This is a genomic window from Dermabacter sp. HMSC06F07 (genome assembly GCF_001807345.1).
In the GTDB taxonomy this organism is placed as follows: Bacteria; Actinomycetota; Actinomycetes; order Actinomycetales; family Dermabacteraceae; genus Dermabacter; species Dermabacter hominis.
On record NZ_KV788581.1, the window covers coordinates 1 to 42,188 of the forward strand.

The 42,188-nt window shown below is 60.9% G+C and carries 33 protein-coding genes and 4 pseudogenes; 14 read left to right on the plus strand and 23 right to left on the minus strand.

All coding sequences use genetic code 11. The annotated features are described in order from the left end of the window. Positions 1-186: 186 nt before the first annotated feature. The gene (locus HMPREF3157_RS04320) at positions 187-2,658 is read right to left on the minus strand and encodes a choice-of-anchor M domain-containing protein (protein WP_070435622.1); all 2,472 of its coding nucleotides are present in this window, start codon (positions 2,656-2,658) and stop codon (positions 187-189) included. Positions 2,659-2,873: 215 nt separating this feature from the next. On the opposite strand from HMPREF3157_RS04320, the gene HMPREF3157_RS04325 reads away from it, so the two are divergent. Both HMPREF3157_RS04325 and HMPREF3157_RS04330 read left to right on the plus strand, forming a co-directional pair. After that, positions 2,874-5,171 carry an ABC transporter permease gene (locus HMPREF3157_RS04325; RefSeq protein ID WP_070435623.1) on the plus strand — a complete coding sequence of 766 codons (2,298 nt, stop codon included), beginning with the start codon at positions 2,874-2,876 and terminating at the stop codon, positions 5,169-5,171. 9 nt (positions 5,172-5,180) lie between these two features. After that, complete coding sequence (locus tag HMPREF3157_RS04330; protein WP_070435624.1) at positions 5,181-5,915, plus strand: ABC transporter ATP-binding protein; 735 nt, start codon at positions 5,181-5,183, stop codon at positions 5,913-5,915. A 24-nt stretch (positions 5,916-5,939) separates the two neighbouring features. Here the strand turns inward: HMPREF3157_RS04330 and HMPREF3157_RS04335 are convergent, their stop codons facing one another. The 5 genes from HMPREF3157_RS04335 to HMPREF3157_RS04355 form a co-directional block, all read right to left on the minus strand. Next, complete coding sequence (locus tag HMPREF3157_RS04335; protein ID WP_070435625.1) at positions 5,940-6,320, minus strand: hypothetical protein; 381 nt, start codon at positions 6,318-6,320, stop codon at positions 5,940-5,942. Positions 6,321-6,363: 43 nt separating this feature from the next. Continuing rightward, the gene (locus HMPREF3157_RS04340; protein WP_070435626.1) at positions 6,364-7,146 is read right to left on the minus strand and encodes a hypothetical protein; all 783 of its coding nucleotides are present in this window, start codon (positions 7,144-7,146) and stop codon (positions 6,364-6,366) included. Further along, complete coding sequence (locus HMPREF3157_RS04345; RefSeq protein WP_070435627.1) at positions 7,143-7,658, minus strand: hypothetical protein; 516 nt, start codon at positions 7,656-7,658, stop codon at positions 7,143-7,145. The genes HMPREF3157_RS04340 and HMPREF3157_RS04345 overlap by 4 nt, the downstream gene beginning before the upstream one ends. Positions 7,659-7,730: 72 nt before the next feature. After that, a complete protein-coding gene (locus HMPREF3157_RS04350; RefSeq protein ID WP_070435628.1) occupies positions 7,731-8,978 on the minus strand; it encodes a hypothetical protein in 1,248 nt (415 codons plus the stop codon). A 26-nt stretch (positions 8,979-9,004) separates the two neighbouring features. Continuing rightward, positions 9,005-9,343 (minus strand): hypothetical protein, encoded by a 339-nt coding sequence (locus HMPREF3157_RS04355; protein ID WP_070435629.1) that lies wholly within the window; start codon positions 9,341-9,343, stop codon positions 9,005-9,007. A 484-nt stretch (positions 9,344-9,827) separates the two neighbouring features. Here HMPREF3157_RS04355 and HMPREF3157_RS10405 point away from each other — a divergent pair, with 484 nt between their 5' ends. The 3 genes from HMPREF3157_RS10405 to HMPREF3157_RS04370 all read left to right on the plus strand — a co-directional run bounded on the left by HMPREF3157_RS10405 (position 9,828) and on the right by HMPREF3157_RS04370 (position 12,506). Continuing rightward, positions 9,828-10,073 carry a hypothetical protein gene (locus HMPREF3157_RS10405; protein ID WP_141740616.1) on the plus strand — a complete coding sequence of 82 codons (246 nt, stop codon included), beginning with the start codon at positions 9,828-9,830 and terminating at the stop codon, positions 10,071-10,073. Between the two features lie 362 nt (positions 10,074-10,435). Continuing rightward, positions 10,436-11,677, plus strand: coding sequence for a Tm-1-like ATP-binding domain-containing protein (locus HMPREF3157_RS04365; RefSeq protein ID WP_070435631.1), 1,242 nt, complete (start codon positions 10,436-10,438; stop codon positions 11,675-11,677). A gap of 1 nt (position 11,678) precedes the next feature. Further along, on the plus strand, positions 11,679-12,506 hold the full coding sequence (locus HMPREF3157_RS04370) for a phosphoenolpyruvate hydrolase family protein (protein WP_061212273.1): 828 nt from the start codon (positions 11,679-11,681) through the stop codon (positions 12,504-12,506). Positions 12,507-12,556: 50 nt separating this feature from the next. On the opposite strand, the gene HMPREF3157_RS04375 is transcribed toward HMPREF3157_RS04370, so the two are convergent. After that, complete coding sequence (locus tag HMPREF3157_RS04375; protein WP_061212272.1) at positions 12,557-13,498, minus strand: restriction endonuclease; 942 nt, start codon at positions 13,496-13,498, stop codon at positions 12,557-12,559. 252 nt (positions 13,499-13,750) lie between these two features. Here HMPREF3157_RS04375 and HMPREF3157_RS04380 point away from each other — a divergent pair, with 252 nt between their 5' ends. Further along, positions 13,751-14,290 (plus strand): hypothetical protein, encoded by a 540-nt coding sequence (locus HMPREF3157_RS04380; RefSeq protein ID WP_141740617.1) that lies wholly within the window; start codon positions 13,751-13,753, stop codon positions 14,288-14,290. A 108-nt stretch (positions 14,291-14,398) separates the two neighbouring features. On the opposite strand, the gene HMPREF3157_RS04385 is transcribed toward HMPREF3157_RS04380, so the two are convergent. The 8 genes and pseudogenes from HMPREF3157_RS04385 to HMPREF3157_RS04420 form a co-directional block, all read right to left on the minus strand. Then, positions 14,399-15,346, minus strand: a complete 948-nt coding sequence (locus HMPREF3157_RS04385) for a cation diffusion facilitator family transporter (RefSeq protein WP_070435633.1) — start codon at positions 15,344-15,346, stop codon at positions 14,399-14,401. Beyond that, the gene (locus HMPREF3157_RS04390; RefSeq protein WP_246816508.1) at positions 15,339-15,695 is read right to left on the minus strand and encodes an ArsR/SmtB family transcription factor; all 357 of its coding nucleotides are present in this window, start codon (positions 15,693-15,695) and stop codon (positions 15,339-15,341) included. The genes HMPREF3157_RS04385 and HMPREF3157_RS04390 overlap by 8 nt, the downstream gene beginning before the upstream one ends. A gap of 99 nt (positions 15,696-15,794) precedes the next feature. After that, the gene (locus tag HMPREF3157_RS04395) at positions 15,795-17,477 is read right to left on the minus strand and encodes a DNA methyltransferase (protein ID WP_070435634.1); all 1,683 of its coding nucleotides are present in this window, start codon (positions 17,475-17,477) and stop codon (positions 15,795-15,797) included. Between the two features lie 376 nt (positions 17,478-17,853). Further along, positions 17,854-19,081 (minus strand): annotated as a pseudogene (locus HMPREF3157_RS04400) (IS256 family transposase). 273 nt (positions 19,082-19,354) lie between these two features. Then, positions 19,355-21,097 (minus strand): ABC transporter ATP-binding protein, encoded by a 1,743-nt coding sequence (locus HMPREF3157_RS04405; protein WP_070435636.1) that lies wholly within the window; start codon positions 21,095-21,097, stop codon positions 19,355-19,357. A 14-nt stretch (positions 21,098-21,111) separates the two neighbouring features. Further along, on the minus strand, positions 21,112-22,854 hold the full coding sequence (locus HMPREF3157_RS04410) for an ABC transporter ATP-binding protein (RefSeq protein WP_013170751.1): 1,743 nt from the start codon (positions 22,852-22,854) through the stop codon (positions 21,112-21,114). 35 nt (positions 22,855-22,889) lie between these two features. Continuing rightward, positions 22,890-25,217 (minus strand): ATP-binding cassette domain-containing protein, encoded by a 2,328-nt coding sequence (locus tag HMPREF3157_RS04415; protein WP_246816510.1) that lies wholly within the window; start codon positions 25,215-25,217, stop codon positions 22,890-22,892. Next, a complete protein-coding gene (locus HMPREF3157_RS04420) occupies positions 25,210-25,725 on the minus strand; it encodes an ECF transporter S component (protein ID WP_223845782.1) in 516 nt (171 codons plus the stop codon). Before HMPREF3157_RS04420 ends, HMPREF3157_RS04415 begins: the two co-directional genes overlap by 8 nt. A 185-nt stretch (positions 25,726-25,910) precedes the next feature. On the opposite strand from HMPREF3157_RS04420, the pseudogene HMPREF3157_RS04425 reads away from it, so the two are divergent. Beyond that, positions 25,911-27,137: pseudogene (locus HMPREF3157_RS04425) on the plus strand (recombinase family protein); the annotation flags it as partial. After that, the gene (locus tag HMPREF3157_RS04430) at positions 27,138-28,721 is read left to right on the plus strand and encodes a recombinase family protein (protein ID WP_070435638.1); all 1,584 of its coding nucleotides are present in this window, start codon (positions 27,138-27,140) and stop codon (positions 28,719-28,721) included. 8 nt (positions 28,722-28,729) lie between these two features. Here HMPREF3157_RS04430 and HMPREF3157_RS04435 read toward each other — a convergent pair whose 3' ends face one another. The 5 genes and pseudogenes from HMPREF3157_RS04435 to HMPREF3157_RS04450 form a co-directional block, all read right to left on the minus strand. Beyond that, the gene (locus HMPREF3157_RS04435; protein WP_141740618.1) at positions 28,730-29,299 is read right to left on the minus strand and encodes a hypothetical protein; all 570 of its coding nucleotides are present in this window, start codon (positions 29,297-29,299) and stop codon (positions 28,730-28,732) included. 176 nt (positions 29,300-29,475) lie between these two features. Beyond that, complete coding sequence (locus HMPREF3157_RS04440; protein WP_371440679.1) at positions 29,476-30,108, minus strand: type IIL restriction-modification enzyme MmeI; 633 nt, start codon at positions 30,106-30,108, stop codon at positions 29,476-29,478. After that, positions 30,091-30,228 (minus strand): annotated as a pseudogene (locus HMPREF3157_RS10920) (type IIL restriction-modification enzyme MmeI); the annotation flags it as partial. The gene HMPREF3157_RS04440 and the pseudogene HMPREF3157_RS10920, both read right to left, overlap by 18 nt. A 44-nt stretch (positions 30,229-30,272) precedes the next feature. Then, positions 30,273-30,479: pseudogene (locus tag HMPREF3157_RS10925) on the minus strand (type IIL restriction-modification enzyme MmeI); the annotation flags it as partial. A gap of 215 nt (positions 30,480-30,694) precedes the next feature. Beyond that, positions 30,695-31,624, minus strand: a complete 930-nt coding sequence (locus tag HMPREF3157_RS04450) for a sugar-binding transcriptional regulator (protein ID WP_070435642.1) — start codon at positions 31,622-31,624, stop codon at positions 30,695-30,697. A gap of 200 nt (positions 31,625-31,824) precedes the next feature. On the opposite strand from HMPREF3157_RS04450, the gene HMPREF3157_RS04455 reads away from it, so the two are divergent. The 6 genes from HMPREF3157_RS04455 to HMPREF3157_RS04480 are packed head-to-tail and all read left to right on the plus strand — an operon-like array spanning position 31,825 to position 39,916. Then, positions 31,825-33,486 carry a ribulokinase gene (locus tag HMPREF3157_RS04455; RefSeq protein WP_070435643.1) on the plus strand — a complete coding sequence of 554 codons (1,662 nt, stop codon included), beginning with the start codon at positions 31,825-31,827 and terminating at the stop codon, positions 33,484-33,486. A gap of 33 nt (positions 33,487-33,519) precedes the next feature. After that, positions 33,520-35,241, plus strand: a complete 1,722-nt coding sequence (locus HMPREF3157_RS04460) for a dihydroxyacetone kinase family protein (RefSeq protein WP_070435644.1) — start codon at positions 33,520-33,522, stop codon at positions 35,239-35,241. A gap of 41 nt (positions 35,242-35,282) precedes the next feature. Next, positions 35,283-36,323, plus strand: coding sequence for an autoinducer 2 ABC transporter substrate-binding protein (locus HMPREF3157_RS04465; RefSeq protein ID WP_016663554.1), 1,041 nt, complete (start codon positions 35,283-35,285; stop codon positions 36,321-36,323). After that, entirely contained in the window at positions 36,313-37,833 is a 1,521-nt protein-coding gene (locus HMPREF3157_RS04470; RefSeq protein WP_070435645.1) for a sugar ABC transporter ATP-binding protein, read from the plus strand. The genes HMPREF3157_RS04465 and HMPREF3157_RS04470 overlap by 11 nt, the downstream gene beginning before the upstream one ends. Continuing rightward, positions 37,830-38,879: an ABC transporter permease gene (locus HMPREF3157_RS04475; RefSeq protein ID WP_083288055.1), complete on the plus strand. Its 1,050-nt coding sequence runs from the start codon at positions 37,830-37,832 to the stop codon at positions 38,877-38,879. Before HMPREF3157_RS04470 ends, HMPREF3157_RS04475 begins: the two co-directional genes overlap by 4 nt. Continuing rightward, positions 38,876-39,916 (plus strand): ABC transporter permease, encoded by a 1,041-nt coding sequence (locus HMPREF3157_RS04480; RefSeq protein WP_070435646.1) that lies wholly within the window; start codon positions 38,876-38,878, stop codon positions 39,914-39,916. Before HMPREF3157_RS04475 ends, HMPREF3157_RS04480 begins: the two co-directional genes overlap by 4 nt. Positions 39,917-40,063: 147 nt before the next feature. On the opposite strand, the gene arsB is transcribed toward HMPREF3157_RS04480, so the two are convergent. The 3 genes from arsB to HMPREF3157_RS10530 all read right to left on the minus strand — a co-directional run. Further along, positions 40,064-41,143, minus strand: a complete 1,080-nt coding sequence (arsB, locus tag HMPREF3157_RS04485) for an ACR3 family arsenite efflux transporter (RefSeq protein ID WP_070435647.1) — start codon at positions 41,141-41,143, stop codon at positions 40,064-40,066. 15 nt (positions 41,144-41,158) lie between these two features. Beyond that, on the minus strand, positions 41,159-41,581 hold the full coding sequence (locus HMPREF3157_RS04490; RefSeq protein WP_070435648.1) for an arsenate-mycothiol transferase ArsC: 423 nt from the start codon (positions 41,579-41,581) through the stop codon (positions 41,159-41,161). A 186-nt stretch (positions 41,582-41,767) separates the two neighbouring features. Beyond that, positions 41,768-42,188 (minus strand): Cna B-type domain-containing protein (locus tag HMPREF3157_RS10530; RefSeq protein ID WP_168161688.1); only part of this gene is annotated, 421 nt, incomplete at its 5' end.

The window sequence follows — 42,188 nt, forward strand, 5'->3', positions numbered from 1 at the left end:
TTATGAAGATTCGACGGCGCTCCCGGCCCGACACAGCACCAAACCCCACTTTTCTTCATGATGTGAGACGGGGAGAGGATGTGGGACCGGGAGAAGCAGTACGCACGATGTGAGACAGGAAGAGGCAGTATGAAGGGCCCGCGCCTCCCTGGAGAAGCGCGGGCCCTTTTCTGTAGCTGTGAGTGTTTAGCTGTTCTTGCGACGCCTTGTGAGCGCCGCACCGCCGGCCGCGAGCGCGGTCGCGGCAGCAACGGTCAGGCCAACGCTCGCGCCTGTGCGCGGAAGGGAGCCCAGCAGATCGTCGCCGCCTGCATCGGATGCACCGCCAGCGTCGGAAGCGGCGGGTGCACTGCTACCGGCGTCAGAGGCGCCGGCGCCTGCGGGATCGCCTTCGGCTCCGGTCCCATCGCTATCACCGGCATCGCCAGCGGGGTTGCCCGGCTGGTCCGGGTTTTCGTCCGACGGATCCTGGCCCTCGGCACCACCCTGGTCGCCGCCCTGGTCGCCGCCCGGCTGCTCGCCCACGACAAAGGTGAGGCGCTGAGTCTTGGCCGTAGCCTCCCCGTCACCGACGCTGCGCTCGCCGTTACTCGCCTGCTTAGCGTGCGCCGTGACGTCGATCGTGTACGTACCCGGCTTCGTGAATGCCCACGCGGTGTGCATGTGGGTGCCGGGCGGAAGCGGGATGTCGGAAGCCTTCTCGCTCGTGGCGTACATCTTCTGGATCGTGCCGAGGTTCTCGGTGTACGCGAACCACTTACCGCCTTCGGGTGCGCTGACGGGGGTAAGCGTCATCGTTGCGCCCTCAGGGTATTTGTCGCGATCGAGTTCTTCGCTCGAGAAGCCCGGCCACACGCGGCCCTGCTGCTGGGCCTGCGGGAGAACATACAGCTCTCTGCCCTTCGGGCCGAGCACGTCGTAGCTCTTATCGGCAAGGACGTTACCTTCGCGCTTGGCCTTCGCGAGCTTCGTGACCTCGAGCGTCGTCGAGTCGATCGTGCGAAGCACGGACTTCTTCGCGTGCTGGCGCGAGTCGTCGCCGAGGGCGACGGAGAAGCTTCCGTCGACGTCCATAACACGCAGGTCAACGTGCCCGTTGTTGATGGTCACGGGGGTGTTGAGGAGGGAACCGTCGGCCCCTTCATCTCCGGCGCCCGGGTCCGACGCATCCCCGCCTTCCGGTGCATCCGGGGTGCCCGTCGCGCCGTTCTCGGAGAACTGGGTCGAGATTTCCTTACCTTTGGCGGTCACCGGACCGAAGTCCGCGACTTCGGTGTTGCCGATTGCGGCACGCGGAAGCGGCTCGAGGGTCAGGCGGAGGTCATACTTGTCGCCCATGCATGCTTCGCGGTCGATATCGAAGCTTCGGCGGCCGGGGCCACTGACGGCATCGACGTCACAGGTCGCGAACTGGGAGCCCTTTTCGTAGAACCCGCCCGAGACGTGATAGGTGAGGGAGTCGTCGGCAGGTTTCGTGGAGAGCTTCATCAGGGTGTCTTTGTCGCCGGCCTTCGCGCTCACCGACACGTCGCGTGAGCTGACCTTTACCTCTCCCTTGGGGAAGCCGGTTGCGACAGAGTCGGGGGTTTCCGTGGGGAAGTCGCCCGCGTCCTTCGTCGACGTGGCCGCTTGGCCAGTGCTCGAGGTGAGCGGCGCGCTGATCCAGCGAGCAGCGCCCTTCGTGGGCACGAAAACGGCCTGGAAGGTCGACTTCTGCGAGCCGATCATTTCGCTCCACGTGGCCTTGCCGCCCTTCACGGGCACTTCGGCAAGGTGGTAGCCGTCGATGTAGAACACGACGGTGCCTTCTGCTTCGGCGTTGCCGGCATCGAAGGTGAGGTCGGTGAGGCGATCGTCGCCGTCCTTCTTCTTGCCCGTGTGCGGAGCGATTGTGAAGGTCGGGGTGGATTCGCCGGTCACTCCAGCGGCTTTGGCGTAGGCCGTCTTGACGTCGCCGAGCTTTTCGTCAGCGGGGTTAGTGCCACCCACGCGCCACACGAGCGTTGTGGGCTTCGAGGCGGTGAAGGTGCCGTCGGACTTGCGTGCGCTCGCCTGGTAGGTGAGCTCGTACCGGCCGGGCTTGGTGAACGTCGTGAAGTTGTGGGTGTGCGTGCCCGGGTCGAGCCACACTGCACGTGAGACCTTGTCGTGCGAGGAGAACAGGTGCGTGACCGGCAGGTTGCCGTAGCTCGAGTAGTTGAACATGTTCATCTCGCCGGGGCCGTTGAAGCCCGTCAGCTCGATGGTGAAGTTCTCGTCCTGGAACTGTTCGATGGGCACTGCCGTGTCGGCGCCGAAACCGGACCAGATCGGGGTATTGCCCGGACCTGGGCTGTGGGGCGCCATGTAGAGGTGGTCGCCTTCCTTACCGAGGAAAGCGAGGCGCGGATCCTTCGTCACGTCAAAAATGTAGCTTTGCGTGCCGTCGTCCTGGTAGCCACGTCCAACCCAGTTAGTGGTCTTGTCCAGCGGGAACGTTTTCCCGTTGGATTGGGAGTTGATCTGGAATGTCTTGGCGTCTTTGTCCCAAAAGACCTTGGGCGCGTCGATATGCGCGTTCGTCTGAACCGTACGGTCGTCGTCGGGCCCCGCGAAGGCGGGCGCGAAGGCGAACGTGAGAGCCGCGAGCGTGGCGCAGGTGGAGCGGAGAATCCGCATGAACCCCTCCTCGAATGGTAACTGTTCTCATTTACAGTACAGCGCCAGAATCACTCCCGCCAGTCTGCCCACCACATCTCAAGTGGAAAGAACCTCCTAGGCACCACTGAAACCGAGGGGTCTCACGCTGTTATCCCCATCTTCAAATGAGACCTGCGGCGCGAGCCCGCCCACTATGATGGAAGTACCACCGCAACCTCCAGGGGGGAGGACTCATGCTCTGGCGCCTCTTGCGCGCCGATCTCCGGCGCAACCGTGTAGTTTCGCTCGTGCTCTTCGCGATCGTTGCCGTCGCTTCCCTCCTCGCGTGCACAAGCGCCGTTCTTCTCTCCCGCACCGCCGTTGCCCTCGAGAGTTTCTGGGCCGATTCCCGCCCGCCCGACATCGTTCAAATGCACGCTGGCCCGCTCAATCCGGAAGACATCACCGCGTGGGCGCGCACCCAACCGGGCATCGCCGACACCGACGTCATGGAAACCCTTCCGGTTCCCACAGCACGCCTCACCATCGCGGGCAAAAACCAGGCCGATTCTGTGCTCGAGCCCGCCCTCGTCACCTCCCCCAAGCGCTTCGACCTCCTCCTCGACGAGAGCGGCAATCGCGTGACCCCCTCCCCTGGTCACGTGTGGCTTCCCGTGTACTACAAGGCGGAGAATCTCGCGAAAAAGGGAGACACGGTCACGCTTGAGGTCGGCGGCACGCCGCAAGTTCTGACGGTTGCCGGGTTTGCGCGCGATGCCCAAATGAACCCGTCAATGGTCACCTCGAAACGCATGGTCGTCAACGAAAGCGACTTCGAGGCAGCCCGCGCACACCTCGAGCCCGAATACCTCATCGAATTCCGGCTCAAGGAAGGCGCGAGCCTCCAGGAGGTCAAAGACGCCTACGTCCACGCGGGACTTCCCGCACGCGGCGTCATGGTTGATTCCACAATCTTCGCGCTCATGAATGCGCTCAGCGCGCTGCTCCTCGCGATCGTCGCCACCCTCATCGCTGGGCTGCTGATCGTGATCGCCCTCCTCGCGCTGCGCTTCGCTTTCCTCGCGGCCTTCCACACCGACATGGCGGAGATCGCGACACTCAAAGCGATCGGCGCACCAATCGGAAAACTCAAGGGTCTTTTCATCCTCAAGTACGCGGCGCTCACCGCGGCGGGTGCGCTCGCGGGCCTTCTCGCTTCGTTCCCGCTTGGAACCCTTGCAAGCCGGGGCGTGCTCATGTACATCGGTAAGCCTCACTTCCACGTGGCGCTCGTGGCGGCCCCGGTAGGCGTGGCAGCCTTGGGCACCCTCGCGATCGTGGCCTCGTGCTGGCTGCTCATGCGCCGCATCGGCACAATGTCGGCCGCAGAAGCGCTGCGCACGGGAACTACGCGCCCGCGCATTCGGCACGCCCCTCGGTGGCGGCTTGCCCGCACTCGCCTCACAGTTCCCGATTTTCTTGGCGTTCGCGGCGCACTCAATCCCCAAAATCTTCTGCTCATCGCCGTGATCGCGCTCAGCGCATTCGCGATCATCGTGCCCGCAAACATTGCCGCGACCTTCGCGAACCCCCACTTCGCCACCTATCTCGGCGTGGGCTCTGCGGACTTGCGGATCGATGTGAGCGAGAACGCCGAATCTCCCGCATCCCTCCTCTCGCGCCTCGCAAACGATCCCGCGGTCACCGAGACCGCGCATCTCACCACGGGCCGCTTCGAGGCCCAAAACCCCGAAGGCAAGTGGGAAAGCGTGCTCGTCGAGGTGGGTGACCACGCGACCTTTCCGCTCACCTACCAGGAGGGAGCCGCGCCCGCGACCGCATCGGAGATCTCCCTTTCTGTGAACGAAGCGAAGGAGCTCGGCGCGAGCGTGGGCGAAACGGTCACGCTTCGCGGCGAAGGTGAGGTCCGACGGCTACGGATCTCCGGGATTTACCAAGACATCACGAACGGCGGCATGACCGCGAAGGCGGCATTTGCTGCACCCACCAAGCCGCTCACCGAGCTCGTGTACGTGCGCCTCGCCCCCGGTGAGGATGCCAACGCCGTTGCCGCGAGGCTCTCGCACGAGTTCCCCGGAGCGCGGGTCACGCACATGGCGGATTACGCCTCGCAAACGATGGGCGGCGCGATCGCGCAGCTGCGCACCGTCACGTGGATCGCGGCGGCGATCGCGCTTGGGCAAACATTCCTCATCGTCGCCCTTTTCGTGGTGCTTCTCATCGCGCGCAGCGGGCGTGAACTCGCCTCACTCACGGCACTCGGGATGAGAAACACCGCGCTCACGCGCATGCACATGGTGCAGTTAGCAAGCGTCGGAATTGTGGGCGTTGCCGCGGGCGTGGCCCTCGCCTCCCTCGCCACCCAACCCCTGTTCCGGCTCGTCATGGGGCAGATGGGTGCCCCCGGAATCTCCCTCATGCCAAATCCGTGGGTTGCGTGGCTGCTTGTTCCGGCGGCAGTTTTCGCGTGCGTGCTGCTCGCGACTCGCACGTCCACACTTCGCCTTCACACCCTCGCCCTTCGCGACTAGGAGAATCTCATGCTGAGCGCGTCAGGAATCATCAAGGATTACAGCCAACGCGTGCTACACGGCATCGACCTCGAGGTTGCAGCCGGGGAGTTCGTGGTGATCATGGGACCTTCGGGCTCGGGGAAAACGACTCTTCTCCACATGCTTTCGGGAATGGATCGGCCCACGGCCGGCACGGTCACGCTCGGCGGGCGGGAACTCACGGGGCTTGGGGAGCGGGAGCTTGCCGACGTTCGCTTGCGTCATATCGGCTTCGTTTTTCAAGAACCGCACCTTCTGCAGAGCCTTGATCTGCGCGACAACATCGTGTTGCCCGGACTCCTCGCGGGTGAGCGTCCGCGCAGTGAAATCGTGGCGCGTGCCGAGGAACTCATGTCCGACATCGGGATCGCGTCGATCGCCGATCACCTGCCCGGGCAGGCTTCCGGTGGGCAATTGCAGCGCGCGGGGATTTGCCGCGCACTCATTAACGGCGCGAGCGTGGTGTTTGGCGATGAGCCCACGGGCGCGCTCAATCAGGCGATGAGTCAGCAGATTCTCGATGTGCTTTCGCGCCTCAATGACGCCGGCACAACGCTCATTCTCGTGACGCACGATCCGCAGGTTGCCGCGCGTGCGAGCCGCCTCGTGATCCTCGTGGATGGTCGCCTCACGGATGATCTGAAGCTCGGCGCGTATAGCGCTCGCGAGCACGAGGAGCGCATGAGTCCCGTGCGCCAGGTGATGGCGGCGCGGGGAATATAGGCGCTGCTGCTCTGGTCTTTCGGTTTAGGCGTCGGAGGTGGTGCGCTTTCGCGCGGCGCGATCCTTCTTGCGTCGCTCGACAACCCAGCGCGGCGCCAACGGCCAGGGAAGCGGCACCCCAATCCCACCGAGAATGCCGATGGGGATCATGACCACGGTGATGATCCCGAGGATCCGCAGCGGCTCAGCCACGAACGCGCCGCCCGGATACCCCAGTTCCTCGTGAAGAATGAGCAGCGCCCCGACGCTAAAAACCGGCGTGCAATAGGGCAGGATCCATAGGTTCGGAATCTCGCGGTAGTCGTCGTACCACTCGGCGTTCTCCTGATACCGAACATGGAACATGTAGAACGCAAAGATCGCCGTGGTGACAACGAAGATGAGGACCCACAGAAGAATCTTCATGCGTCCATCCTCCTCTCTCGCCACCGCCGAGCGACGGCACCTCTTACCACGCGGAGATCTGCTGCTGGGAGGGAAGCTGATGGGCGGCCATCATGTACAGCACCCACGCATCGGTTGGCTGAAGGTAGTGGGAGCTACCGAAGATCTTGCGCGGCTCGGAATAGAAGGACAGGTAGCCGTGCGGGGTCGAGACCCACGCGGTCGCGATCGGCTTCGGGCCATTCTCGGTCTGCTTCTCCGAGGCCACAACGACCTGCTCGTAGAGGCCCTGGGTCACGTCGCTGGCCACGCCCGGTGAGACCTCGCGCACGGTCGCGGCGACATCCTGCTGGGCCTTATGGAGTTTGTCTTCTTCCCCGGGCTCGAGAACGAGGTTCTCCCACGTTTCCGCGTCGATCTTCACCGAGTCATTCGACGTGAAGTCTTTGTCGGCGACGGGCGTGAGATCCGCGAGATCATAAAGCACGGTGTACCTGCTCGAGAGCTGATGCGACTTGAGCACGAAACTCGGCGCAGCAGAGACCTCGCCCGTCAAAACGGTCTGGGCGCTCACGCAGCCGTCCGGCCCGAGCCACAGGAAGCGGTTGTCTTCCGCTCCGTTGCCGGCAACCGACGTGATCGTAAGCTGGTAGCGATAGTCCTTGAGGGTGCGCCAGATGCCCTCGGTGCCGTCGGCAACGCGACCATCACTTGCCACGACCTGATCGTTCACGTCAACGACTCGAAGGCCCTCGTTGGGAATTCCCTTTTCGAGCAGCATCATGAAGCTCTCGAAGCCGAGTTCCACCGCTGTGCCGTCGCTGCCCGTGTTGATCTGCTCAGTCACTGTGCCGACTCCTTCCACAGCAGGCTGTGCCCCATGTTCAAGATCAGCTGCGCTCTCTCGCCCAGCAGCTCGGTGGGGTACGTGATGGTGAGGTCAACGTGGACGCCGTTGTGCACCGCGGTCCACTGGAACATCACCAGCGGGATGCCGTCGGGGTTGGTGTACGTCGCAATGCGTTGCAGCCCCGGCACGCCCTGAACGCCGACGGTGTCCGCATCAAGATGCATGAGCCGGTATTCGTCGAGCGTATCCGCGTAGGAATCCTCGACCTCGTCCTGGATCGCCGCGAGCCCTTCCAGGGTCTCGATGCCCGCCTCGGCCTTCCTCTGGATGAGCACGATGTTCGGGCGGAACTGCTCGTTCCAGATTTCATCCGAAAGGTAAATGAAGACGCCTCGGTCAGCTCCCGACGTGTCTTCTTCCCACCCGCGAGGTGCGAACACATCGACGACCATGTCCGGGTGCGTATAGGTCGTCATCTCTGCGGGTACTGACTTACCCGAATCGGGCATTGCCTCTCCTCACATCCTCGTTTTCGACGTACGCGATCAATAGAAACCGCAGTAGCTCGGCGTTTTTGCGCGTCAGTCGAAGAGATTGCCAATGGGATCCTTCACCTTGTTCGCAAGCCAACCACCTGCCGCTCCGCCAGCGACGCCGCCGATGATGCCGCCGGCAACACCGCCCACCACGGTACCAACCGGGCCGCCGAAGGAGCCGATCGCAGCGCCCATGGCCGCACCGGCCTTGCCGCCGGCCCAGCCGCCTGCCGTAGCGCCGGCAGCAGACACGCCTGCGCGCGCGCCCTTTTCCACGTTGCCCATGTTCGGGTGAATCTTTGAGTCGGTTTGCCACGAGTCCACCGCGGTAGTCGCAGCCGAGATTCCTGTGCCTGCCCGGGATACCCATTTCGCGCCCGTAGCGACCTTGCCCCACTTGGCTTTCGTCAGCCCCTGGCTGTGAGCGTGCGGCACTCGCGAATGCTTGCCTTCAAGCTTGAGCATGCTGCGGCCAATGACCGCCTGGAGCGCGCCACCGAACGAATTGGGCTTGGCCAGGGGGTTCATCGGCGAGTTCTTCGCGAGGAACTGACCACCATTGGTAACGGCATCCGCGTCCCAGCCGGTCAGGCCCTTGACAAGCCCCTTGCCGAACTCGCCCTTTTTAGCGATATTTTGCAGAAGCTTAGGTGCCCACCCCTGCCGAATCTTGATGCTGCCGTTCGTATAGAAAAAGTACGTGCTGTAGTACTTGACGAAGTCTGTACCGAGCTTCCCGAACTGGAGCAGCGCCCCCATGGCACCTTCAACATTGTTCCCGCGGGTGATGGCCCCCAGGAGCTTTTTCCCGATCACGGCGCCGGCGCTCTCGGTCGTGTTTCTGATCGAGTTCGCGCACGCCGAATCCGCCGCATCACGGTCAATCCGCAGCTGGGTGCACTTATTCTGCAATCTCAGCTCCCACGCGGCAAGCGAGGCCTGAGCAGCAGCGTCAGTGGGGTCCGCTAGCGCCTTCGCCGCTTCGTACTCCTTGATCTCGTTTTCGAGGTCAGTCTTTCGCGTCCTGAGCGGCCCCAGTTTGTCCGCGTAGGTATCCAAACCGTCGGCAACCTTGCCGGCCGACTTCATAATTTCGTCAGCCATTTCTTCGGGGGTCCTCATGGCGCGGTGCACCTGACCCTCCTCAGGAGCGTGGTACTGCCCGCTGATGGGCTGCCAGGCATTCGAGGTGTCCCTCATCTTCTGTTGGACATTCTCGCCAGCGGTGCGGATCTCCGAGGCACCACCGGTCACGATCGACGGGTCTTCGATTTCCGGTACGTCAAAAGTCATTGCAGTTCCTCACTCGTCGATCATTTTCACTGCATGCCGGGCATATCGCTCACATGGGCCTGCTGGTTACCAGCATTAGCCGCCGTGCACATGAGCTGATCGCCCTGGGTGTACTTCTGCACCGCATCGTCCGTGGAATCGATGTTGTTGTTCACCATTTCCACGAGCGCCTGGCCCGCTGATTCGAAAGCTGACGCAACGTCCCCCGCGAGCGCGCCCGACGTTTGTTTGCTGTGCAGCAGCGATCCCCCCAAGTCCGACGCGCCGTTCTTGAGGTCTCTGTTGGATGATTCGATCGCGGGGACGGTTCCCCTGGTATTCGAAATCGTGCCGCGCACGGCCTTGTCGTCGATGTCGTAAAACATCTAGCTCTCCCGAATCGTCGAGTTCGTGGCCTACAAGCTGTTCGAGCTCCCCTTGCGGGACCCAGTTAACATCACGAACAGATAACAAACCTGAGTGCTCCGTCACGGCGCGGGCGCACAGCGTTTCCGCGGCCGCTGGATGGTGGTCCAGTTGGGTGGGCAGGCAACCATGTCGTTCGCAGTTTTGTTTCCGACGCTTGCCGGGCCTTAACCGGATGCCTCGACATGCACGTGACTCTCCCGCAATTCTCCCACCAACGTTTTCCACATTTTCCACCTGTGCATTGATACCTCTCTGCCTGCACAAGATGATTGAGATATCGGCTGGGCAATGGTTGTCGTCCACTTCTTTCAAATTTAAGCTGAGGCTGAGACCGCCCACGCGTCCTAAGCGAAAAGGGTCGTCCGTGCTCAATCGGAGTGACTTCTAGATGGTGATTCACGCAATGCCGGTTCGGAAGGTGCACATGCCAAGGAGGAAGCGATGAGCTACGAAGTCGTCGACGCTGTACCCGGATTTACACCCGAGGGAATCGCCGAACTCCAAGCTAAAGCCGAAGCTGGCTTCTCGCCCGAAGAACTTGGACCAGAAAGACTTGGACCCGGCGCGTTCCTGGAAGTGCTGGCGCCCGACGTTCGTCAGGCCATCATTGACCGCTTGGATCTCCATTCGAGCACGCCCATCAACGAGCAGATTTCGAATCTTTTACGACCATTGCTCGCGGCCTGAGGCAAGGAGCGGGGATGGTAGCGACTCCGCCCCGCGAAGCTCCCTGGTCGTCAACTTTCTAATCAGGAAAGAAGCTCTTGGTGATCCCGCACGACGCAATGCGGAGTCTTTCGAAGCCGCATGAGGTCGATGAAGAGACGCCGCGGCATGCCGCCTCTCAGAACCGGTGCGAAGGTTCGAGCTAGGCCGGAACCTCGTGATGATGGCTTTCCGCTTCTCTCACTTCGGTATCACCTGCAACCTCGCTTCGGCAACCTTTACGATCACGGCTAAACCTCTTGTTCAAAGAAGCCACTCCCTTTTTACTCTGCACACAAGCCCGAGGCGTAGCGTGGAGTGAGTCGAAGACGAAGGAGTGCCTGATGACGACCATCGCTTTAGTAGGAACGCTCGACACGAAGGCCGAGGATTATGCCTGGTTGAAGGAGCACCTTGCGGAACTTGGGGTGGGAGTACTCGCCGTCGATGTCGGCTCATTTTCCACGGCCGATTTCGCGGATGTTTCTTCCGACGAGGTTATCGACGCTGCCGGCGAGGATGCCGCGAAACTTCGGGAGCGCCGCGACCGCGGCGAAATGATGGCTGTCATGGGCCGCGGCGCCGCAAAGATCGTGCAGAAGCTCGCGGAAGAGGGGCGTATTCACGGCATTCTTGCTGTCGGCGGCTCGGGCGGTTCGTCTGTGGCGGCACCCGCGATGCAGGCGGTGCCGGTGGGCTTTCCGAAGTTGCTTGTGTCGACCATGGCCTCGGGCGACGTTTCTCCGTATGTCGGCGAAACTGACACGACCATCATGTATTCGGTCGTGGATGTCGCGGGGGTGAATCGGATTTCGGCGATGGTGCTCGGTAACGCCGCGGCGGGCATCGCAGGAATGGCGAAGGCTTACGAAGCTCGCCTCACGAGCACCTCCGGCGAGCACCGCCCACTCGTGGGGCTTTCGATGTTTGGACTCACGACGCCGGCCGCGGATGAAGCCCGCAAGACCCTCACTGAGCTGGGGTATGAGGTGCTCGTCTTCCATGCGACAGGAGCGGGCGGCCGCGCGATGGAGAAGCTTATTGAGTCTGGGTTGCTTGCCGGTGTTTGTGACCTGACGACAACAGAGCTTGCCGATGATCTCGTGGGCGGGGTGCTCAGCGCTGGCCCTGAGCGACTTGAGATGGCGGGGCGGATGGGCACGCCTCAGGTGGTGAGCCTTGGCGCTCTCGACATGGTGAACTTTGGGCCGAAGGACACGGTCTCGAGTAAGTTCGATGGGCGCACGTTCGTCGTGCACAACCCTACGGTGACTCTTATGCGCACGTCCCGCAGTGAAACGGAAGAGCTCGGTCGGCGCATTGGAACAAAGCTCGCTGCCGCAACGGGGCCTAGCGAGCTGTTTATTCCCACGAAAGGCTTGAGCGGCATCGATGTTGAGGGCGGTCCCTTTTATGACCCCGAGGCAGATGCCGCCCTTTTTGACGCTGTGAAAACAAACCTCGAGGGCAGCGGTGTCCCCATTCATGAGTACGAATGCGCTGTCAACGACGAGGGCTTTGGTCGAGCAATGGCAGAGCGCCTCCATGAACTTATTCGCAACAATTCGGGAAAGAAGGAGAACTGACATGTCCCGCAAGGAAATTCTTGAGCAGCTGCGCGCGAAAGTCTCAAGCGGAAAACCCATCATCGGCGGCGGTGCCGGAACGGGTATTTCGGCGAAGTCGGCGGAGGCCGGCGGGATTGATCTTCTCGTCATTTACAACTCGGGACGTTTCCGCATGGCTGGCCGCGGCTCACTTTCCGGGCTCCTCGCCTATGGAGACGCGAATGGCATCGTCATGGAGATGGCGAACGAGGTGCTTCCCGTCGTAAAGCACACTCCCGTTCTCGCCGGTGTGAACGGCACAGACCCGTTTCGCGTAATGCCGCATTTCTTGAAGCAGGTCAAAGAGATCGGTTTCGCGGGCGTACAGAATTTTCCGACGGTTGGCCTCATCGACGGTGTTTTCCGTGCCAATCTTGAGGAGACCGGCATGGGTTTTGGCCCTGAGATCGACATGATTCGCATGGCGAATGAGCTTGATCTCCTCACCTCGCCCTACGTCTTCGACATCGAACAGGCGAAAGAAATGGCCGCCGCAGGCGCCGATATTCTCGTGCCCCATATGGGCCTCACGACCTCCGGCACGATCGGGGCGCAGACCGCGCTCAGCCTCGAAGAGGCAGCGACAAAGGTCCAGGAACTTGCCGACGCTGCACGAAGCGTGAACCCGGACATCCTGTGCCTCTGCCACGGCGGCCCGATCGCCAATCCCGAGGATGCTCAATACATTCTCGATAACACCGACGGCATCGTCGGCTTCTACGGCGCTTCCTCCATCGAGCGGTTCCCCACCGAAACGGGCATCCGCGAGCAGACGGAGAAGTTCACTCAAATTACGTTCAACAAGTAAGAGCGTAAGTTCGCAATGGCCCGCGGCGTTTGGCACGCTGCGGGCCATTTCTACTGCATGTCTTCTTCGAAGTAGTCCTCGTCCACGGAATAGAGCGTGAACTCGTGGGCCTTCTCGACGCCGACGCCGTAGGCGAGCATCAGCTTCGTGAGGCGCAAGCCGTCGATCAGCACGATCCGCCCGTGACGGTAACCGGCAGCGGTAACTTTCGCTCGGTCTAGAAATGTTGAGGTCGTGATGAATACACCGAGGTTTGCGCCCTGCGCATCGAGAGAGCCGATGAAGTTACGGATCTCGGGCTCTCCCACCCTGTTGGTGTCGGCATAGCGTTTCGCCTGGATATACACGTTCGTGAGGCCGAGTGCATCCTGGTGGATGATGCCATCAATCCCGCCATCGCCCGAGCGCCCAACATGCTGCTTCTCGCCATAATCGCCGCCGTAGCCCATCGCCCACAACAAGTCGATGACGGCTTTTTCGAAGAACTCTGGCGAGTTTTCCTGCAAGCGCTTGCGAAGGTCGGTTTCGACTTGCGCATTGAAGTCACGCGTGCGCGCAGCGATGGCCTCGACAGGATCAGCATCCTGTTCGATCTCGGACACCGGAACAGCAGAGGATTCATCAACAGACCTGCGCGCAGCGACCTCATCCTGGTATTCCCGCCACGCCTCCCACTCCGCAAGGTCTTTCTCCGTGTAGGTCGCAAGCTTGCGGCTGGCAACCGTCAGCCCGTTGGGGGTGATGCGATAGGTTCCTCGCTTCGGGCGTTCGAGAAGCCCGGCCTTAGTCATGGCTGAGCACGCCCAGCCGATGCGGTTCTTGTATCGAGAATCGCCAGAATCAACTTTTTCGCTTCGCGCCTGAGTGCTCAGTCCAACGAAGTCGGCAACTAGTTCGCAGAGCTCACCGAATCGACGGTCTTCACCATCAGCAAGAACGGTCAGTACAACTGGGCGGAACTCGTCAATGGTGGGGATGCGATCGGTAGCCATAGAGATGGTCCTTACGAAATTGGGCTGGTTTCCTCCAACGCTACCCTGAGAGACAGCCAACGGAAGACCCAACTATCGAGGTGCTCGTCAATTGACTACGGCGTTTACGAATTGATGCGCACACGCTACGGGCTCTGTGGAAGTTGGGCCATGTGGAATGAATCGACTTGGCACCCCGACCCCATCCGGGCTCCGCAGCTAATACTCGATTCCGTCGTTCGAACTTTCGCAGGCGTGCGGAGCCAACACCACTTGGATACCGAGCTCCCCTCGCTACGCACAGATCTTGTACTCGTCGCCCTCAACTTTGCCGAGAGAGCGGCGGGCATCACCGCCGTCACTGGTCGCTTAAGCTTCGCCAGTTTTCATGAAGAGTGTGGTCGCACAAGCGATAAGCGTCTACGTGAGGCATGCAAAGGCAATGGACTCGAGGGCGCGTACATTACCGATCTCGTGAAAATGCAGAACGGTACGCTCGCGCCGTTCCGAAGCAGCAAGTCGATGCCCATCAACAAGCTTCTACGGGATCCACGCTTCGTGCGCCAGCAGATCGAGGGTCTGTGCAAGGAACTCCAAACCCTCGGTAGCCACGACCCCCTCATCATTGGTCTTGGTGCAGAGGCCTTCAGAGCACTTCATGATCCCGCATCCCTCGGTGCACTTCGGGAGTGTTGCGGAGATGACACTCAGGTCGCTCGGATCACTCACTACTCGTCAATGACAGGCATGGCGCTGCCGACGTACATCTCTCGCGTCGGCCAGGAACTGGCGGACTTTTGCGATTATCTATAGAGCCCAGGCACTCAAGTTCACGCTCATCTCGTTCGCCAAGGAGGAACTTTGCTTGCAGGCACCCCTTCCGTTGCTCGGGAAAGTGCCGGATCAGTGCTCCTTGCCGGCTCAAGGGTGAACGGAGAGTTCTTTTGGCCCGTGATGAGGCGGCTCGAACTGGAAGGTGGAGTGTTCAACGTCGAAATGTCCCGCGACGCAGTGCTGCACTTGGCCGAGTAATTCGGGAATATGTCCGTCGGTAAAGCACTCGTCGTCGACAACAATGTGGGCTGATAGTGCCGGCAGGTCGCTCGCGACGCTCCACACATGCAGGTCATGCACGCGCTGCACGTGGGGAAGTTCAAGAAAGTGGGTGGTGACTTCCTCGAGGTCAATTCCTTCCGGGGCTGCTTCGAGCAGAATTCGGCCGACGGCGCGCAAGAGATTCCACGCTGCGTGCACCATGAGGGCACACACCAGAAGGGACGCAAGGACATCGGCAAAAGTCCACCCGGTCACCATGATGATGAGCGCGGCAACAATGGTTCCGAGGAAGCCGTAGAGGTCGGTGAGAATGTGTTGGTAAGCACCTTCGATATTGAGGCTTGAGCGATTGGCGCGAGCAACCAACCACGCGACGACGATGTTCACGACCACCCCGACCAGGGCAACGATGAGCACGGGGCCACCGTCGACCTCGGGTGGTTCGAACAGACGCCGGACTGCCTCCACAGCGATGACTCCAGCCACGATCAGGAGCGTAATGCCGTTGACCGCGGCGGAGATGGTTTCCACGCGTTTGAGGCCCCAGGTCCACGCCCCTTGGGCAGGCCGAGCGGCGAGGCGAATGGTCCATAGCGCTAGCCCGATCGCTCCGACGTCCGACAGCATGTGCCCGGCATCCGACAGCAGTGCGAGGGAGCCAGTCAGAAGGCTGACGATGACTTCGGCGACCATAAAGACGCTCAGCACAATCAAGGCCACCCACAGAGTCGTGCGGTCGGCGTCGGCAGAGATGCTGTGGTCGTGTGCCTCGTGAGAGTGCTTGCGCCTGCGCGACACGGATGATTTAGTCATGGCTCGTGCTCTCCGGCTGCGAGGTTTGCCTCAGTTTTTCGGTGCCGTCGAAGAAGGCCGTTGCCGCCGCGAGAAGCGTCTTCGTTTCCTCGGGATGCGCCAAGGTGTAGTACGTCGCGCGGCCATGCGTGTGGCTTGCGAGAAGCCCACTTTTTCGTAGCGAGGCCACGGGCGTTGACACTGTCGATTGCGCAAGACCCACGTGCTCGACGAGGTCCGTCACGCGGTGTTCGCCTAACAGCAAATGCTGGATGATCTGAAGCCGATGACCATCGGCGAGGCTCTTAAAGAGAGTCACCCAGTTCTCACGTTCTTCGAGGGAGGTTTCTTCACCCACATACATCGCCATGGGTCGATAATATCGCCTTTAGTCGATGTTAGCCATGCAGGGTCGATCGGCAGAAGCCGCCGCGACCGCCAAAGTCGCGCTTTGACGCCCGCAAAAGCACTACCGCCGCGAGCCTTCGTTTTCAGCGGCGGTCATCTCTGCGTAGCGTTCGAAGAGGAGGGCGAGGCGCTCCTCGTTCGAGTGAAGCGGCTTCTTTGCGCCGAAGGCTTTGTCCACAACACGGTCGAGGGCGGCGTGGGCCTTGAGAAGCGCCGGGCTCATCGCGAGGGGGTTGTAGTGCTCGGCGAGAGAGCGCTCGGGGTGCAGCTCACGCGCCGCGATCACGCCCTTGCCCGCCTCGATGACCTTGTCGCGCAGTTCCGGTTCGACGGTGGGAAGCGGAAGGTTGTTCCACACGAGAGTGTTAGAAAAACGCAAATCCGACTTGATCTTCCCACCCACCGCGCGCTGCCATGTGATGAACATCGACGAGGAGATCACGCCGAAGAGGAAGCCGTCAGGATCATCCGCAGCGAACAGCTGATCGCCCGCAATAACAGTCTCTGGTAAATGTTGCGCTGTATAAAAGGTGCGGGTTTCTGACACAACACGCGGAATTCCGACGTAAGGCACCAGCGACTGACGGTTTTCCTGAAAGAGGTAAGGTGTTGAGGCCGACTTTCGGGTAGCAGCTTTTTTAGAATTTTCGCGCATAGCCCTGCAGGCCTCGACTCTCCGAGTGAGAATCGATGACCGTCGCAGATCATTCGGATCGAATTCTTCATCCGCCATCCACAGGCACCAACGATCAAGTCCTCGAACGACTTCGCGACCTTGACGGAACTCCCGCAGATATTTCGCTGCGATAGGGTCACCGATAACCTCGGCGTGTTCACTCACTTCGACGATGAGATTGCCATCATCGGTGGGTTGACTACCTTTATTGACTTTAGGTAATTCCGCGCTCAAGACTCGCGAGCGTTTCCACACGAGCAGATTCGGCCCATCCACGAGATAGGCATTAATCTGCTTCGCGGGAACCTGCTGCGGTTCGCCCTTGACGTTGTCGTACGTGAACAGTTGCGGGGCGCTTCGCTCGTGCTTGTCGTAGCCGGTGATCACGCAGTGAACGGCGGCACTTCCGGGAGCCTCGCTCTGCCACGCGAAGGTTTGGTGGGCAAAACGGATACGCCAGCCCGCGTCGAAAAGCGGGCCAAACAGCGCGGGAACGGGCTGGCCCTGCGCAATGGAGTTGGTGGACACGAACGCGAAGCGGCCGCCGGTGACGGGACGGAAGAAATCGCTCGCCTTTTTGAACCACGCCGTCACGTAGTCGAGGTAACCGTCGTAAAGCTCGCCCCACACGAGCTTCATATCCTCCGTTTGATCCGCTGCCTTCGTGTACTGCCCAATGAACGGCGGGTTGCCCATGATGAGCGTATCCGGACCCGCGAACAAGAGCCTACGCCAGTCGAGGCGCAATGCGTTGCCCACGGTGATCTGGGCGGAATCCTGGAGGGGAAGCATCGGCTTCGAATAGCCGAGAGTGAGGTTCATGGCCTGGTTTGCCTGATGCTCCACGAGGAACATCGCGGTGCGGGCAATCGTCGCGGGCCACTCCTCGATCTCGATGCCGCGGAATTGGCGAAGCCGCACGCGCACAAGATCCTCGGCCATGAGGTCCAACTGAACGCCGCCGCTGTTCAACTCCTGGAGCCGCTCGTGAATCTTCAATTCGAGGGCGCGCAGCTCGCGGTAGGCAATGATGAGGAAGTTTCCGCAGCCACACGCCGGGTCGCACAACTGGTCACGATGGATACAAGACCCCAGTGCGGAGCAGGGCCATCGAATAGCTTCGATACCGGCTATGAACTGGGATTTCCGGCTGCCGCGGACGTTTGGAGATTAGCCTGCTGTACCGCTGAGTATCTGGCACGTCACTACCCGGCTGGCGTCCGTAGAGGGGGTGAACCAGTCGGGATCTCGCGCGCAAGAATAGACGCGGGGTCTCGACAAATGATGCGGGTAGCACCTCTACCTGTAGACGATACCGCTTGCTATTCGTTCTTGCAGGTGGGCCGACGACCATCTGCACTCCTAGTCAACTACAAAGCTTTTAGCAAGTTGGGGGTCAAGTCCCTTGTAGTGGTGTAACGGTGTTTTCCTCTCGTTTGGGGTTTTAGCCTGCGAGTGCGGGCATGTCGGCATCGGTCGTGGTTGTGGGTGTGGTGATCAGGTTGAGGCGGCTCTTAGCGAGGACTTCCAGGCCGAGGTAGCGGCGGCCTTCTGCCCATTCATCGGTTTGCTCGGCCAGGACGGCGCCGACGAGCCGGACAATCGCTTCCCGGTTTGGGAAGATCCCAACCGCATCGGTGCGGCGCCGGATCTCGCGGTTCAGCCGTTCGGTGGGGTTGTTCGACCAGATCTGCTGCCAGACCTCGGTCGGGAAGCTGGTGAACGCGAGAATGTCAGCGCGGGCGGCATCGAGGTGGTCTGCGACGTCGGGGAGTTTCTCGGCGGTGTAGTCCAGTAGCCGGTCGAACTGGGCGTGAACAGCATCGGCGTCAGGCTGGTCATAGACGGAGTGGAGCATGGCCTTGACCGCCGGCCACAAGCTCTTGGGAGTGATGCTCATCAGGTTCGCGGCGTAGTGAGTGCGGCAACGCTGCCAGACGGCACCGGGCAGGTTCGCCGCGATCGCTTCCACGATGCCTTGGTGGGCGTCGGAGGTGACCAGCCGGACCCCGGACAGTCCTCGGGCGACCGGATCGGCGAAAAACTCGTTCCAGGCCGGGCCGGTCTCGCTCGTGGCGACCCGCATCCCTAAGACTTCGCGATGCCCGTCGGCGTTGACCCCGGTCGCGAGCATGACGACCGCGTTGACCACACGACCTCCCTCGCGAACTTTCATCGTCAACGCGTCGGCGGTCACGAACGTGAACGGCCCAGCATCGCCTAGTGGGCGGTGTCGAAACTCGGCGACGTGCTCGTCCAACTCGGCGGCCATGCGAGAGACCTGGGACTTCGACAGCCGGTCGATTCCCAACGTCTTGACCAACTTGTCCATCCGGCGAGTACTGACTCCAGCGAGATAGCAGTCGGCAACAACAGTGATCAATGCGGACTCGGCGCGCTTGCGACGCTCCAGCAGCCACTCAGGGAAATAGGTGCCCTGGCGTAGTTTCGGGACCGCGATGTCCAAGGTCCCAACACGGGTATCGAGAGGCCGGTGGCGGTAGCCGTTGCGCTGGGCCCGTCGGTCAGGATCTGGGCGGCCGTACTCGGCACCTGCAACCGCATCAGCATCCGCAGACAGCAACTCGTTGATCACAGTCTGCAACAGGTGACGCCTCGGCAAGCAGTTCGCCAAGCAGCCCGGCAGGGTCGACAATATGGGTAGCGGTTATCGTGTGGCCTTTCGCGAGTGAGTTGTAGGGGACGAAACTCGAGGATCACGCGGTGACCGCCCTGCTGTCCAGCACGACCACCCCGCTACACCACTATGAGGGACTCAACTCCCTTGGTGATTAGTAGCGCCCTCGCTCATCAGCGAGATGCTGTTCGCACATGATCCCACTAGCGCCATGTTCGCGACAGCACCACGTGTGCCAAACGTGTCGAGGTACTCCGATTTGAGCTGTGGGTTTAGGGCTTGGCGCCTGGCACCGGGACCGCGTCCGCTAATCTGAGGTGTGTCTCAGCTGCCAACGAGACGACGCATCGGCGGCAGCCACGAAATCGTGGAACCGTCCGGGCCGACTAGACAATTCCTTAGGCGTGCCGGTTTCGGCGACGATAGCACCGTCCGCTAAGGGTTCGAGGAAGACCACCTGATCGGCGCTATCTATGGTGGATAGTCTGTGCGCTACCACGATCACAGTGCGGCCCTCAGATAGTTGACTGATGACGTCGCTAATCGCCGATTCATTCTCGCCGTCCAGCGCCGAGGTAATCTCGTCGAGCAGCAGTATCGGAGCATCCTTGATGAATGCCCGAGCGATTGCCACTCGTTGGCGCTCACCTCCAGACAGGCTCTGCCCGGCAGGCCCCACTTCGGTATCCCAACCGTGAGGCAGCGCCTCAATCACCCGATCAAGTCTCGCCTTGCGAGCTGCCTCTTCCAACTCGGCGTCCGTCGCATTGGGACGGGCAATCCGCAGATTCTCCCGGATCGTGGTGTCAAACAGGTAGGTGTCCTGGAACACCATCGAGGTCAGCTCCATGATCCGCGTGGTTGGAATCTCGCGCACGTCCACCCCGCCGATGGTCACGCTACCGGCGTCGACATCCCAAAACCTTGCGGTGAGACGCAAGATCGTCGACTTCCCGGCCCCTGACGGCCCCACTAGTGCGGTGACTGCTCCCCGCGGGGCGGTGAGCGAGACATCGTCTAGGACAGGCCGGCCTGACTCGTAGGAAAACGACACTCCTCGGAATTCAATCGACGTCCCACGCGGTTCCCGTGCCTGCTCGGAATCAGGTTCGGCAAGTGGCGTGGCATCAAGGATTATTCCCATCTGGCGCAACGCCACTGCGGCGTTATCGACCTCAGATGCGTAGAGCGCGGCTTTTGTGAGCGGCAGCAGCATGCGCGCACTGACCGCCGCGATCACCAGATACGCAATCGGGTCCAGACGCGCTCCGGTCACGAACGACAGCCCCAAGGCGAGCACCACCGCGAAAGTCACGTTAGCGATGAGGTTGAATCCTTGGGCAGGTCGGCCCTTGATCCGAAGCCCGGCCAACGTCGCCTCAGAGTCGGCTTGCAGAGTCTCTTGTACGGGGTCCCACGACGTCGCGGCACCCGTGGCTCGAAGCACCGGTTGTAGCCTGGCGAACTCAATCAACCGGCCGGCTGCGGCGGCCGAGGTACGGTCTTCCATGTCATTGGCTCTGGTTGTTGCCGCCGACATTTTCCGCCACGTGAGAATAAACGGCAAGATCGACACTGCCATGACCACAGCTAACGGCCACTCAATGAATGCGGTAGCAACGAGCATCACCAACGGCACGATGAAGGCGTTGCACAGGTTCGGGATCACCATTGATGCCAGATGCGACAGGGTGTTGATCTCCTTGGATGTCGCATTAGCCACGTCCGCTTCGCGTTTGGCATTAAACCACCCAAGCGGCAGCTGCAAGACATGATCTGCTACGCGATCAATTAAGGTATCGCATACTTCATAGACGCTGATCCGATAGGAGCGGTACATCGCGAAGGTGTCGACCGTCACCGTGATCGCGCCGAGGATGGCAACGACGACGAGCCAGGTGCCAAGGGTTTCAGAGCGGGAGAATAATGCCCGAAGGAAGGGGATCATCAACGCCAGTGTGATGCCTTGTAGGACAGCGGAGAAGGCGAACCAGCCCACCAACGTACGCAACTCGGCCCTGTTGACGACCCTGATCATTAGTTTCCACATGAGCGTGTCTCTCCTTAGGCCATGTAATGGAGTTCTTGGGCCCGCCACATCTCGCTATAGGTCCCCGCTTGGTCGACCAAGTCCTCGTGCCTACCACGCTGAGTGATGTGGCCGTCCTCAATCACGAGGATCTGGTCGGCGTCTCGGATGGTGGCGAGTCGATGCGCGATGATGATCACCGTGCGCCCGGATGCCAAGGTGCTGAGCGCTTCGTGGATCGCACGCTCCGACTGGGGGTCTGCTTGCGCGGTGGCCTCGTCGAGAATCAAGATCGGCGCATCCTGCAAGTATGCTCGCGCCAGGGTGATGCGTTGCCGCTCACCGCCCGAGAGGAAGCCACCAACCTCGCCAAGCACGGTGTCATACCCCTCGGGCAGACGCATAATGCGATCGTGGATGCATGCCGCACGGGCTGCTGCCTCGACCTCGGCGCGCGTTGCCGACGGTTTCGACAGCGCGATATTGGTATGGACCGAATCGTTCGACAACGTTACGTCCTGTAGGACGATCGCGACGCGGGAAAGTAGCCACGAAAAACTCGCCTCGCGCACATCCACACCGCTGATGCGTACCACGCCATCATTGACGTCGTAAAAGCGCGCAATCAGCCGGGCCAGTGTGGACTTCCCTCCGCCCGACGGGCCCACCAGAGCCGTGACCGTTCCGGGCTCAGCCGTAAAGGAGACACCGTGCACAACGGGCACGTCAGGCTCGTAGGAGAAGGAAACCTCACAGACCTCGACTTGGCCGGGGTTTGGGCCCTCTTCTTGGGTGCGGCTGCCTTCGGGCATGGGTTTCTCGGAAAGCAGCTCTGCCGTGGTGCGAGCCGCCAGCTGCGACTCATAGATATGCTGCATCAGACCGACTAGCACCGTGAACCCCTCCGGGATGCCGGGAGCGATCAGGAAGAATGGCAGCGTCGCCGACAGCGTGCTCCAATCCTGCGCGACGAATAGCGCCGCCAGTAACGCGACCGTGACGAAGACCGTGGCTGGACGCAGTAGCGAACCGAGCAGACTAATCGCTCTGCCGGAGCGACGAACCCAGTCGAAGGAGATGGCAGAAAATTGCTGGCGGGCGGCGTTAAAGCGCGTTCGGGTCGCATCGGTGGCCTGGAAATTCTTGATCTCCTTAATGCCCTCAAGCATTTCGACGGTGGCTGCGGCCAGTGCGGTCTGGGCATGTCCGAATCGCTCGGTGATATCGCTATAGCCGCGCATGGTCGTGCTGACGATGATCATGATCGCTACGGCCCACGTTCCAAAGAGCGCGAGCGCCAGTCGCCAATCGACCCACACGAGATACCCGAGGCCTACGACCATCGAGACCACGGCGTTGGTGACATCACCGGGAACATGCGCAACGAGAGTATGGATGGCTGCGGTATCGTCACACACCATCTTGCGGATGGCCCCGTGCGGCACCTGCGAGACCCTACCCAAGGGCAAACTGCCCAGCGCTTGGACCACATTGCCGCGCAACCGATGTCGGAGCTTGGCTTCTGCCTCGTGGGTGACACCCAATCCAAACAGGTAGAGCAATTGGCCCACGAACAGCGAAAGCACCGCTATCACGGCCCAAACCCACGGCTTTCCGGTCCAGCCGGTGCGCACCTGCCCGTCAAGCCAGATCGCGGCCATGTTGTGTAAGGCGACGAACGGCACCAGCGTGACGATAGCGCCTAAGGCTGTGAGGACTGCGGAAAGGACCATCGCGCCCTTGGCCGGGCGGATTAGTGCGGCGACGGAAATACTCACATCGGGCTCCTGTCGAGTCGAGTCTTTCGAAACGTTCATTGGCGCCACCACCACAGCAACGCAGTAACGGCCCAAAGGAGGCCCACCAGGCACCAATCTCGCACCTGCCACGGTGTGTTTTGGAGTTCCGTGCGCCGCGGATAGGCGCTAAAGCCACGTGAATCCATCGACAGGGCAACCCGTTCGCCGTGCTGGACGGCGAGGATCGCCAGCGGCACGAGGGAACCCACCCATCGAATTGCGGGCGCTAACGGCCCCCATGATGCCCCAATACCCCGCAATGCCCGCGCTGTGCGCAACAGCTGGAAATCTTGCCGGAAACGAGTGACGAAGGCGACAGCCGCAGCTCCCGCCGCAGTGACCCGATAGGGAAGCTTGAACGTCGTCGTCAACGTGCGAAGCAGCGCTTCCGGATGAGTGCTGATGCCTGAAAGCAGTATGAGGGACAACAGTGCCCCGATACCGCTCGCTGCCGCAAGCTCGCCACCGTAATTGTAGAGTGGGCTGACCTCTTCAATGGTGTAGTTGTAGCGGAACACCGGCAGTAGCACAGCTGCGATGACCCAGGGTGCTAGCAGTGACATGACCGTTCGAGCGCGACTCGCTCTCGCGGCTACCATGGCCAGGCTCGCTGCGATGAGCACTCCAACATTGACGGCCGGGTCCTTGCATACGAACACCATGACCATCGCCGGGATTAGCGCCAATAGCAACGTCACAGGATTGAACGATGAGAAGAGTCCACGGGGCACGGACGGCGAAGGCGGGTTCGCTGGTGCTGCGGATGCGGCGTTTTCACGAGTTTCGCTAACGGCAGCAGGTAGCGCGATGATGTGGCTGCAGCGTGATAGGGCAAGTTCTAGGTCGTGGGTGGCCATGATGACGGTTCTGCCCTCAGCGCGCAGTTCGTCGATGAAGGCCATGAGTTCGCAGGTATTCGCCCAGTCCTGGCCGTACGTGGGCTCGTCAAGGACAATCACATCGCGGCTCTCGGCGACCATCGTAGCCACCGATAGTCTACGAATCTGGCCGCCTGAGAGAGTCAACGGGTGTTGGTCTCGATACTGGGAGAGATGGAATTGCTCCACAATAGCCTCGGCTTTAGACGCGGAAACATCCCCCGTGGAGATTTCGCCAGCCACGGTGGAACAAACCATCTGATGTTCCGGGTTTTGAAACACGTAGCCGACCTGGTGCCGCCCTCGCCGCACAACCTCTCCGCAGACCGTAGCGCGTTGTGCCTTTGATGGTATGAGACCCGCCAGCGCCGCGAGCAGGGATGTTTTGCCTGCGCCATTCGGCCCTATAAGCGCGATAAACTCGCCACCCCGTAGCCGCATAGAGATAGCTGGGGAACGTCCGGGAACACAGAAATCTGCCAGCTCTACCGTGGCGCTGCCTCCACCGTCGAGCGTGTCAATCGCATCGATGGTTTCCCATCCTGCTTCGGTGCGCCGCTGATATTGCACCGAATCACCACAGATATCCGTGATGCGGGGAACTCGAATGCCCGCCTGCTCGCAGGTCAAGGCGTGGTGCGGGGATTCGTCGCGTAACGCACGGGGCAGCCACACTCCGCACGCCTCAAGTTCCGCGGTATGGCTGAGAAAAACCTCATGTGGAGTTCCCTGCGCGATCACCGCGCCCTGCGCGTTGAGCGCTATGACGTGATCGCACAGGGGTAGGACCGGGTCGAGGTCATGGTCGATCACCACGATGCCCACGCCATCGCTAACCAGCTGTTGGATGACGCTGTAAAACTCGTCCGTGCCTTGCGTGTCAATAGTCGATGTTGGCTCATCGAGGACTAGTAAGCGGGGCTGCATAGCCAGTGCTACCGCGATCGCTAGGCGCTGGCGTTGGCCGCCCGATAATCTCCATGGGCTCTCCCACAGCTTGGTCTCCAGACCAACCGCAGCCAATGCCTCGCGTACCCGTCGATCAATCTCAGGAACAGGCAGGCAGAGGTTCTGCAGCGCAAACGCGACATCGTCATACACCGTACGGGTAATGACTGCGGCATCCGGATTTTGTCCCACGTAGGCAACATTGGTAGCGATCAACTGGACCGTGGCGTCGGCGATTTCGGCGCCGGCAATTTGAACGCTGCCGGAGTATTCGGACGGCAGACAGTGGGGCACAAGGCCGCACACGGCTCGGACGAAGGTAGTTTTACCGCATCCAGAGGGCCCAATGACGGCCGTTACCTGACCGCTCAGGTGGACCAGGCTTGGACGTTGCAGCACCCACCGGTCCTGACCCAAGTAGTGAACGGTAAGATCCTCAACCGCCAGGAGCGCCCGCGCGGACTCGCTCGCAGACCGTTGCTCGCTGCTCAAAGTGGAGGCCAGCGTTTCACTCACGATGGTCTACGCCTACGCCTGCATTGTTGAGCAAACGGGTTAGTCCGACGACGGCCAAACCGCCAATGACGGACGACGTGACTCCCACCAGCACGATCAGTCCCGATACCGAGATTCCCACCGCGTGCTTGAGCAGCGTGAGGTACAACAGGCTGTTAAATGCCCCGAAGAATGCGGCGGAGATCAGATACGCCCACCACGTCCACTTCCGGTACAGCATCAACGCCATGGGAAACTCAACCAGGAGCCCGCCAATGACGTTACCGACAATCGCGGCAGGCCCAGTGGGAGTAGTAAATACGCTCACAACTCCGATGATCAGCGCGGCCAGCAGCGAAGCGCCCGGCCTTCGCACAACGGCCAGAGGAAGGAGGTAGGGAATGACCCAAAGTCCGAGAAGGGACACCCCGAGCCAGACTGCGCTCTGCGAAGCCGCACCCGCCGGCGCGATGTAGCTCAGTGGGATGAGGATGATGAGGCCGACCACCGACAGGGAGGCCACCATCATGAGATTTCGGGTACCTAGAATTGAGTCGGTTAATCCTCCGCGAGCTGAGCGTCGAACTGTACCGGATCGGTCTGTCACAGCAAACCCCCTTTCACTTAGGTTAGCCTAACCTAACTCCCGACTGGGGTCAATTCCCTTGAGCTAGACGTTGAGCCTACGCAGAGACGCAGCCCACGCATCGACCCCAGTTCCAAGAAATGCTGGCCCTTGCCCGGAAAGGAGCGATCGACCTGATCCTCACCAAGTCGATCTCGCGCTTCGCTCGCAACACCGTCGACCTGCTCGAAACCGTTCGCGAGCTGAAAGACCTCGGGGTGGAGGTGCGATTCGAAAAGGAGAACATCTCCTCAACCAGCGCTGACGGTGAACTCATGCTCACCCTGCTGGCGTCTTTCGCGCCGGCAGAATCGGAGCAAATCAGCCAAAACGTGAAGTGGCGCGTTTGGAGAGGCTTCGAAGAAGGCAAAGCGAACGGCTTCCACCTGTACGGTTACACCGACTCCGCTGACGGCACCGACGTGCAGATCATCGAAGAAGAAGCAGCCGTGGTGCGTTGGATCTTCGCCCAGTACATGAAGAAGACCTCGTGCGAAAAGATGGCCGCACAGCTCATCGCTGACGGTAGGGTTCCGCACCTGGCTGATAACAAGTTGCCCGGGGAATGGGTCCGTCACATCCTGAAGAACCCGCACTACACCGGCGACCTCTTGTTAGGGCGATGGTCCACTCCGGAGGGCAGGCCTGGACGAGCAGTGCGCAACACCGGCCAGTTGCCGCAATACCTGGTGGAAAACGCGATCCCCGCGATCATCGACCGCGACACCTTCACCGCTGTACAAACCGAGATCACACGCCGCCGTGAACTCGGGGCCCGGGCGAACTGGTCCATCGAAACTGTGGCGTTGACGGCGAAGATCAAATGCGTGTCCTGCAACTGCTCGTCCGTGCGCAACGTACGCAATCCGAAAACCCAAAACTCGATCTCCACCGAGCACTGGATCTGCACCGAACGCAAGAAAGGCCGCAAAACCGGATGCGACACCTGCGAGATCTCTGACACGGCACTCAAAGGCTTCATCGCCCAAGTCCTTGACATCGAGACCTTCGACCAAGAGGTGTTCAACGAGCGTATCGACCACATCGACGTGCAGGGAAAAGACCACTACACGTTTCATTACACCGATGGCACCAGCAGCTCGCACACGTGGCGACCAAACCTGAAGAAGAGCTCGTGGACCCCAGCAAGAAAAGCCGCCTGGGGTGAACTCTTGCGTGCCCGCTGGGCCGAAGCCAAAAGGCTCGGGTTGAACAACCCACGGCAAGCACCAACACCACCAGAAGCATTGGCGAAGTACCGGGCCGTGGCCAAGGCAGAGGCTGAGCGCCTGCGCGCCGAGCGAGGCGAACGCTAAATGGCCCGCACCGTCACAGCAATCCCCGCCACCCGAGCGCTCCACACTGGTGCTCCACTTGGACAAACGACTCTGCGCAGGGTCGCCGGGTATGCCCGCGTGTCCACCGACCACGACGATCAGGTGACGTCCTACGAAGCCCAGGTCGACTACTACACCCGCTACATTAGCGATCACGCGGGCTGGCAGTTCGTGAAGGTCTACACCGACGAAGGCATCACAGGCACCTCAACCAAACACCGCGCTGGATTCCAGCAGATGGTCACCGACGCGCTCGACGGCAAGATCGACCTGATCATCACCAAGAGTGTGTCCCGGTTCGCCCGCAACACCGTCGACTCGCTCACCACCGTTCGAACCCTCAAAGACAAAGGCGTGGAGGTCTTCTTCGAAAAAGAAGGCATCTGGACCTTCGACGCCAAAGGCGAGCTCCTCATCACCATCATGAGTTCCCTCGCCCAAGAAGAAGCCCGCTCCATCTCAGAAAACGTCACCTGGGGACACCGCAAACGCTTCGCCGACGGCAAAGTCACCGTCCCATACTCCCGCTTCCTCGGATACGACAAGGGTGAAGACGGCAACTTCGTCGTCAACCCTGAGCAGGCAAAACTGGTGCGCCGCATCTACGGCATGTACCTGGAAGGCCACTCCATCAGGCATATCGCGCACACCCTGACAGACGAGCCAGCAACCTACACGGCAGCAGGGAATAAAACCTGGCATTACCAGTCCGTGCGATCCATTCTCACCAACGAGAAATACAAAGGAGACGCACTCCTGCAAAAGAGCTACACCGCAGACTTCCTCACTAAGAAGGAAGTCATCAACGAGGGCGAAGTACCCCAGTACTACGTCACCGGAAACCACGAGGCCATCATCAGCCCCGCCGTGTGGGACTTTGTCCAAGCCGAAATCGCTAAAGGCGCTAGAGATCAGCGAACACAGCACCGCACCCGCCCCTTCTCATCCACCCTCATCTGCGGCCAATGCGGACACTTCTTCGGATCGAAAACCTGGCACGCGGGCAGTAAGTACGAAAAGGTCATCTGGCGGTGCGGCCACAAATGCTCAGGCCAGGAAAAATGCGCCACCAGGCACATCGACGATCAGCGCCTCAAAGACCTGTTCCTCGACGCCATCCAACTGCGCTTCGATAAGCCAGCCGATGACAGCACAAGCCAGGCGTTATTAGAGGTACTCGATACTAGCGACCTGGAAGTTCAAGCCGCAGGTCTAGTCGCCCAAATCGATGAGGTGGCCAAGAAAATCCAAGCGTTGATCGCCCACAACGCACGCGTCGCACAAGACCAACACGCCTATGAGCAGAAGTTCAACGCAGTCCACCAGCAGCACCAAGCACTCCTCGCGCGACATGCCGAGGTATACGCCCAGATCCAGAGCAAACAGAATCGCCTCGCCGCTTACCGCTACTACCGGCAAGAAACTACCAACCTCGAGATCAACAATCTAACCTTCAGTCCCTACCTGTGCGTGACTCTCCTCGACCACGCCACCGTCAGCCAGCATGGCACAGTGACGTTCATCTTCCGTGACGGAAGCCAACAAGACATCGCCAAGGACTGACCAGCTCATCAGCTATTCCAGTTGGGCTGCGGCTGCCCTCTCCAGAGATCCATTGCCTGCTGCAGCCCGCTGTTGACGGAAGCGTTTGGAAGTTGAAGCTGTGGGAGTTTATTAGCAGCTATCCAGGCATACAAATCAGCCATACTCTCCTCCCACGCCAGCAAATTGTTGCTACTATTGAGCTCTCTGTAGCGTTGAACAGTATCCGCGGCTGGTGCTGGATGGTAGAGGGCGTAGCAAATATGATCCCCTGAGGGTGCAAGTAGGAACTCTGCGGTATTCAGGGGCTCACCAACTGCCAAGGCTGGCGAAGTCAGCGACTTCCACAGTCCGCACTGGTTCCCAACGAGTGGCATCAAGCCAGACGGGCCGCGACGCTCGACAACATCGTCGAACTGCAGAACCGAGGCGTCAATAAAGTCGTCCTCCTCGGTGATAACTACAACGTGTCCATTAATGTTTCCCGCGCTGTCAAGCGTTGGGCATCTGTTTCCTCTCTCGAAGCGGGACCAAGAGACGCGTACGACAGCTGGAACCGCGATTGCCGGTATCTCGAACCTAGTCAACGCCGTGAGCATGGCAGACGCGGCAGGTACGCAGACCGCGCCAGACGTACTGGGAGCTGCGGTCAAGAAGAAGCAAGCCAGTCCGGCAGTGTGAAGGAGGCGTGGGGGAATCTCGGTAATGAAGCTTTCAAGCCTCTGACGGGTAGTTTGATTCAATTCCATTAGTCAATTCCTTCGGCGTGAACCAATCAAGCGGCTAAATCGTAGTTGGCGCGCGTTTGTATCCGTTGTGGCATGAAAGTTTCTAGGAACTGCAGCTCCCCCAAGTGCTCGAGGAGTTTGTTCAGCTCACTCTTCTTGTTGTATGCCTTCGTGAAACGCTCATCGAGCTCGTCGAGGAAGAGCGGGCGAATAAGCTTCAGAATGTTCGTTTCGGTTGTGTAGTGCTCACCGAGCTCGCGGCGCGCTTTCTTGTCTTTCACCGCCTGGAAGAGGCTGCCGAAAATCGCGGGGCTAATACTCGACCAATTGAAGTAGGACGCCTGGATGAGCAGCTCACGAGATTCTCGATCGAAATACGGGATATCCGTCGGCTCCCCGAACACGCTCCCGTTCACATACGGGAACGCTTGCAAAAGCTCGTCGTCCTTCGCGTAGCGCTTCTCTTCGGGCTTGTTGAGCGCCTGGTACAGCGTCGCGAGCTGGGAGCCAAGATCGCTTCCGTCTTCACTCGTGCGCTCCTCGAGATACCGCGAGAACAGGTCGCGCTCCCACAGTCCAGAATCGTCGGCGTAAAGGCAGAACAGTGTGCGAATGAGGAACACGCTCGCTTGGTGCTCGTCATACCCCGTTTTCTCAAGGTGTTCATAAAGGCCCGCCATGAGGTTCGCCGCCTGAATGGACGCTTGCTCCTGCTCCTTCGAGCCGAACTTCGCGCGGCGATACCCCGCAAGGAACATAAGGTCCTCAACATGCGCGGGCAGCTCCTCGAGCGGGAACTCAAGAGTGTCGCTTCCCCCCCCCCCGCTTCTGCTACGAGGCTCAGAAGCCTGAACTTTTTAAAATCCGAAGTGAGGATGTAGTCGGGGCGCTCATGCTCCGTGAGGGACTCGATGTAGTCGAGAGCCTGCTGCTCAGCCGCAACAAGGTCTCGACCCGCACTTTTCATTTCAATGACGACGGTTCCCGAAATGAGCGCGTCGATAAACCCGTGCTTCCCCGTTGATGAGCGCCGAGCGCGCTTCTCATACACGGCGCCGTGCGGCCGCTAATGCCGAAGCATCGGAGAAGTCCGCGCACAAACTCCTGAGCCTCGCCCTTCTCATAACCCTCCGCATCACGCCAATCCGACACAAACGCGCCCGCGCGATTGCGGATATCGGAAAGAACGAGAGGCTTCGACATGGCGGCTCCTGGGCGCGGTAACGATGGTGTCTGTATCCACGTTACCGGGCAGCTTCGCTCGCCCTAGTGCGCTTCGAGAAGAGCCTCAGCCGTGTCGCGGTCGGTGACAAGGCCCGTGATGAGTCCGGTGCGGGCCGCGCCGAGAATGGCCGACACTTTCTTCACCCCCGCGGCGACCGCAATGACGCGGGGGGTTTGGCTCAAGTGGTGAGTTTCGAGGGTCATGCACATTCTGGTGACTTCGGGAGCGAGGACCCTGCCGGTCTCGTCAAACCAGATGCCTGCGAGTTCGCCGGCGGGCTTGACCTGATCGAGCCGTGCCCTCACCGAGGGCGGGAATTCGCGATAGAGCTGCGTTTCTTTGTGTTCCCATGAGCCGATCGACACGAGGGCCGTGTCAAGGTGTTCGAATTGCCCACGCACATAGGAGTGGGTTTCGAAGAGCTGGCGGCGCATTTCGGGCGAGCGCACGTAGAAGGGGACCGGGAGGTCGTGGATGTAGCCGTTGGCGCTGAGAACAGCCTCGCGGATGTTGTCGATTGGCGAAGACGCATGTGCGGCCGCTAGGGCGCCAGAGATCTGGATGACGGTGATGGGGGGAAGGCGTCGGAGGTTCTTCGCGACCTCGGCCACCGTCCGCCCCCACCCGAGGCCCAGGTTATCCCCGGGTTTCACGAGTTCGCCGAGCAGTTGCGCTCCCATTGATCCGAGCTGCGTGCGCACGTCGGTGTCTGTGCCGTTGGTGCCGATCACTCGCACGTAGCGGAGGCCGAGGTGGCTCGCGAGGGGCTCGGAGAGCATGGGCAGGTCAGTGGAAGGATCGATGATCTCAAGGCGAATGATGCCTTCTTCGCGGCCCTTGGCCAGGAGCCGTGCGATGCGAAACCGGGAGATGCCGAACTCTTTGGCGAGCTGCACCTTGGAGACATCTTCGAGGTAGTGGCGGCGCGCGAGAGACGCAATCAATTGCGGCTCGGGCAACTCGGCATCCATCGGTGCCTCTCTCCTCAAATGTCCTGGTCTCGTCAGGCGCCTCGCCTGCTCCCCGCACTTTACCGTGATTGACATGGGTCACACCAAGGGCTAGTGTGCTCATGTGAGCGGTCGAGAGCGCTCATTTGAGCATACGTCACGCCGGGGCAGCGGACCACCCGTCCTAGGCCCCCGCACACACCCACTCGAAGAGGAGTGACATGGCAGAAAGCAGCACATACGCGATTGGCGTCGACTTCGGAACCGAATCCGCGCGTTCAGTCTTGGTGCGGCTTGCCGATCGCGCGGAGATCGAAACCGCAACCCACCTCTACGAACACGGCGTGATGACCGAAACGCTCGCCGCCTCGGGGGAAAAGCTCACCCCCAACACCGCACTGCAGGATCCCGACGATTACCTCGTCGCCCTCGAAAAGGTCGTGCGCGTCGTTGTCGACCGAAGCGGCGTGGATCCTGAGCAGATCGTTGGCCTCGGTGTTGACACCACCGCCTGCACGATCGTGCTGACAGACGACGACCTGGCTCCACTCTCGCGCTCCCCGCGCTGGAAGAAGCACCCACTGGCCTACGCGCGGTTGTGGAAGCATCACGCCGCGCAAAGCCACGCCGAAGAAATCAACCGCGCTGCCGAAGCCGAAGGCGGCCTCTTCCTGCCGCAATACGGGGGTCGCCTTTCATCCGAATGGGTGCTTCCGAAAGCCCTGCAAACCTTCCGCGACGATCAAGAGGTGTACGACGCTACCTCGCACATCATCGAGCAAGAGGATTGGATCGTCTCGACGCTCGTCGGCCACGAAGTGCGCGGAGCATCCGTCGCAGGCTTCAAAGGCAACTACCGCGAAGAAGCAGGAGGCTACCCCTCCCCCGAGTTCCTCAATTCGCTCGAACCCGGCTTCGCGGGCGTCCTCGACAAACTGGGGCACGAATTCCTCACCCCGGGCGAAAGCGCCGGGACGCTCACCTCTGAGTGGGCCACGCGGCTCGGGCTCGACACTCACGTCACCGTTGCTGCCGGCAACATCGATGCGCATGCCGCCTTCCTCGGTGCTGGCGCCGCCCAGCCCGGAACCATGGTCGCCGTCATGGGCACAAGCGTGTGCAACCTCGTCGTTTCCAAAGAGCACCGCACCCCGCGCGGAATCCAGGGGGTCGTCAAGAACGGCATCCTGCCCGACCACTGGGCCTACGAAGCGGGCCAAGCGGGCTTCGGGGACACCTTCGGGTGGTTCGCCCGCAACATGACCTCGGCCGACATCGCCGACCTCGCCTCCATTTCCGCGACCTCCACCTTCGAAGTCCTGGAGTCGAAAGCCCAGGCCCTGCAGCCCGGCGGCTCTGGCCTCATCGTCCTGGATTGGATGAACGGCAACCGCTCCACGCTCATTGACTCGAACCTCTCCGGGGCTATCGTCGGACTCACCCTCGACACGCGCGATTACCACATTTACCGCGCACTCCTCGAGGGTGCGGCCTTCGGGCAGCGGATCATCCTCGAAGCATTCGAAGAGGCCGAGGTTCCGATCAACCGCTTCATCGTGTGCGGCGGAATCCCCGCCAAGAGCCCTCTGCTCATGCAGATCCTGGCCGACGTCATCGGAATGCCGGTCGAGGTGTCTTCCTCCGCGAACACCTCCGCCCTGGGCGCGGCTCTCCACGGCGCGATCGCCGCAGGTGAACTGACCTGGCAGAGCGCCGGCAAAGCTGAGTCAGCGATCGCGACCGTTTACCGGCCCAACCCCACCGCCCACGAGGCTTACAACGAGATCTACACCCACTACCGCGCAATTCACGACACCTTCGGGATCGACCAACGCTCCCTCATGCACAGCTTGCGAGAAATCCAGGCCAACTCCACCCACTAACCGCGCCCACACCACAAGGCAAAGGAGCCTGACATGCGAAAGATCATCAACTCACCCGAGAACTTCGTCGATGAGGTCATCGACGGCATCCTGCTCGCTCACGGCGACAAGCTCCGGGCAGCCGACCCCGACCGCCGTGCGATCGTTCGCACAGATGCGGGCACGGGCGGCAAGGTCGGCATCGTCACGGGCGGCGGCTCGGGCCACCTCCCCCTCTTCCTCGGCTACGTCGGGCAAGGCCTCGCCTCGGGCGTTGCCGTCGGCAATGTCTTTTCCTCGCCCTCGCCAGAGCAGATCCATGCCGCAACCGTGGCAAGTGACGACGGCGCCGGCGTGCTCTACCTCTACGGCAACTACGGCGGCGACGTATACACGTTCGACCTCGCGGCCGACATGTGTGAAGGCGACGGGATTCGCACGCGCACCGTACTCGGGACCGACGATCTCCTCTCCGCGCCGCCCGAGCGCGCCGAAACCCGCCGCGGCGTCGCAGGCCTCTTCTTTGCCTACAAAACCGCGGGTGCCGCTGCCGAACGCGGCGACAGTCTCGACCAGGTTGCCGAGATCGCCCAACGCACGTGCGACCGTACACGCACAATGGGCGTCGGCCTCTCCCCCACAATCTTGCCGGCCGCCGGTGAACCCACCTTCACCCTCGACGAAGGCGAAATGGAAATTGGAATCGGCATCCACGGTGAGCCTGGCCAGCACCGCGGTCCCCTCGAAACCGCCGACGAAATTACCGACCGCTTCACCACGGAGCTGCTTCGCGAGCTTCCCGTGGGCGAAGGGGACGAACTTGCCGTGCTGGTCAACGGACTCGGCGCAACTCCGCTCGAAGAGCTCTACGTGATTTATCGCCGTCTCCACGCGACCATCACCGAGCGCGGCGCACGTCTCACCCACGTCTACATCGGTGAGTACGCCACAAGCCTCGAAATGGCCGGCGCCTCCGTTTCGCTGTGCCACCTCGACGATGAGCTATCCGAACTTCTCTCGGCTCCCGCCGATTCTCCCTTCTTCGAGCAAGCCGCCGGCTCGGCCCACGGTGCTCACGCGGAGCCTACGGAAGCACAAGCAAAGAATGTGCCCGTCGCGCGCGCGACCACTGCACGCGACATCACGACGGTCGATAATCCCGGTCCCGCACGAGAGCTCCTTCTCGGCGTCACAGCGACGCTGCCTTCCCATGCGGAGGAGCTTCGCTCACTCGATGCCGCCCTCGGCGACGGCGACCTCGGCATCACCGTTTCCTCTGGCGCACGCGCCGTTCACGAAGCCCTGACCGCGCTTCCCGAAAATGCGGCAGTACACGAAGTCCTTCGCACCGCAGGAACTGCTTTCGCCTCCGCGAACCCCTCGACCTTCGCGGCGCTTCTCGGCGGAGGCACGCTTGCGGCCGCAAATGCTGTCGCGAACGAGGAAGGTTCGGCAGATCCGACGGTTGTCGCCCTCACGGCGCTCATCGCACGGATCGCCGAGCGCGGAGGCGCCGAGATCGGCGACAAGACAGTTCTCGACGTACTCGACGCCGCCCTCCACAGCTTCGAAGCGTCCGAGGGAGAAAGCCTCGAGACGCGCGTTGCCCAGGCTGTTGAAGCGGCACGCGACACCGTCGAAAAGTCCGCAGCTCTTCCCTCCCGCCGCGGCCGAGCCGCGTGGGTTGGTGACCGCTCCGTTGGCCACAAAGACCCAGGCCAAGTTGCGGCGCTGCGCTTCCTTGAAGCCCTCGCCGCAGCTCTCCACACCAACTGACCCCTCACTCGATTTCCCCACCATTTTCAAAGGAGAAAACAATGAACGCTGAATTCGCCCCAAGTCGCCGCGCCATGCTTTTCGCATCGCTCGGTATCCTCGCAATCCCCTCCCTCGCCGCGTGTGGAACCACCCAGGGCGGAACAAGCGGCGGTGAGGGCGGTGGCAATGCCGCCGGCGCCATGGTCACAGTTCCCAAACTCACCGGTATCGCTTGGTTCAACCGCATGGAAGAAGGTGTCAAGGAATACGCCAAGAAAACGAGCGAAAACGCCTACTATCAGGGTTCATCCGAAGCCGATGCCGCGGCACAGGTTAAGGTTCTTGAAGACCTCATCGCCTCAAAGGTCGCTGCGATTTGCGTGACGCCTTTCCAGCCCGATGCTGTCGAGCAAACGCTCAAGAAGGCCATGGACGCTGGCATTAAGGTCGTGACCCACGAAGCTCCGTCCATCAAAAACGCTGACTATGACGTTGAAGCGTTCAAGAACGCTGATTACGGCATCAACCTCATGAAGCTCCTCGCGGAAAAGATGGGCAACAAGGGCGAATACGCGATCATGGTGGGCTCGCTCTCCTCTACCACGCACATGGAGTGGGTCAACGCCGCCAAGGAGTACCAGGAGAAGAACTTCCCGGAGATGAAGCAGGTTGGCGATTTCGTCGAAACAAGCGACGATTCCCAAAAGGCCTACGAGGCCATGCAAGAGCTCCTTTCGGCTCACCCGAACCTCGCGGGCGTGCAGGGTTCCGCCTCGACTGACGTCGTTGGCGTGGGCCAGGCAGTAGATGAGGCAGGACTTCAGGACAAAATCGCCGTGGTTGGCACTTCCACCCCGAAGGACACGAAAGACCTTCTTGAAAGTGGCGCGATCGACGTGATCCAGTTCTGGGATCCGGGCCACGCTGCGTGGGCTCAGAACGCTATCGCCAAGCTTCTCCTCGACGACAAAAAGGTTGAAGAGGGCACTGACCTCGGCATCGACGGTTACGGCAAGATCACCATCGAAGACAAGGTCGTGTACGGCGATAATGCCTGGATCAACGTGACCAAGGACAACGCCGGCGACTATGACTACTAAACCCGCACACGCTACTGACGCGAACGGTGAGGTTGCCGTTCGCGTCAGCGGCATCTCAAAAACGTTCGGAACCGTCAAAGCCCTCAACGACGTTTCACTCACTCTGCGCCAGGGAACCGTGCACGCGCTCGTCGGTGAAAACGGATCCGGGAAGTCGACCCTGACCAAAATCATCGCGGGGGCCTACTCTCCGGATTCGGGAACGATCGAACTCGAAGGCAACGCCATCGAGTCCATCACCCCGCGCGATGCTCTGGCTCACGGCGTTCGCGTGATCTACCAGGATTTCGCCCTTTTCCCGAACATGACCGTCGCTGAGAACATCAGCTTCGACGGATCGAAAGCCCCCGTCGGAATTGTTCCCTCCCGCGAAGCCCGCGCCCGCGCGAAAAAAGCACTGGCCACCCTCGGGATGACCATTTCGCCGAACACGCGCCTCGGTGACCTTTCCACGGCTGAACGTCAGCTCGTGGCAATTGCCCGCGCCGTTTCTGCGGACGGTCGCATCATCCTCATGGACGAGCCCACTGCGGCTCTGACCCAAGATGAGATCGACTCCTTCCTCGAAACTGTGCGTCACCTCGCGGCGCAAGGCATGAGCTTCATCTTCATTTCGCACAAGCTGCGCGAGGTAGTCGAGATTGCCGATGACGTTACGGTGATCCGCGACGGCAACCTCATCGCGACAGGCCCCGCGGCTGAATACGATCTGGAGCGAATTTCGAAGCTCATGACGGGCACCGACGTTCTCAATGAGCGCCGCGAGAGCGCATGGGAGCGCGCCGAAAAACCGATTGTGGCAGCTCGAGGCATAAGCCTTGGCCACGAGTTCAACGACATTAATCTCGAGCTTCACCCCGGCAGGATCCTCGGGCTGTCAGGACTCGTCGGCTGCGGAAAGATCGAGATTGGCCTCGCCCTCGCCGGCCTCATCAGCTGCGATAAAGGCACTATTGAGCTCAACGGCAAACCGACGAAGGATCTTCGCTCAAAGAAGGAGATCCAATACGTACCTGACGACAGGCTCACTGAAGGCCTCTTCCTCGACTGGTCGATCGCCGACAACATGACTGTCAACAACCTGCACAACGTGCGTGGAAAAGGCGGTCTCATCTCCGCACGCTCAATCATGGCAAGTGCGAAAGAGTGGCGTTCACGCTTGCGCATCAAAGCACCGAGCGTGAGCGCACCAGCGTCGTCACTCTCAGGTGGTAACCAACAGCGAGTGCTGCTTGCCCGCACTCTCGCACCACGGCCCAAAGTCGTCATCATCAATAATCCGACCGTAGGTGTCGATGTGGGGTCTCGCGCCGACATTCACGATCTCATACGGTCGGTTGCTGATGAGGGAACCGCCGTTCTTCTCGTGTCCGATGAACCTGCAGAGCTCATGAGCCTGTGCGACGAAATTGCCTTCGTGGTGCAGGGCGAGATCGTGAAACAAGCGGAGGCTACCGAGCTCACCGAGGAAATCATCATCGATATCAATGGTCAAAGGAGTCAGGTATGAGTTCTGTGGCTGAAACTCAGGCAACGCAGTCGCCAGACAGGTCTTGGCTCGCAACCCTGCTCGCTAAGCGTGAACTGCTCCTCGGCATCGTCATCGTGGTGACATGCATCGTGTTTGCTCTCGGAAACCCCACGTTCCTCTCTGCCGCGCACCTCTTCGGCATCGGCCGATCCGCAGTTGTCGTTGGCATCATGGCGCTTGGGGTTCTTCTAGTGCTGCTCACCGGCGGCATCGACGTGTCTGTCTCTGCTATCGCCGTATCAGCGATGTACCTCACCACGGTGACGTTGCAAGCGCTCAACTTCCACGGGACATTCCTGGTGGCGGTCGCACTCGCCGTTGTGATCGGGGCACTCCTCGGTCTCATAAACGGCATCCTCGTGGCCTGGCTCAAGCTGCCGTCGATGATTGTAACGATCGGCACCCTCACCCTGTACCGCGGCGGGCTTTTGGCGTTCGTCGGAACCGAACGAATCCGCAGCCTGCCCGCGCAAATGTCTGATTTCGCGCGCACCCAGCTCTTCACCACGCAAAGTGCTGGGCGCACGGTTTCGCTCCACGCGAGTGTCCTCATTCTCTTCGTGCTCGCGGTCGTGCTTGCGTTCTTGTTGCACCGACTGTGGTGGGGCCGCTATATCTACGCGATCGGTGACGATGAAGAAGCGGCAAAGCGCATGGGGGTTAAGGTCAACCTCATTCGCACCTCCGCGTTCATCGTGTCGGGTGCCACCGCGGGATTGGCAGGCCTGTTCTATGCCGCCATGAACCGCGCCGCGGACCCTTCGACATTCACGGGGCTGGAGATGACGGTACTTGCCGCCGTTGTCCTCGGTGGTGCCGCAGTCACAGGAGGTCGCGGCAGCGTTCTCGGCACGATGCTCGGCGTCCTCCTCATCACCGTCGTGGGCTCGAGTCTCGTGCTCGTTGGAATTCCCGCGGCGTGGCAGGACCTCTTCATCGGCGCGTTCTTGCTCTTCGGAGTATGCGTGCCGGCAATTCGCGACCGCCGCGTTGAACGCCGGCGAGGAATGGTGGTGACAGAATGAACGACGCTCGTCTCGGGCCTCGCGCCCAAGTGTGGACCCTCATCGCACTCGTCGTTGTACTCGCAGTGTCGCTCAGCATCATGGCACCGAACACCTTCCCGACGATTCTCAACATGCAGAGCATGATGGGACAGATCGCGCCACTTGGGATCCTCGCGATCTGCATCGGGATCACCTTCCTGATTGGCGGCATTGATCTGTCAGTTGTGGCAGTAGCGAACACGGCTGCGATCACTGCCGCGCTCGTAGGCGAAGCCCTCCTGCCGTCAATGGGCTCGACGCTGGCGACTGTCCTCGCGGGTATCGCCGCACTCATCGTCGGAGCCGCTGCAGGTGCGATCAACGGGTTCCTTATCGCCACACTGCGCGTACATCCGATCCCTATCACGCTCGGCACCATGAGCGTGTACCTCGGCATCAGTACGGGTCTCACCAAGGGTGCAACCGTGTACGGAAGCGGGAACGCGGGGGTTATCGCAACAACCACAGTGGCGCTCATGCCCATGTCATTCGTGATCTTCCTGCTGCTACTTGCCGGTTTCACCCTCGTTACCTTGAAAACCCGCTTCGGTTTCCACATGTACACGATCGGTGAATCAAATAAGGTTGCGCGCTTCGCCCGCATCCCCGTAGACCGCACGATCCTCGTGGTCTATGCCTCCTCAGGCGTGCTCGCTTCGATCGCGGGACTTCTCATGTTCGCGTCAACCAACGCAGCGAACGTATCGTTCGCAAGCTCCTACCTCATGCAAGCCATCTTGATTGCCGTGATCGCTGGTATGGACCCCTACGGCGGCGCCGGCCGTCTGTGGATGATCGCCATCGGAGCGATCGCCATGCAGGAGCTCCAAACCGGTATCAACATGGTCCTTGGCTCCTGGTCAGGTTCAGCATTTGCCTCCAACTTCGTATGGGGCGTACTTCTGATTGCTGTTCTCGGCTTCAGCACCTGGCTCAGTCACCGTAAACGTGATGCGCGTGAGGAAGAAGCGGAGAAGGCTCTCGACGCCGATACGTCAGCACCAGCCCCCGCTTAGACGCTAACGGCACTAATTTCTCGAAGGGCCTTACCTCAGTCTTGAGGTGAGGCCCTTCGACCGTCACGTTCATGACATCGACTGCGCACACCTTGGTTGACCGGTGAAAGCCCTACCCGGCTCGCGCCGCCGCTCATGACCCGCAGATCAAGCGCCGTGCGAGACACGCGGTAGCGTCGGATCCCCCGGGAAAAGGCGGGGCCCCACAGCGCGCATGACGTACACGAGCGCGACCAGCACGGGAATCTCCACCATCGGACCGATCGTGCCCGCGAGTGCCTGCGAAGAGGTCGCGCCGAAGGTTCCGATTGTCACGGCGATCGCGAGCTCAAAATTGTTTCCGGCGGCTGTGAAGGCCGTGGAGGCACTCTGCGCATAGTTCATGCCCGATGCGCGGGCGGCAATAAGCGAGATTCCAAACATGAGCACGAAATAGGCGAGCAGTGGCAGGGCAACACTTGCGACGCTCCAGGGGTGCTGCAGAATCTGCCGGCCCTGGAGGCAAAACAGCACGACGATCGTGTAGAGCAACCCGATCATCGCGAGTGGCGAGACCTTCGGGAGGAAGGAGTGCTCGAACCATTCCCGGCCTTTGTATCGCTCACCGAGGATGCGTGAAAGCACGCCGAGGGCAAGCGGGATGCCGAGGAAAATGAGCACGCTTTTCGCGATCGCCGCAAAGGAGAAGTGCGCACTGGTGGTGTCAAGCCCGAGCCAGCCCGGGAGAACCTGGAGGTAAAACCAGCCGAGCACCGAGAACATGACGAGCTGGAACACGGAATTGATCGCTACGAGAACAGCCGTTGCTTCACGGTCCGCGCACGAAAGATCGCTCCACACAAGCACCATGGCGATGCAGCGCGCGAGACCCACGATCACAAGGCCCGTTCGAAGCTCCGGTTCGTTCGGCAGAAACACCCACGCTAGAGCAAACATCAGGAGTGGACCCAGGATCCAGTTGAGAAGCAGCGAGAGGATCATGAGCCGCCTGTCGCGCACGATTTCCCTCGCTTTTTCAAACCGCACCTTCGCAAGAGGCGGATACATCATGACGAGAAGGCCGAGAGCGATCGGCAGCGAAATGTCGCTAATTTTTACGTGGTTGAGCACTTCCGCGGTTTGCGGAACCCACACGCTCAGCGCAATTCCCACGACCATCGCGGTAAGTATGAAAAGCGGCAAAAGGCGGTCAAGGATGGACAGTCGAGGTGCGGCGCTATCCTGCACAATTATTCCTTTCGCTTACTCGGCGCTTGCGGTCAGCTCTGCAAGCAGGGCCCGAACGCGTCGATCAATATCGTCGCGGATGAGGGCCATGCGCTCCTCCCCCTCGACTCCGCGCAAGGAGGGCTCGTCGATGTCCCATTTTTCGATCGTGCCGCGCATCCCCTCGATCGGTTCGACGTGTGCGTCTCCACCCATAATGATGGTGCGGTGTGCGGCGCGCAGAATGCGTGGGTCGATCGGCTTCGGGAATTCCCCGTCAAAATTTCCTCCGACGGCTGCCACGCTCACGCGAGAAGCTTCATTGAGCGCCGTCCCCGGCTTCGTGCCCGCTGAACGCACCTCGATCGCATCGCGTGCATGGTGACGCATGAGTGCTGCCGCCATTTGGCTCTTGCCGCCATTTTTCACGCACACGAACAGCACACTTGGTGCATTCATGGTTTCCCTCCTCGCAGGAATGGATAGTCAGCGCTCATTCTAGGAGGCGTCGGCTCTGACCGGATCGGCGGGCCGGGCAGGGCTGGAACTCGAGCGGACATCGCGAATCCGCTTTCACGCGAATGGCCCCCGGAAGCATGTCACTTCCAGGGGCCACTCACATTCAGGCCAAGTCTTTAGCCGCGATCAGGGCTTGCGACGCCTCACAATCGTCACGCCCACTGCCATCAGTGCGATGGCCAGGGCTGCGGCGGCGCCCACCTCGGTGCCGGTGCGGGGCAGCGGCAAACGAGGCTTTTCAGGGACTGGAGGCGTTGCCGGGGGCGTTGGTGGCGTCGGCGGGGTTGCCGGAGGCGTTGGCGGCGTCGGCGGTGTCGGCGGAGTCTGCGTGTTCGTGATCGTGAAACCGTCGCGAGCATTACCCGTCACCATCGAGGTGAAACCGTCGACCTCAAGCTCCTCAACCGAGTAGGTGATGCCAACCTGCTTGCCATCGATCTTCTTGGTCAGCGGCAAACCAGTGAACGTATACGTCCAGCCGTTCTCGGAGTTCAACTCAACTGGGTCACCAACCGGGGACTTCTCCCCACCAGTCGACTCCATCAGC

Coding starts and splice junctions, on each gene's coding strand:
- HMPREF3157_RS10405 (WP_141740616.1), top strand. CDS start 9,828: ATGAGCTACGAAGTCGTCGACGCTGTACCCGGATTTACACCCGAGGGA.
- HMPREF3157_RS04480 (WP_070435646.1), top strand. CDS start 38,876: ATGAACGACGCTCGTCTCGGGCCTCGCGCCCAAGTGTGGACCCTCATC.
- HMPREF3157_RS04490 (WP_070435648.1), bottom strand. CDS start 41,581: ATGAATGCACCAAGTGTGCTGTTCGTGTGCGTGAAAAATGGCGGCAAG.
- HMPREF3157_RS04370 (WP_061212273.1), top strand. CDS start 11,679: ATGTCCCGCAAGGAAATTCTTGAGCAGCTGCGCGCGAAAGTCTCAAGC.
- HMPREF3157_RS04325 (WP_070435623.1), top strand. CDS start 2,874: ATGCTCTGGCGCCTCTTGCGCGCCGATCTCCGGCGCAACCGTGTAGTT.
- HMPREF3157_RS04385 (WP_070435633.1), bottom strand. CDS start 15,346: ATGACTAAATCATCCGTGTCGCGCAGGCGCAAGCACTCTCACGAGGCA.
- HMPREF3157_RS04475 (WP_083288055.1), top strand. CDS start 37,830: ATGAGTTCTGTGGCTGAAACTCAGGCAACGCAGTCGCCAGACAGGTCT.
- HMPREF3157_RS04335 (WP_070435625.1), bottom strand. CDS start 6,320: ATGAAGATTCTTCTGTGGGTCCTCATCTTCGTTGTCACCACGGCGATC.
- HMPREF3157_RS04330 (WP_070435624.1), top strand. CDS start 5,181: ATGCTGAGCGCGTCAGGAATCATCAAGGATTACAGCCAACGCGTGCTA.
- HMPREF3157_RS04435 (WP_141740618.1), bottom strand. CDS start 29,299: ATGCTCACGGCGTTGACTAGGTTCGAGATACCGGCAATCGCGGTTCCA.
- HMPREF3157_RS04355 (WP_070435629.1), bottom strand. CDS start 9,343: ATGTTTTACGACATCGACGACAAGGCCGTGCGCGGCACGATTTCGAAT.
- HMPREF3157_RS04455 (WP_070435643.1), top strand. CDS start 31,825: ATGGCAGAAAGCAGCACATACGCGATTGGCGTCGACTTCGGAACCGAA.
- HMPREF3157_RS04470 (WP_070435645.1), top strand. CDS start 36,313: ATGACTACTAAACCCGCACACGCTACTGACGCGAACGGTGAGGTTGCC.
- HMPREF3157_RS04430 (WP_070435638.1), top strand. CDS start 27,138: ATGGCCCGCACCGTCACAGCAATCCCCGCCACCCGAGCGCTCCACACT.
- HMPREF3157_RS04375 (WP_061212272.1), bottom strand. CDS start 13,498: ATGGCTACCGATCGCATCCCCACCATTGACGAGTTCCGCCCAGTTGTA.
- HMPREF3157_RS04465 (WP_016663554.1), top strand. CDS start 35,283: ATGAACGCTGAATTCGCCCCAAGTCGCCGCGCCATGCTTTTCGCATCG.
- HMPREF3157_RS04345 (WP_070435627.1), bottom strand. CDS start 7,658: ATGCCCGATTCGGGTAAGTCAGTACCCGCAGAGATGACGACCTATACG.
- HMPREF3157_RS04450 (WP_070435642.1), bottom strand. CDS start 31,624: ATGGATGCCGAGTTGCCCGAGCCGCAATTGATTGCGTCTCTCGCGCGC.
- HMPREF3157_RS04460 (WP_070435644.1), top strand. CDS start 33,520: ATGCGAAAGATCATCAACTCACCCGAGAACTTCGTCGATGAGGTCATC.
- HMPREF3157_RS04320 (WP_070435622.1), bottom strand. CDS start 2,658: ATGCGGATTCTCCGCTCCACCTGCGCCACGCTCGCGGCTCTCACGTTC.
- HMPREF3157_RS04405 (WP_070435636.1), bottom strand. CDS start 21,097: ATGTGGAAACTAATGATCAGGGTCGTCAACAGGGCCGAGTTGCGTACG.
- HMPREF3157_RS04350 (WP_070435628.1), bottom strand. CDS start 8,978: ATGACTTTTGACGTACCGGAAATCGAAGACCCGTCGATCGTGACCGGT.
- HMPREF3157_RS04365 (WP_070435631.1), top strand. CDS start 10,436: ATGACGACCATCGCTTTAGTAGGAACGCTCGACACGAAGGCCGAGGAT.
- HMPREF3157_RS04440 (WP_371440679.1), bottom strand. CDS start 30,108: ATGGCGGGCCTTTATGAACACCTTGAGAAAACGGGGTATGACGAGCAC.
- HMPREF3157_RS04420 (WP_223845782.1), bottom strand. CDS start 25,725: ATGATGGTGGCCTCCCTGTCGGTGGTCGGCCTCATCATCCTCATCCCA.
- HMPREF3157_RS04390 (WP_246816508.1), bottom strand. CDS start 15,695: ATGGCGATGTATGTGGGTGAAGAAACCTCCCTCGAAGAACGTGAGAAC.